Origin of the sequence: Chryseobacterium sp. (genome assembly GCF_022869225.1) — a bacterium.
In the GTDB taxonomy this organism is placed as follows: Bacteria; Bacteroidota; Bacteroidia; order Flavobacteriales; family Weeksellaceae; genus Chryseobacterium.
Genome location: NZ_JALIHL010000001.1, coordinates 4,727,428 through 4,785,098, shown reverse-complemented (window position 1 = coordinate 4,785,098; position 57,671 = coordinate 4,727,428). Strand labels below are relative to the sequence as shown.

49 protein-coding genes and 2 pseudogenes (2 of these 51 only partly in view) are annotated in these 57,671 nt (G+C 38.7%); 12 read left to right on the top strand and 39 right to left on the bottom strand.

The genetic code is table 11. The annotated features are described in order from the left end of the window. Positions 1 to 659, bottom strand: the 5' portion of a protein-coding gene (locus tag MUW56_RS22330; RefSeq protein ID WP_292015275.1) for a GTP-binding protein. Its footprint begins 544 nt before the window's first position; the window shows 659 of its 1,203 coding nt (coding positions 1-659); its start codon is at positions 657 to 659; its stop codon lies off the left edge, out of view. Positions 660 to 670: 11 nt separating this feature from the next. After that, the gene (locus MUW56_RS22325) at positions 671 to 1,009 is read right to left on the bottom strand and encodes a MerC domain-containing protein (RefSeq protein ID WP_292015274.1); all 339 of its coding nucleotides are present in this window, start codon (positions 1,007 to 1,009) and stop codon (positions 671 to 673) included. Positions 1,010 to 1,096: 87 nt separating this feature from the next. On the opposite strand from MUW56_RS22325, the gene MUW56_RS22320 reads away from it, so the two are divergent. Continuing rightward, positions 1,097 to 1,492, top strand: a complete 396-nt coding sequence (locus MUW56_RS22320; protein WP_292015273.1) for a Fur family transcriptional regulator — start codon at positions 1,097 to 1,099, stop codon at positions 1,490 to 1,492. 55 nt (positions 1,493 to 1,547) lie between these two features. Here MUW56_RS22320 and MUW56_RS22315 read toward each other — a convergent pair whose 3' ends face one another. Next, positions 1,548 to 2,693 (bottom strand): hypothetical protein, encoded by a 1,146-nt coding sequence (locus MUW56_RS22315; RefSeq protein ID WP_292015272.1) that lies wholly within the window; start codon positions 2,691 to 2,693, stop codon positions 1,548 to 1,550. A 202-nt stretch (positions 2,694 to 2,895) separates the two neighbouring features. Between MUW56_RS22315 and MUW56_RS22310 the strand changes: the two genes are divergently transcribed. After that, on the top strand, positions 2,896 to 3,024 hold the full coding sequence (locus tag MUW56_RS22310) for a hypothetical protein (protein ID WP_292015271.1): 129 nt from the start codon (positions 2,896 to 2,898) through the stop codon (positions 3,022 to 3,024). 1,056 nt (positions 3,025 to 4,080) lie between these two features. Here MUW56_RS22310 and MUW56_RS22305 read toward each other — a convergent pair. The 6 genes from MUW56_RS22305 to MUW56_RS22280 form a co-directional block, all read right to left on the bottom strand. Next, a complete protein-coding gene (locus tag MUW56_RS22305) occupies positions 4,081 to 4,791 on the bottom strand; it encodes a hypothetical protein (protein ID WP_292015270.1) in 711 nt (236 codons plus the stop codon). Between the two features lie 122 nt (positions 4,792 to 4,913). Further along, on the bottom strand, positions 4,914 to 5,132 hold the full coding sequence (locus MUW56_RS22300) for a hypothetical protein (protein ID WP_292015269.1): 219 nt from the start codon (positions 5,130 to 5,132) through the stop codon (positions 4,914 to 4,916). Positions 5,133 to 5,145: 13 nt separating this feature from the next. After that, positions 5,146 to 5,583, bottom strand: coding sequence for a response regulator (locus MUW56_RS22295; RefSeq protein ID WP_292015268.1), 438 nt, complete (start codon positions 5,581 to 5,583; stop codon positions 5,146 to 5,148). 167 nt (positions 5,584 to 5,750) lie between these two features. Further along, positions 5,751 to 9,224 (bottom strand): PAS domain S-box protein, encoded by a 3,474-nt coding sequence (locus MUW56_RS22290; protein ID WP_292015267.1) that lies wholly within the window; start codon positions 9,222 to 9,224, stop codon positions 5,751 to 5,753. Positions 9,225 to 9,281: 57 nt separating this feature from the next. Next, a complete protein-coding gene (locus MUW56_RS22285) occupies positions 9,282 to 10,187 on the bottom strand; it encodes a sigma-54-dependent Fis family transcriptional regulator (RefSeq protein ID WP_292015266.1) in 906 nt (301 codons plus the stop codon). After that, positions 10,184 to 10,624, bottom strand: a complete 441-nt coding sequence (locus MUW56_RS22280) for a response regulator (protein ID WP_292015265.1) — start codon at positions 10,622 to 10,624, stop codon at positions 10,184 to 10,186. The genes MUW56_RS22285 and MUW56_RS22280 overlap by 4 nt, the downstream gene beginning before the upstream one ends. Positions 10,625 to 10,913: 289 nt before the next feature. Here MUW56_RS22280 and MUW56_RS22275 point away from each other — a divergent pair, with 289 nt between their 5' ends. Beyond that, on the top strand, positions 10,914 to 11,405 hold the full coding sequence (locus tag MUW56_RS22275) for a hypothetical protein (RefSeq protein WP_292015264.1): 492 nt from the start codon (positions 10,914 to 10,916) through the stop codon (positions 11,403 to 11,405). A 6-nt stretch (positions 11,406 to 11,411) separates the two neighbouring features. On the opposite strand, the gene MUW56_RS22270 is transcribed toward MUW56_RS22275, so the two are convergent. Then, positions 11,412 to 11,876, bottom strand: a complete 465-nt coding sequence (locus tag MUW56_RS22270; RefSeq protein WP_292015263.1) for an NUDIX domain-containing protein — start codon at positions 11,874 to 11,876, stop codon at positions 11,412 to 11,414. Positions 11,877 to 12,132: 256 nt separating this feature from the next. Then, positions 12,133 to 12,987 (bottom strand): AraC family transcriptional regulator, encoded by an 855-nt coding sequence (locus MUW56_RS22265; RefSeq protein ID WP_292015262.1) that lies wholly within the window; start codon positions 12,985 to 12,987, stop codon positions 12,133 to 12,135. A gap of 89 nt (positions 12,988 to 13,076) precedes the next feature. Between MUW56_RS22265 and MUW56_RS22260 the strand changes: the two genes are divergently transcribed. The 5 genes from MUW56_RS22260 (at position 13,077) to MUW56_RS22240 (ending at position 19,418) form a co-directional block, all read left to right on the top strand. Beyond that, the gene (locus MUW56_RS22260) at positions 13,077 to 14,060 is read left to right on the top strand and encodes a polysaccharide deacetylase family protein (protein ID WP_292015261.1); all 984 of its coding nucleotides are present in this window, start codon (positions 13,077 to 13,079) and stop codon (positions 14,058 to 14,060) included. Between the two features lie 1,352 nt (positions 14,061 to 15,412). Beyond that, on the top strand, positions 15,413 to 15,799 hold the full coding sequence (locus MUW56_RS22255; RefSeq protein ID WP_292015260.1) for a DoxX family protein: 387 nt from the start codon (positions 15,413 to 15,415) through the stop codon (positions 15,797 to 15,799). A 283-nt stretch (positions 15,800 to 16,082) separates the two neighbouring features. Beyond that, positions 16,083 to 17,018, top strand: a complete 936-nt coding sequence (locus MUW56_RS22250; protein WP_292015466.1) for an NAD-dependent epimerase/dehydratase family protein — start codon at positions 16,083 to 16,085, stop codon at positions 17,016 to 17,018. Between the two features lie 794 nt (positions 17,019 to 17,812). Continuing rightward, on the top strand, positions 17,813 to 18,721 hold the full coding sequence (locus MUW56_RS22245) for a helix-turn-helix transcriptional regulator (protein WP_292015259.1): 909 nt from the start codon (positions 17,813 to 17,815) through the stop codon (positions 18,719 to 18,721). Positions 18,722 to 18,728: 7 nt separating this feature from the next. Then, positions 18,729 to 19,418 (top strand): type 1 glutamine amidotransferase domain-containing protein, encoded by a 690-nt coding sequence (locus MUW56_RS22240; RefSeq protein WP_292015258.1) that lies wholly within the window; start codon positions 18,729 to 18,731, stop codon positions 19,416 to 19,418. Between the two features lie 217 nt (positions 19,419 to 19,635). Here the strand turns inward: MUW56_RS22240 and MUW56_RS22235 are convergent, their stop codons facing one another. From MUW56_RS22235 to MUW56_RS22155, 17 genes and pseudogenes are all read right to left on the bottom strand, one after another. Beyond that, positions 19,636 to 21,153, bottom strand: coding sequence for a TSUP family transporter (locus MUW56_RS22235; RefSeq protein ID WP_292015257.1), 1,518 nt, complete (start codon positions 21,151 to 21,153; stop codon positions 19,636 to 19,638). Continuing rightward, positions 21,150 to 24,035 carry a TonB-dependent receptor gene (locus MUW56_RS22230; RefSeq protein WP_292015256.1) on the bottom strand — a complete coding sequence of 962 codons (2,886 nt, stop codon included), beginning with the start codon at positions 24,033 to 24,035 and terminating at the stop codon, positions 21,150 to 21,152. Before MUW56_RS22230 ends, MUW56_RS22235 begins: the two co-directional genes overlap by 4 nt. A gap of 1,131 nt (positions 24,036 to 25,166) precedes the next feature. Then, positions 25,167 to 26,843 (bottom strand): assimilatory sulfite reductase (NADPH) hemoprotein subunit, encoded by a 1,677-nt coding sequence (gene cysI, locus MUW56_RS22225; protein WP_292015255.1) that lies wholly within the window; start codon positions 26,841 to 26,843, stop codon positions 25,167 to 25,169. Positions 26,844 to 26,884: 41 nt separating this feature from the next. Then, positions 26,885 to 28,597 (bottom strand): flavodoxin domain-containing protein, encoded by a 1,713-nt coding sequence (locus MUW56_RS22220; protein ID WP_292015254.1) that lies wholly within the window; start codon positions 28,595 to 28,597, stop codon positions 26,885 to 26,887. After that, positions 28,587 to 29,432, bottom strand: a complete 846-nt coding sequence (cobA, locus tag MUW56_RS22215; RefSeq protein WP_292015253.1) for a uroporphyrinogen-III C-methyltransferase — start codon at positions 29,430 to 29,432, stop codon at positions 28,587 to 28,589. Before cobA ends, MUW56_RS22220 begins: the two co-directional genes overlap by 11 nt. 24 nt (positions 29,433 to 29,456) lie before the next feature. Next, positions 29,457 to 30,368 carry a cysteine synthase A gene (gene cysK / locus MUW56_RS22210; RefSeq protein ID WP_292015252.1) on the bottom strand — a complete coding sequence of 304 codons (912 nt, stop codon included), beginning with the start codon at positions 30,366 to 30,368 and terminating at the stop codon, positions 29,457 to 29,459. A gap of 27 nt (positions 30,369 to 30,395) precedes the next feature. Further along, positions 30,396 to 31,226 carry a serine O-acetyltransferase EpsC gene (gene epsC / locus MUW56_RS22205; RefSeq protein ID WP_292015251.1) on the bottom strand — a complete coding sequence of 277 codons (831 nt, stop codon included), beginning with the start codon at positions 31,224 to 31,226 and terminating at the stop codon, positions 30,396 to 30,398. Positions 31,227 to 31,231: 5 nt separating this feature from the next. Next, the gene (locus MUW56_RS22200) at positions 31,232 to 32,470 is read right to left on the bottom strand and encodes a GTP-binding protein (RefSeq protein WP_292015250.1); all 1,239 of its coding nucleotides are present in this window, start codon (positions 32,468 to 32,470) and stop codon (positions 31,232 to 31,234) included. Positions 32,471 to 32,558: 88 nt separating this feature from the next. After that, on the bottom strand, positions 32,559 to 33,467 hold the full coding sequence (gene cysD / locus MUW56_RS22195; protein ID WP_292015249.1) for a sulfate adenylyltransferase subunit CysD: 909 nt from the start codon (positions 33,465 to 33,467) through the stop codon (positions 32,559 to 32,561). A 10-nt stretch (positions 33,468 to 33,477) separates the two neighbouring features. Next, the gene (locus tag MUW56_RS22190) at positions 33,478 to 34,191 is read right to left on the bottom strand and encodes a phosphoadenylyl-sulfate reductase (RefSeq protein WP_292015465.1); all 714 of its coding nucleotides are present in this window, start codon (positions 34,189 to 34,191) and stop codon (positions 33,478 to 33,480) included. Positions 34,192 to 34,273: 82 nt separating this feature from the next. Beyond that, positions 34,274 to 34,689: pseudogene (locus MUW56_RS22185) on the bottom strand (Rrf2 family transcriptional regulator). 850 nt (positions 34,690 to 35,539) lie between these two features. Continuing rightward, positions 35,540 to 36,034, bottom strand: coding sequence for a GNAT family N-acetyltransferase (locus MUW56_RS22180; RefSeq protein ID WP_292015248.1), 495 nt, complete (start codon positions 36,032 to 36,034; stop codon positions 35,540 to 35,542). A 318-nt stretch (positions 36,035 to 36,352) separates the two neighbouring features. After that, positions 36,353 to 37,618, bottom strand: a complete 1,266-nt coding sequence (locus tag MUW56_RS22175) for an FAD-binding oxidoreductase (protein ID WP_292015247.1) — start codon at positions 37,616 to 37,618, stop codon at positions 36,353 to 36,355. 8 nt (positions 37,619 to 37,626) lie between these two features. Beyond that, positions 37,627 to 38,613, bottom strand: a pseudogene (locus MUW56_RS22170) (4-hydroxyproline epimerase); the annotation flags it as partial. Positions 38,614 to 38,629: 16 nt separating this feature from the next. Continuing rightward, positions 38,630 to 40,111: an aldehyde dehydrogenase (NADP(+)) gene (locus MUW56_RS22165; protein WP_292015246.1), complete on the bottom strand. Its 1,482-nt coding sequence runs from the start codon at positions 40,109 to 40,111 to the stop codon at positions 38,630 to 38,632. A gap of 5 nt (positions 40,112 to 40,116) precedes the next feature. Continuing rightward, complete coding sequence (locus MUW56_RS22160) at positions 40,117 to 41,034, bottom strand: dihydrodipicolinate synthase family protein (RefSeq protein WP_292015245.1); 918 nt, start codon at positions 41,032 to 41,034, stop codon at positions 40,117 to 40,119. A 94-nt stretch (positions 41,035 to 41,128) separates the two neighbouring features. Continuing rightward, on the bottom strand, positions 41,129 to 42,091 hold the full coding sequence (locus MUW56_RS22155) for an AraC family transcriptional regulator (RefSeq protein ID WP_292015244.1): 963 nt from the start codon (positions 42,089 to 42,091) through the stop codon (positions 41,129 to 41,131). A 103-nt stretch (positions 42,092 to 42,194) separates the two neighbouring features. On the opposite strand from MUW56_RS22155, the gene MUW56_RS22150 reads away from it, so the two are divergent. Both MUW56_RS22150 and MUW56_RS22145 read left to right on the top strand, forming a co-directional pair. Further along, positions 42,195 to 43,589 carry an aminopeptidase P family protein gene (locus MUW56_RS22150; RefSeq protein WP_292015243.1) on the top strand — a complete coding sequence of 465 codons (1,395 nt, stop codon included), beginning with the start codon at positions 42,195 to 42,197 and terminating at the stop codon, positions 43,587 to 43,589. 13 nt (positions 43,590 to 43,602) lie between these two features. Continuing rightward, entirely contained in the window at positions 43,603 to 45,774 is a 2,172-nt protein-coding gene (locus MUW56_RS22145; protein WP_292015242.1) for a DPP IV N-terminal domain-containing protein, read from the top strand. Between the two features lie 48 nt (positions 45,775 to 45,822). Here the strand turns inward: MUW56_RS22145 and MUW56_RS22140 are convergent, their stop codons facing one another. Beyond that, complete coding sequence (locus MUW56_RS22140; protein ID WP_292015241.1) at positions 45,823 to 46,254, bottom strand: hypothetical protein; 432 nt, start codon at positions 46,252 to 46,254, stop codon at positions 45,823 to 45,825. A gap of 257 nt (positions 46,255 to 46,511) precedes the next feature. Between MUW56_RS22140 and MUW56_RS22135 the strand changes: the two genes are divergently transcribed. Continuing rightward, a complete protein-coding gene (locus MUW56_RS22135; RefSeq protein WP_292015464.1) occupies positions 46,512 to 46,979 on the top strand; it encodes a DNA-3-methyladenine glycosylase in 468 nt (155 codons plus the stop codon). Between the two features lie 21 nt (positions 46,980 to 47,000). On the opposite strand, the gene mug is transcribed toward MUW56_RS22135, so the two are convergent. From mug to MUW56_RS22085, 10 genes are all read right to left on the bottom strand, one after another. Further along, a complete protein-coding gene (mug, locus tag MUW56_RS22130) occupies positions 47,001 to 47,501 on the bottom strand; it encodes a G/U mismatch-specific DNA glycosylase (RefSeq protein WP_292015240.1) in 501 nt (166 codons plus the stop codon). A 179-nt stretch (positions 47,502 to 47,680) separates the two neighbouring features. Continuing rightward, positions 47,681 to 48,109 (bottom strand): hypothetical protein, encoded by a 429-nt coding sequence (locus MUW56_RS22125; RefSeq protein ID WP_292015239.1) that lies wholly within the window; start codon positions 48,107 to 48,109, stop codon positions 47,681 to 47,683. Positions 48,110 to 48,296: 187 nt separating this feature from the next. After that, positions 48,297 to 49,736 (bottom strand): SusD/RagB family nutrient-binding outer membrane lipoprotein, encoded by a 1,440-nt coding sequence (locus MUW56_RS22120; RefSeq protein ID WP_292015238.1) that lies wholly within the window; start codon positions 49,734 to 49,736, stop codon positions 48,297 to 48,299. Between the two features lie 11 nt (positions 49,737 to 49,747). After that, positions 49,748 to 52,771, bottom strand: a complete 3,024-nt coding sequence (locus tag MUW56_RS22115) for a SusC/RagA family TonB-linked outer membrane protein (RefSeq protein WP_292015237.1) — start codon at positions 52,769 to 52,771, stop codon at positions 49,748 to 49,750. Positions 52,772 to 52,985: 214 nt separating this feature from the next. Beyond that, positions 52,986 to 53,687: a LytTR family DNA-binding domain-containing protein gene (locus tag MUW56_RS22110; RefSeq protein WP_292015236.1), complete on the bottom strand. Its 702-nt coding sequence runs from the start codon at positions 53,685 to 53,687 to the stop codon at positions 52,986 to 52,988. Further along, positions 53,668 to 54,741, bottom strand: coding sequence for a sensor histidine kinase (locus tag MUW56_RS22105; RefSeq protein WP_292015235.1), 1,074 nt, complete (start codon positions 54,739 to 54,741; stop codon positions 53,668 to 53,670). Before MUW56_RS22105 ends, MUW56_RS22110 begins: the two co-directional genes overlap by 20 nt. A gap of 235 nt (positions 54,742 to 54,976) precedes the next feature. Beyond that, entirely contained in the window at positions 54,977 to 55,360 is a 384-nt protein-coding gene (locus MUW56_RS22100) for a DoxX family protein (protein WP_292015234.1), read from the bottom strand. A 247-nt stretch (positions 55,361 to 55,607) separates the two neighbouring features. Then, complete coding sequence (locus MUW56_RS22095; RefSeq protein ID WP_292015233.1) at positions 55,608 to 56,111, bottom strand: TlpA disulfide reductase family protein; 504 nt, start codon at positions 56,109 to 56,111, stop codon at positions 55,608 to 55,610. Between the two features lies 1 nt (position 56,112). Continuing rightward, a complete protein-coding gene (locus MUW56_RS22090) occupies positions 56,113 to 56,541 on the bottom strand; it encodes a rhodanese-like domain-containing protein (RefSeq protein WP_292015232.1) in 429 nt (142 codons plus the stop codon). Positions 56,542 to 56,636: 95 nt separating this feature from the next. Then, positions 56,637 to 56,900 carry a hypothetical protein gene (locus tag MUW56_RS22085; protein ID WP_292015231.1) on the bottom strand — a complete coding sequence of 88 codons (264 nt, stop codon included), beginning with the start codon at positions 56,898 to 56,900 and terminating at the stop codon, positions 56,637 to 56,639. Positions 56,901 to 57,274: 374 nt separating this feature from the next. Here MUW56_RS22085 and MUW56_RS22080 point away from each other — a divergent pair, with 374 nt between their 5' ends. Continuing rightward, positions 57,275 to 57,671, top strand: the 5' portion of a protein-coding gene (locus MUW56_RS22080) for an FAD-binding dehydrogenase (RefSeq protein WP_292015230.1). It continues 1,262 nt past the right edge of the window; only the first 397 of its 1,659 coding nucleotides appear in the window; its start codon is at positions 57,275 to 57,277; its stop codon lies off the right edge, out of view.

The window sequence follows — 57,671 nt, the reverse complement described above, 5'->3', positions numbered from 1 at the left end:
GGGTCAACTTTCCCAAATTCAGAATGAAGAATCACGGCATAAGGGTTTAGTTTTTTTATAGCGGTTTCTAAAAATCCAAGGGTTTCTGAATCAATAAGATCCGTTTTATTGAGGATAATGACATTGGCAAACTCAATCTGATCTGTAAGAAGATTGACAATGGTTCTGTAATCCTCCTCCATGTCGGTAAGATCGCGATCCATGAGCCGCTCGTGGGAGGCAAAGTCTTTCATAAAATTGAAGCAGTCCACTACAGTGACCATGGTATCTATATAGCTGAAACGGGAAAGGTCAATTCCGCTTTGTTCATCCACATAAGTGAATGTCTGAGCTACCGGGATAGGCTCACTGATTCCGGTACTTTCTATCAACAGATAATCAAAACGGTTTTCATGAGCCAGGCGTTCCACTTCCAGCATCAGGTCTTCTCTGAGTGTGCAGCAAATGCAGCCGTTGCTCATTTCCACAAGCTTTTCCTCTGTTCTTGAAAGCGTATTCTGATTCTCAACAAGACGTGCGTCTATATTCACTTCACTCATATCATTGACGATCACAGCCACTTTCAGCCCCTCTTTATTATGGAGGATATGATTCAGTAAGGTGGTTTTTCCGGCTCCGAGAAAGCCACTCAGTACAGTTACAGGAAGTTTCCTAGTCATGGGATGTATTCTTAATGTTTATGATTTTTAAAATTGATGATATGTCCTGTTATAAGACCTACAGCCCCTGCATAGATGAAGGGAAGATGAACGTCAAAGATCAGATCTGTCATCACTGAAACGGAAATCAGGCTCACTGAGCCCCAAAACAGCCATTTCAGCCAGCGGCTGGCCACCTGCCTGGTTACTCTGAATACCACTGCAGCTCCGATCATAAGAAAGGCCAGATCGACATAAGGATTATGTGATATTCCTAAAGGGATAATCAGCAATAACGGAAAAATAATACAGTGAATCAGGCATAAAAAGGCGGCTGAGATTCCTATGGTGTCAAGAATTTTTGATTTCATAAAAATAAGGGATTTAAATTTCTTATTGTAACTTTGTTGCAAAGTAAGTATAAAAAAATAAATAACGCAACTTTGTTGCATTAAAAAATGAGACAAATTAGAAATACCCAGGCAAAAACTGAAATTTTAAACCTTATCAATGGTTCTGATGTGGCTCTTACCCATTCCGATATTCAGAAAAAGTTAGGAGATTTATGCAATAGAGTTACGATTTACAGGGTTTTGGAAAGACTTGAAAATGAAGGTGCTATTCACAAGATTGTCAATATCGACGGTGTCGTAAATTTTGCTAAATGCAGTGGAAAGTGTTCAGGTGAACAGCATTTTCACAATCATGTTCATTTTAACTGTAAAGAATGCCATTCTGTGACCTGTATTGAAAATGCTGTTCCAGAAATCAGTTTACCGGAACATTTTATCGCCCAGGAGTATAATTTTGTTGTGAGTGGAATTTGTCCGAAATGTTCCGATCGCAAACCATAATCATAGGCAAAGCGTTTTACCTATGATTATAATAAAAGTATATGAATTCTGTCGTTTAATCTTTAGCCTGTGAAACCCGTGTAATGCTGTCAATGATGACATCCATTGCTGTATCAGATTTTATTTTAATGGTGTATCCGTTTGTAGTGGATGAAGAATCTGCAACTGTTGTTAAGTAAAAAACAAGATTACCCGATGTAACGCCGTTGGGAGCTACGGCTGTCTGATCTATTGAAAATGAAGTGGAAGGATTGGCCATATTCACTGTAACGAAAGCCACTGATCCGTTATTTTTATTTTCATATTTTACAATTACCCTCCACGTATGAATTTGTCCTGCCACAGAGTTATCTAAAAATTTCCCACTGTTTTGATCATATATATTTCCCACGGCAGGAGAAGCTATGTTTTCGGGCCAGCTTGTTGCCGGCGCCGGTGAAAAGTCTGCCAGAAGACTTACCGGAGTCTGATAGGCAATGTTCTGATAACTGTTCAGGGGAATTCCGCCTGAGGTCCTGAAGAGAAATGAAGGTTTCACTCCTGCTCCACTGTTCATTTTTACAACCCCTTCATTGGCTGTTGTTAATGTTTGTGAAGAAATCATAGTACTCCATTGCGTGCCATTATAATACCGTAGGGTCTTATTGGAAGAGTCATAAATAACCATTCCCGCCAAAGGATTGGTTACATTGGCAGGGGGGTTTGCGTTTCTAGGTAAAACAACCGTTGAACTGGCAGATGTGATGTCAACTATTCCCTGTGGTGATACGGTACCGATGCCAACCTTTCCATCCGAGTCTATTCTTGCCCTTTCCCTGTTGTTTGTTTTCAGCAGGAGGGATTCGTCATTGGTAGTTCCGATGAAGTCTGTAGATGATACGGCATTGCCGGTCGTTTTCCAGCCAGTTGAGATAATACCATTTAATGTAGGAGCATCAATAATTTTGTTCCATGCAGTACCGTTACTGACATAAATTCCCGGGCTTAGATCATTGGCTGTCGCTGTATTGTAGAGAAGCATACCCTCGCTGTATACATTAGATGTATTTGACGCTAAAGGAACTTTATTCAAAAGAAGGCCTTTATTGGCTGAACCTAGTGTAAGATCAGAGTTCAGATCAGGAGTAGTGGTTCCTATCCCTACTTGTGTAAAGAAATGAACAGAATAAATGATGCATGTTAATAAGCTAATTTTCTTCATGATCGTTTTTTTAAATGTTAATAGATATTGATAATATAAAATTGAGTTATATTGCTGCAGTTCTGTTTTAGAATTTTTAAAATAAATTTTTTCAATGTGCGTTTAGAATAGTACCGGTTAATTCTTTAATTGTTATCACATCCTGATGTGCTTTTTCTCTACCTTTGGTCCATACACTCAGAATGGCTAAAAAAGAGGGGCGATGACGCAATATTACCAATGGCCTTTTGAATTTCTTCTCAATAACCCGAGAGAAATCAAAGATGACCGTGGATTTTCCGGCGCCATCTGCCCCACTGAACGTAATAACAAAGCCCTTTCAGGAAAATGAATCCATAAAATAGCGGATTGTGTTGAGGGAATAGCGCAATCCTTTATTGGACCTTTCCTTTTTCAAAGCTTTTATTACTTTTTCATCATTCTGTAAAGAATCGAATAACACCTTGTCCAAATAATTTTCTGACATTGTTGTTAGGTTGATATTTATAATAGAATTGTGTTTTTTTAAGAATGTCAGAATTATTTAGTTTATAAAATAGGATGATATACTTTGCTGTATCTTCATCTGAAACTTTTAATTTTTATATGGGTGGAGAACGATTTTTTTCTGAAATGATTTTATAAGCCAGTGAATGACAACCCAGCCAGGAATACATATTCTGGGCTAAATATCTACTATGGATCATACGGGAATTTTTAGCATTCCAGATCCATCGTAGACTTCCATCCGGATTATTAATAAACAAAACAGAAATTTTTTGATGGTTTTCACCTGGATGGAGAGAAACCCTATATCCTAAATTTTTAAATAAACCTTCCATGATAATACGTTGTCTGTACCAAAGATTAAGAAAAAAATACGCCTTTTATTTTATTTTACTGTAAATCAATAAGTTATATTTGTTTTATTGTTTTTTTAATTCCATATTTTGGAAAAAACAGTTCATTTTTTGGAAAGATCAGGGCGTTTTTCTGTAGAGTTTTATTCGTTGAATGATTTGAGAAATTTTTGTTTCAGATGCTACCGGGAAAATGATGACCTGAAAGAATTAATAAGGATAAGAATAAGCACTCCGATCAGCACCGGTTTCTGTTCTTTTTTCTGTGCTATACTAGCTCTGATCGTAAAAAAACCTGAAAGAGAACAAGAACAAGTCCTGTAAAATCCCCGATTCATCAGTACCTGCATACAAGTATTGTGGGGCATTTTTCCGGGATGGGTATGGGTATTTTTAAGAATTCTCCGTAATCAATCCTCATAAGTCCAAATAAAGGTTCCTGCGGCAGCCCTTCGGTAATACTACAAAAGGAGCCACTGCAGGTACAGCCATGATAATCGCGACTTTTAATCTTTTTTTGCTGTGATTAATATGAAAGAAGATAATGATCAATCCTCCATCAATGAGGAATGGGAACCTGTCATAAGCAAGGCATAAAAAATGACCGCAATTTTTATGATGATCCAAAGCTTGTTTTTTTTACGGTATAAATCAAAAATAAGACATGCTATTCCAGCTCCGGCAAGCATTCCCAGTTCATTGGGATTCATGATGATCCCTCCCAGCTGGGCTTTTTCCCCTCCGTTGGTCAGTCTGAAAAAAGTGTCAGGATCTGCCCACATCCCTGTTACGAATACAGTGTATATGACAAATACAGCATTTCCCAGGAGATTGTACAGCCAGATCTGATGCCCTTCAAAATAAATATCCAGTGTTTTAAGACTTTTGATAAAGAAATAGGCAAATACAAAACTTTGAAGAACCATCAGCCACTGCAAAGCACTAAATCCCGGGTTGCTGTTCCAGGCAAAGGAGATAGCGCCTAAAGTGAGATATCCTATGTAAAAGGCGGGTGGAAGTATATTCTTATATCCAAGAGAACCGGCTCCACCGTAGCAGGTGATGCGGTAGTAAATAAATACGGAAGAAAACATGACTCCCGTCCTTCCGGCTACTTTTATGATCCTGGTAATAATAATATTTTCACTCCATGTAAAAAATCCGGCAATCATCAGCAACAGGATAATGAAAAGAAAGAGGTTTATACTTTTCAGGAATTTGCGGTTCCTGTTTTCTGGGGAAATATTAGTTGTTTCCATACAACTCTGTTTTTAATCTGTTTACAATAATATCTTAGTCAAGTTCATACGCTCAGCCTTGGGATTTCAATATTCCCGTTTTTATCTACCAGAAGCCATTTTCCGTATACTTCATTTGAATTTTAGATCCTATGTACTGAGCCCACACTGAGATCATCCTGACATACGGAAAGGGTAATTTTATCTTTTCTGATCTTATACCGGTAGTTGTTTTCATATTTGAAATCTTCCCTGTTTTCTGCTGGCTTTTTTTCTTCAAAAATATTCTTGGTTTTACAGGAAAACAGGAATACACAGAATGAAAGCAAAATAAAAGGGCTGATGTTGATATTGGTTTTCATACCGTTACTATTTTTAGAAAAAAAAGGAGAAGAGACGGTAAAATTCATTATTTCTGGAGCCTTTGTCAATTTCTTCCTGTATCCTGATAATCCTATTGATGATTTCACGCATCTTTTCACAGACAGTCGTGTCTTTTGCCAGATAGCCGAAAGCTCCGTATTTTAAAGCTTCCACTGCAATATTGATTTCCTTCTGGCCGGAAACCATGATGACATAAATATTGGGATTATAGCGTTTGATTTTTTTCAGGGTTTCAAAACCGTTCATATCATTCATACCATGATCCAGGAATATGATATCAGGTTTAAGATGAAGGTTGTTTAGGCATTCATCACCATTACTGAAATAAATGACATCTGTGTAGCTGAGGTTTTTCAGGTATTGCTCGTAGGCATTGGAACAGAAAAGATCGTCATCTACAATAAAGAATTTTAATTGCTTTGGGTTCATTGGATATGATTTTCTACACTAAATTCACATTCAATGCCTTGGTTTAACATTTTGGTTATCAGTATTTTAATTATTTTTTATATTCCATTTTTTGGAAAAGAAGCTAATTTTTGGAAAAAAAAAGACTTCCATTGTAAGGAAGTCTTTATCATGTATGGCGGAATGTGTTACAGTTCATTTTTTATAAACAGCCTTAATACCTCCAGGAGGACCTTTTCGATTTTACCAAAAAGGGCGGCAATCTCCTGGCCTGATGCCGGCTCTTCTTTTGCTTTTGCTTCGAGCAGTTTGATATCCTCTACAATAGAGGTGATCCCTAATCCTTCTATGCTGGGCCTTATTTTATGCATCAGCCTGGCAATTTCATGGTAATTTTGGGATGTAAGGCAGCTGTGAGCCTCACCAATTGCATTTTCTGTCTGTGTAATAAATATGGTAAGCATTTTTTTTATAAACTCGTCATCTCCCCTGCTTAATGCTCTTATTGAGCTAAGGTCATAAAGCCCGTCTGCAGAAATCTCCGAAACTTTATTTTGACCATCGGAAGGGATGAGATGCTTGGTATATTTATAAAGTACTTCCAGCAGCATTTCTTCAGAAAACGGCTTGGAGATATAATCATTCATGCCTGCAGACTTGCAGTTTTCAATTTCAGATTTAAAGGCATTTGCGGTCAATGCAATGATGGGTGTGGTAAGCTGATACTCTTTTCTGAGAATTTTGGTGGTTTCTATTCCGTCCAGTTCAGGCATCTGAATGTCCATAAGGATGATATCGAATTTTTCTTTCTTTAGGACGGCTATGGCTTCAGTACCGTTTTCTGCTTCGGTAACACTGCATTTGAAATGCTGCAGAGAGTTTTGTGCTACTACCCTATTCAATGCATTATCTTCTACCAGCAGTACTTTAATTCCTTCAACAGAAGTTTTATGGTTCTTATTTTTTTTACGTGTTAAATTTCCTGCATGTCCTTTTGGGAATGTTAAAGTAATTTCTATAACTGTTCCTTTATTTTTTTCACTTTCTATGGCAATCTTACCATTCATTAATTTTATCAGCTGCTGGGTAATGGCCATTCCAAGACCGGTACCTCCAAATCTGCGGGCAATGCTTTCATCTTCCTGGTAAAATTTTTTAAAAATTTTGTCGGCAAAACCTTTACTCATTCCGATTCCTGTGTCGGAAACGGTCAGCTTTATTTTTTGGGCGGACGGTTTGTCTTCCGCCAGGATACAGTCTATTTTTATTTCTCCTGCATGGGTAAATTTCAATGAGTTCCCGATAAGGTTAAAAAGTATCTGCTCTATTCTGAGCTGATCTCCTTTAAATGCAGAAGCCAGATCAGACGAATATTGGGAATATAACTTCAGTTTTTTTTGTTTTGCTTTTGGACTTAGGATATTAATAACATTATTAACAGCATCTTTTAAAGAAAAATCTTTAACTTCAAGCGACATTTCTCCGGCTTCAATTTTAGAAATATCCAGGATATTATTAATAATGGAAAGAAGATGATGGGAGGCATGAGCACTGTTCTCTACCAAAACAGACTGGGAAGATGTAAGCTTTTGCTTTTCAAGTTCCCGTAAAAAACCAATGATTGCATTAAGAGGTGTTCTTATTTCGTGGCTCATATTGGCAAGGAATGCTTCTTTGGCTTTAGAGGCTTCCTGAGCTTTTTCTTTTTGTTTTTGAAGATCTTCTTCCAGCCTCTTCTGATCCGTAACATCCAGATGTATCCCTATGGAACCGATCAGATTTCCTTTATCATCATAATTGGGAGCCCCGCTGATAGCCCACCATCTCAATTCCCCTGATTTATTTTTTACAGGAATCTGGTACACACTTGAAATGCCGCCTCTTCTGAGTGAAATCTGCTTTTTTACTGTTTCTATATCCTTTTCATGATGTAAAAACAGCTCTGCAGGATTTCTGCCGATAATCTCATTCAGGTCGTAGCCGGAAACATTACAGAAACTCTGATTGGCATATTGTATTACCTCATTCATATCCACTTCAAGAAGGCCTAAGTTCATATTGGCAATCATATTCCGGTACTTCTGCTCCTGTACCCTGATATTATGCTCTGCTCCTTTTCTTTCGGATATATCCTGGATAAAAGAACAGAAAAATTCTTTCTCCTGCTGCTGAAATGAAATAATGGATATTTCCATGGGGAATTCTTCTCCGGATTTTCTGACAGCAGGAAGCTGGATCTGTTTATTGAGAACTTTATTTTTTTCAGCGTCCATATAGTTTTTGTAGTTCTCTACATGTTTTTGTGGAATGATTATCTCAAAAATATTTTTGCCTATTACCTCATTTTTTGGCCATCCGAAAATCGTTTCAGCACTTTTGTTCCAGAAAATAATTGCTCCTGTGGAATCTACCGTAATAATGGCATTGATAGCCGAGTCCATAATGAGCTGGTTCCTTTGTTCACTCTGCTGTAACAGATTCTGGTTGCATATTTTTTCTGTGATATCATCAAACTTCCAGATATGCCCGTTCAGTTCGTTTTTTATATCAATTGGTATATAATCAACTTCCAGAAACCTTCCGTCTACAGTTTTTACCAATTTTCCGCTGACGGTACTATTTTGCGCTGTATGTTCTATTTCTGATAATATATGCTCTTCCTGGAAACAATGTCGTATCTGTTCTGCCACTTCATCATAACTTTTGCCTGTTATTTCATTTGATGAGGTATGGATTCCGAATATTTCACAGAATAAATCGTTGGTAAAAAGTATTCGTCTATTGGAATCATCTATCAGAATGCCGTAATGGAGATTGGTAATAAAGATCTTTAATAATTCCAGCGTCTTGGTAAGATTGCTTTTGATTGAAAAACGTTCCTGGGCATTGACCAGGACTTTTGAAAAAAGAGTAAGCAATTCTGTTTCAGTTTTGCTGTAATGATGCTGAGTCTTTACTGAATCAAAACCGATAAATCCGATACAGTTTTCCTTCAATATCATAGGAATGACCAAAAGGCTTTTGATATCCTGTGAAGAAAGAAGATCTTTAAGGTGTCCTTCAGGCAGTGCATTTACATCAGGAATAGTAATGCTTTTTCCTGCAAGATGTGCTTCCACCCATTCAGGAATGGCGTCGAGAGGAATATGCTGCAGTTCTTCAATCTGGGGGATAATTCCGGAAGCACAATATTCATAAGTATTAGAACATGTACGGTCTTCAAAATTATAGGCAAATACATAGGCCCTGTCAGCCTTTACGAAATCAGCCATTTCTTGCAGGGAGCTATTCATGGCTGAACCTATTTTTTCAAATGAAATATTAATGTATTCTGAGGAAATATTCATTAATAGCTTTTTCAGTTCATTTTGTTCATTCAATTCAGCTTCAGCATTTTTTCTTTTCTGTATCTGCTGAGAAAAATAACGGATCAGCTGAGAGCTGTCCTGTGGATCGGCATTTTTTATATTTTCATCTATAAGTCCGCATGATCTGTAAATCTGTTCAATGGAATTTTGTGGAAAATCGCTGTTCTTATTTTTCTCAAAAGAATGATACGATTCATTAACCGCCCGGATAAAATTATTTAAATCAGGATCTGAAAGACGGTCTTTTTTGAGATGTTTTTTTATCTGTTCTTCAAGCAATCTATGAAATTCCATGATGTTGGTGGGTTATTCGTTGTTTTTTAGAAAATCATCCTCCTGAAAGTATAGCGGCTATTTATTCTGTAAAAGATTGTAAATGGTTGATTTCCCTATATCTAAGATCTGCGCGGTTTTCATAATATCATTATTATTTTTTTTCAGATGATACAGTATAATTTCTGTAGTAAACTGCTTCAGGGTTTTACCGGCAGAGATAAAAAGATCCTCCTTGTTCCCTATCGGGTTAAAATGAATGTCATCTGCCTGTATTTCATCATGATCTGTCATTACGCAGGCAAGGTCAACGACTGATTTCAGTTCTCTTACATTCCCTGGAAAAGGATATTTCATGAGCTTGTTTATCGCTTCCGAACTTAATACTGGGGCTTCCATATTGTTTTCTTTCGCAAATAATTTTATGAAGTGCTTTGCAAGTACCAAAATGTCCTGATCTCTCTCCCTGAGAGGAGGCAGCTCTATGGGAAGACCTACAATTCTGTAATACAAATCTTCACGGAAGTTTCCTTTTTTTACTTCTTCAGCGAGATTTTTATGGGTGGCAATGATAAGTCTTGCATCAAACTTTATTTTCTGTGTTCCGCCAATCCTTGTTACCTCTCTCTCCTGTAAAGCCCTTAATAATTTGCTTTGAAGGTTAATATCCAGTTCAGCTATCTCATCCAAAAAAATAGTACCGCCGTCTGCCTGTTCAAATTTTCCGGTATTTCTGGCTGTAGCTCCTGTAAAAGCACCTTTTTCATGTCCGAAAAATTCACTTTCTATAAGGTCTTTCGGAATAGCGGCCATATTGATGGCCACAAACGGTTTATTTTTCCTGTCGGAATTGTAATGAATGGTCTTGGCTACCACTTCCTTTCCTGTACCGGTCTCGCCCGTGATGGAAATATTGATATTGGTTTTTACAGCCTTGCTGATCTTTTTAAAGACCTCTTTTATAGCATCACTTTGCCCGATCATACTTTTTTCAAAAGAGTATTTTTTTCAAGCTCTCCTTTTAATACCTCCACTTCATTTTTTAAAGAAATATTTTCTTTTAGTTTTAAGATACTGTTCCAAAGAATTTCTTTAGTATGCTCATTCTTAACAATATAATCATGGGCGCCTGCTTTAAGGAAGTTGATGGCTGTTTCTATATCTTCCTGTCCGCTTATGATAATAACGGGAATAGAAGGACGGGATTCTTTGATTTTTTTAAATAAAACATCTCCTTTCATGTCAGGTAACCCAAAATCAGTGCAGATGATATCCGGGTTGAGATATAAGTTTGACAGGCAGTCTTTTGCACTGTCGAATAAAAAGATCTCATGATCCGGGTTAAGAGCCATGTGGTATTTCAGCATCTCACCGAAAAACAGGTCATCTTCGACTATGAATATTTTTGTGCTATTTGGCATTGCAACGAGTTATTACAACAAATTTATCAAATAATATATGAATTTTTTAACAATAGTAACTTATTGATTGAAAATTATAAACATTTTTAATCTTACAATTTTATCGTGCTGATCATTAATTGATTAGGTCTTATCTTGTTGATGTTTAAAATTCTTCGTGTTGGGATTTAATTATTTTTGCTTATCTTTATTCAGAATGGGTAAAAATACGGCTCTATTATGACAGTTCCGTTGGGGAAAGGAAATAAAAATACTATTTTTATCGGCCAAAAAAGAAAAAGACTAATCTATGCCGACTGATGCTTCTCACAAGCTGATTCCGATGACGACCTTCGTGATTGAATATTATTCAAGCGAAGGATATGCCGATCTTCAAATATTGCGTTTGATGAAGAATTATGCTAATTTTCTAAGACAGCCTCTGACTCTTGGAATGTTTGTTCCTATAGATGTCAAAGGAAATGTATTGAAGGAGCCTAAAAATTATGCTTCATGGAAGTCCCTTGAACATAATGACGGAAAGAGAACGGATATTACGGGTTTCGAGGAATATGGAGCGTATCAGGAGGCTGAACAAAACTGCCTGTTTGAAGGGTTTAAAGTAGATTATAACGGCTATTCAAAGGTCAGAATCGTTGCTTCATACGATTCTTCTATAGAATTGTCTTTCAATAAAAGTGATCTGATCCCTACAGGCTTCAATGACGTGGAATCACTGACCGCTTTTGAAGATATTTATCTGACCTCTCATGCTTTAAAAGTAATCGGTATCGTAAAATAAAAATATCTACTTCTCTGTATTCATTATTTTTTCAAGTTCAATGATCAGTGCTGCCTGGGCAGTATTAATCTTTTGTTGTGCTTCCTCTGAGGTAAACCATTCCCATTGATCTACTTCGGGTATTTCCATTGTTTTGCCTGATCTGGGTGGCCATTCTATTGATACCATATTGCTGTAAAGGCCTGAAGTATCTATATCGCCTTCCAAGGCCCATGCATAAACAGTTTTTCCTCCTTTCTGTTTAACGGACGGCAGCTCAATGAATTTCCCCGTAAGTGTTTTCCCTGTTTCTTCTTCAAATTCAATCAATGCCCGGTCCAAAGGATTTTCACCGGCTGCTATTTCCCCTTTGGGAATAGACCAGGCTCCGAGGTCCTTATTCTTCCAGAACGGTCCTCCGGGATGAACCAGAAAGTAATACAGGGTGTCTTTTTCTTTTTTAAAGAGTAAAATACCGGAACTTGTTTTCATTAGGATAAAATTTGAGTATTAAAATTATGAAAAAAATTAAAGTCGAAAGTGATAAGGGATCTATCTTTACCTGAGCGTTTATAGTAAACATCCCGTCAAATCTCCGGTTTGCCACTGCTCCGGAGGTGGAGAATGTATAGCCCTTTCATTGTAATATTTGTAAAAATCAGAGATTTTCTAAAACTTAAGTTTCTCTTCAGATTGCCTGTAACTTAAAATAAACTTAAGTGTTTTTACATCTTTTATGGCTCATATATTACTTCGCAATTGATGTCTTTTTAAACTCAGAAGGCGACATTTGTCTATAGCTCCTGAAAATTTTATGAAAATGGCTGGTATCGTTAAAGCCTAATTTATCAGCAATTTCATTGATGTTATAAGTGCTTTGCAATAAAAGTTTTTCTGCCGTTTTTATCTTATATTGGATGATATGCTGCTGGATAGAAAATCCGGTCTGTTTTTTTACATAGATGCTGATGTAATTGGGTGAAAGAAGGAATTCCCGGGCCAGGTTCTCAATTTTCATTTTGTCCGGATCCAGGACATTGACATTGAGGTAATACAGAATTCTTTCGATCTTACTCAGTTTTTTTGAAATCTGTTTTTTATTCGAATTATTGTTCATGGTATTTCTGATCAGGATGGTGATAATTCCTGAAAAGAGATCTGCAGCCGTTTCTTTATGATACATGCTTTTGTGGCTGAATTCATGCAGAAGAATATGAGCCAGCTGCAGCAGGTGTATCCTGTCCTGTTTATTTTTGATGGCAGATTCATATACAAAAGTCTGGTCTTCCAGCAGGAGCTGGATCACTTTTTTCAGTTCGTTCTTTTTATTCATCAGTACATTTTCCCATAGATAGTGTTCTGTAAATTTTATGTAAATGAACCGTGTCTTGTTTGTAATTGTAAATTCATGACCATCACTCGGTCTGAGCAGAAAAACATCTCCTTTCTTATAGGGAAATGTAATTCCATTCAGGTGATGGAGCCCTCTCCCATTTTCAATAATGATCAGCTCATAGAAATTATGGTTATGATATTCAACATCCCAGGTTTCTTTTTCAATACTGAAAACATTAAAGGAACTGAAATTAACGATGCGTTTCATGAGGAATGGATTTTTACAAATTTAACATTTATTTTTACAATATAACCCGACGGATTATTAAGCAATTTTGCCATACAAATACACTCAAAATGAAATATATAAAACAATCGGTATTGCTGCTTGCTTCAACCGTATTTTTGATGTCCTTTTCTGATCATAATGACAGGACTAAAAGAGAAAAACCAGATCATCATGAAACGCTGGCTCCCACCAAAAAATATTGGCCAAACGGTGCCCAGCTGGTGATTTCCGTATCGATGCAGTTTGAAACCGGAGGCCAGCCTGAAGGGGCGGAAAGTCCTTTCAGCGGAACTCCACTTCCAAAAGGACAGCCTGATCTTCCGGCAGAAAGCTGGTATCGCTATGGAGGCAATGAAGGGATTTACCGTATGCTTGATTTATGGAAAAAGTATGACATCAAAGTCACGTCTCACGTCGTAGGAACTGCTGCTGAAAGATATCCGGAAGTGGCAAAAGCAATTGCAAACGGCGGGCATGAAATCGCTGCCCATGGTATTGCCTGGGATAATCAGTGGAATAAAAACTATGCGGATGAATTAAAATTTGTGAAAGAAGGTGTGGATGTTGTTGAAAAAATTACGGGTCAAAAAGCTGTTGGATATAACTGTAACTGGCTTCGGAGAGGTCCGAACACCTTGAAAGTATTACAGGAGCTTGGCTTTTTATACCATATTGACGACCTTAGCCATGATGAGCCGTTTATAACTAAGGTAAAAGGGAAGAATTTTGCAGTTATTCCTTACACTCTTCGTAATAATGATATTGTCAATATGGAAGGGAAACACTGGAGTCCTGATCAGTTTTTGGCCCAGCTGAAATTTGAATTCGACCGTCTTTATGAAGAAGGCGCTTCAAAAAGAAGAATGATGAGCATCAGCTTTCACGACAGAATCGGCGGAACACCTGCGATGGTTCATGCGATGGAAGAATTTATTAAATATACAAAAGAAAAACAGGGCGTAGTCTTCATGAGAAAGGATGATATCGCTAAAATGGTGATGAACGATCCGGATACTCCTGTAGATAACAGTGAAGAGAAATATAATAAGTAAGGAAGCAGGATGCTGGAAGAAGGAAGATTCTTGAAGCCATACTATAACTTAGGGTTAATTAATTGATCTTTAAAGGAAAGTAGGAGTCGTCATAACGTTTATATAGCTTCTTCCTGCCTCTAAGATTAATACCAGTGAAGAGAAATATAATAAGTAAGGAAGCAGGATGCTGGAAGAAGGAAGATTCTTGAAGCCATACTATAACTTAGGGTTAATTAATTGATCTTTCTGCCTCTAAGATTAATAAATTAATAAGTAAGGAAGCAGGATGCTGGAAGAAGGAAGGTTTTTGAAGCCGTACTATAACTTAGGATTAATTAATTGATCTTTAAAATAGAGTACAGTCGTCATAACGTTTATATAGCTTCTTCCTGCCTCTAAGATTAATACCAATGAAGAGAAATTAATAAGTAAGGGAGCAGGATGCTGGAAGAAGGAAGATTCTTGAAGCCATACTATAACTTAGGGTTAATTAATTGATCTTTAAAGGAAAGTAGGAGTCGTCATAACGTTTATATAGCTTCTTCCTGCCTCTAAAATTAATAACAATGAAGAGAAATATAATAAGTAAGGGAGCAGGATGCTGGAAGAAGGAAGATTCTTGAAGCCATACTATAACTTAGATTAATTAATTGATCTTTAAAGGAAAGTAGGAGTCGTCATAACGTTTATATAGCTTCTTCCTGCCTCTAAGATTAATACCAGTGAAGAGAAATATAATAAGTAAGGGAGCAGGATGCTGGAAGAAGGAAGATTCTTGAAGCCATACTATAACTTAGGGTTAATTAATTGATCTTTAAAGGAAAGTAGGAGTCGTCATAACGTTTATATAGCTTCTTCCTGCCTCTAAGATTAATACCAGTGAAGAGAAATTAATAAGTAAGGAAGCAGGATGCTGGAAGAAGGAAGGTTTTTGAAGCCGTACTATAACTTAGATTAATTAATTGATCTTTAAAGGAAAGTAGGAGTCGTCATAACGTTTATATAGCTTCTTCCTGCCTCTAAGATTAATAACAGTGAAGAGAAATTAATAAGTAAGGAAGCAGGATGCTGGAAGAAGGAAGGTTTTTGAAGCCGTACTATAACTTAAGATTAATTAATTGATCTTTAAAGGAAAGTAGGTGTCGTCATAACGTTTATATAGCTTCTTCCTGCCTCTAAGATTAATAACAGTGAAGAGAAATTAATAAGTAAGGAAGCAGGATGCTGGAAGAAGGAAGATTCTTGAAGCCATACTATAACTTAGGATTAATTAATTGATCTTTAAAGGAAAGTAGGAGTCGTCATAACGTTTATAGCTTTCTGCCTGCCTCTTCCATCCTCAAACAATCAAAACAAATAAATTAAGAACAATGAGTAAAAATACAGCCTACTTTTTCCTCCGTGTATCTATGGGAATCAATCTTTTGGGTCATGGAATGGTTCGGATTGCCAAATTACAGGATTTTGCCTCAGGAATGATGAAAAGCTTTGAGAAAAGCTGGCTTCCGCAGCCATTTACCCATACATTTGGTATGATACTCCCCTTTCTGGAATTCACAATCGGACTGCTGCTGGTCATCGGTTTTAAAACCCGCATTGCCAACATGGCAGGAGCTTCATTGATCCTCATGCTGCTTTTTGGAAGCAGTACGATTGAAAACTGGGAAGCAATGGGAATTCAAATGATCTATGCCGGTTTATTTTATATCCTGATCAGCAGAATTGAGGATAATTATTTTGCTTTGGACAGGAAATGATAAAAGGTGAAGTAAGCGAATAAGGCTGAGAAAGCCAATGAAGCAAAGAGAATAAAGATTATCATTAAAAAGCTGATGATCACTTCTCATTCTTCAACATCTGCGGTCTTCGCCTTATTCGTTTTCTCCGCTTCCTTTGCCTGTTCAGAGATTATGTTACAACTTTCATAGATTGAGATACATTCTTTTTATAGTTATGCCCGAATTTTGTATCAGAAATAAAAGATGCTGAAAACATTCAGCGTATTTCCAGTTGAATACATAACCCTCAAAATAAAAAATGATGCAAACCATATTAGGAGCTAACGGACAGATTGGCGAAGAACTGGCAAGAGAACTGAAACGGAATTATACATCAGATATCAGGATCGTCAGCAGAAATGCCTCAAAAGTAAATGATACCGACACTGTATTTTCGGCAGATCTTTCGGACCGGAAAAAAGCTATAGAAGCCGTACAAGGAAGTGAAATTGCTTATTTTACACTCGGGCTTCCCATGGATACTGATGTATGGGAAAAACAATTCCTTCTGATCCTGGAAAATGTAATCGAAGCCTGTAAGATCAATGGAATAAAACTCGTGTTTTTTGATAATACGTATATGTATCCTCAAAATAATCAGGTTCTGACCGAGCAAACGAAATTTGCCCCTGTAGGCAGAAAAGGAACGGTAAGAAAGAAGATGGCAGACATGCTTCTGAAAGAAATGGAAGCCGGAACAATAGAAGCGGTCATCTGCAGAGCTCCTGAATTTTATGGACCGGGGAAAACCCAGAGTATTACCAATAGTCTTATTTTCAATGCCATTAAAGAAGATAAAAAACTGAAAGTTCCGTTAAGAGATGACCAATTGAGAAGCCTGATCTGGACTCCGGATGCGAGCCGGGCCACTGCTTTAATCGGAAATACGCCCGATGCTTTCGGACAAACCTGGCATCTTCCTGTAGATGATCATAAACTGACTTATAAGGAATTTATTGCGCTGGCTTCGCAGATTTACGGAAAAGAATTAAAATATTCTGTAGTCCCTAAGTTTATTTTTAAAATGGGAGCTCTATTCAATAAAAATGCAAAAGAACTATTGGAACTTCTTCCAAGATATGAGTATAATAACCTGTTTGATGATTCTAAGTTTAAAAAACGATTTCCTGAATTCCAGGTAACGACTTACAGACAGGGAATTGAGCAGATCAAAAAAGAACAGGAAAGGGTAAAATAAAACCTTTAAAGAAGGTGATTTTTAACCACAAAAGTCACAAAAGATTTGAAACACTTAAGTTTATTTTAAGTTACAGGCGAGCTGCAGAGAAGTACACTTAAGTTTTCTGAAAATCTCTGATTTCCAACATCATGGATATGGTTTAACCACAAAAGTCACAAAAGATTTGAAACACTTTAGTTGATTTAAGTTATAAGCAAAGCGCAGAGAAGTACACTTAAGTTTTCTGAAAATCTCTGATTTCCAACATCATTGATATGGTTTAACCACAAAAGTCACAAAAGATTTGAAACACTTTAGTTGATTTAAGTTATAAGCAAAGCGCAGAGAAGTACACCTAAGTTTTCTGAAAATCTCTGATTTCCAACATCATGGATATGGTTTAACCACAAAAGTCACAAAAGATTTGAAATACTTAAGTTGATTTAAGTTATAAGCAAAGCGCAGAGAAGTACACTTAAGTTTTCTGAAAATCTCTGATTTCCAACATCATGGATATGGTTTAACCACAAAAGTCACAAAAGATTTGAAACACTTAAGTTGATTTAAGTTATAAGCAAAGCGCAGAGAAGTACACTTAAGTTTTCTGAAAATCTGTGATTTTCTCCGAATATCACAATTGAAGGATTGCAGATTCTCCTCCTCCTGAGGGTGGCCAATCGAAGATGTGATTGGGTGGCTAAATATAAATACTTAAGTAAAGATCAGTCATCTTAAATAAGTGCTAAAGTATTTAAAAATAAAACTTTTGTGATTAAATTTTCAATACATTTAAATTGGTAAAACAAAAACAAATGAAAGCCCCTGAAAGAGTAACCTCCATCACCGCACTGCACAATTATCTGAAGTTGAAGAGACCTTCCAATCCTCTCATCAGTGTGTTTGACTTCAATGACGTTACAATAGACCCTGAAACGGTTCTGAGTGCCATTGCCACAGATTTTTATGTGATTTCCATGAAAAAAGACTGTGCGGGAAGATGCAAATACGGCCAGCATTACTATGATTTTGAGGATGGAATTATGTATTTCATCGCTCCGCATCAGTTATTACAGTTTGAGGATATCCTGCTTTCCGAAGTCAGGGGAAGTGTTTTGGTGATTCATCCTGACTTTCTGCAGGGATATCCACTGGCTTCTGCAATAAAGGATTATGGTTACTTTTCCTATACTGCCAATGAAGCATTGTACCTTTCCGAAAAGGAAGAAAAATCTGTAACAGACATTATTGACAATATCAACCGGGAAATAGAAACCAATATGGATGGTTTTACCCAGGATTTACTGGTCTCCAATATTGATTTGCTGTTAAAGTACTGTGACCGTTTTTATAACCGCCAGTTTCTGACCAGGAAAAAAGTGAATCACGATCTCTTGACCCAGCTTGAAAATTTGCTGGATAAATATTTTAAAAACGACAGATTAACAACCGCTGGAATTCCCACGGTACAGTTCATTGCCGCAGAAATGAATATCAGTCCCAATTATTTGAGTGATATGTTAAGAGTTCATACAGGACAGACCACACAACAACATATACAGAACAGGATGATAGAAAAAGCAAAAGAATTATTGTCCACCACTGCCATGTCTGTTTCTGAGATTGCTTATTATCTGGGATTTGAGCACCCGCAGTCTTTCCATCGTCTGTTTAAAAACCGGACTGCTGTTTCTCCGCTGGAATTCAGAAAGTCTTTTAATTAATTATTACATGATGAAAAACCTTTTATTGATTGTAACGAATGTAGGAATGTACGCCAATACTAATCTGAAAACAGGATTATGGCTGAGCGAACTTACCCATATCTATCACAGCGCAAATAAAAAAGGATGGCGCATCACGATTGCTTCTCCTCAAGGAGGTAATACACCTGTTGATCCCGAAAGCCTGAAACCTCTGGTACTTGATGGTATTTCAAAAAGCTATTATGAAAATCCGGTATTTATGGACGAATTAGCCCATACCCAAAGTCTGGAGGAGGTGAAGAATGAATCTTTTGACTGTGTTTATCTGGCAGGAGGCCATGCTACAATGTATGATTTTCCGGATAATGCCGTTTTACAGTCTATTATCAGAAATCAGTATGAAAGTAAAAGAATAGTTGCTGCCATCTGCCACGGAGTCGGAGGACTGCTGAATGTGAAACGTTCCGATGGAGAATATCTGATCAAGGGAAAATCCATTACCGGTTTCGATTGGTTTGAAGAAACGTTAGCCAGAAGAAAAAAAGAAGTCCCTTTTAATCTGGAAGCGGCGCTCAAAGAGCGAGGGGTAAATTACAAAAAAGCTTTTATACCAATGACTTCCAATGTAGTGGTTGACGGAGATCTGATCACAGGACAAAATCCTTTCAGCTCGAAAGAAATGGCAAAAGTTGTAATCCATGAGCTTGAAAAATGAAGATTTGATGCAGGTAAAAATTGAAACAAGTGTCGCAGATGAAGCTAATGGCCTATTGAATATGCCTGGAAAGAATCAATTTCATTGATTCCTGCTTTGATCCCTTGAAATCAGGGTTACACAAAAATCCTTTGTATATAAAAACAGAAATTATTTTTAGCCGGTAATGCACGAATAAAGGGATTCGTACATTACCGGCCAGATTATTGGCTTCATGTTACAGCAAGGATTTTATGATGGTCACAAGACTCATCAGGATCACCACTACTCCAACGACCACAAACATTTTCTTGGCAGGAAGTTTTGAAGTAAGCATCGCGGAAAACGGAGCGGTAAAAACGCCACCCAGCAAAAGTCCCAAAACAATATTCCAGTGATGAATCCCAATCGTGAAAATGAAAGTTACCGCACTGGTCATTGTCAGCAGGAATTTAGCAACGGTTGAGCTGCCCACGACATAACGGGGTATTCTACCCTCTTTAATCAACGTTCCGGTCACTAATGGCCCCCATCCGCCGCCTGCAAAAGAATCTATAAAACCGCCTGCCAATCCTAATATCCTGAGGTTGGTTCTTCGTTTGGTTTTAACCTGGTTTGATTTTTTGCTCTTGAAAGCATTCTTTAAGATATTCAATCCCAGAGACAAGGTGTAGCAGGCAATAACAGGTTTTACAATATGAGCATAATGCTCACCATAATGAGACAGCGTCAATGCTCCGAAAATGGAACCTATAATGGCTAAAGGAAACAGTACCCAAACCATTTTTTTATTGACATTCCCTAATTTGTAATGGCTGAAGCTTCCGGCCGCCGTAGTGAATGATTCTGCAGAATGGATGCTTGCACTGACAACAGGCGGCGGAACGTTAAGTAATAAAAGTATCGTGGTACATATTACGCCATATCCCATTCCCATGGAACCGGCAACAATTTCTGCCATAAAACCGGCAAACAGCATCCAGTAAAAAATATGACCGTCTTTATTCAGAAAATGCTGAATGTCACCGGAAAGATTGAACTGGTGCACAACCAGCCCAAATATTCCAAACAAAAGCAAAACTCCTATAATGGCCAGATAGATGTTGGCTTTTCTTTGGGCAATTTTGGTAATATTAATTAGTTTTTCAATCTCTCGATCAGATTTTACAGGACTGCCTGCTCCCTCGGATAGGTATTCTGTAGTTATTTTATTGAGCGTTTTAACTTTATAATTGAAATCCCCTTTTAATCGGTTGCGTATATTCTGCATATTATCCAGTACCAGATCCATTTCATCAGGAATGATTTCTGTAAAGGTTTCCCTCAATCTTTTTGCTATAGTGGGAGACTTTCCGTTGGTTGAAATAGCAATTTTAAGATTTCCTTTTTTTACAATCGAACCCAGGTAAAAATCACACAGATCGGGTGTATCGGCAATATTGACCAATACATTATTCTGATGGGCATGATCACGGATCTGTCCGGCCAAAGTAATATCATTTACGGCAATAATCGCCAGATCAGCAGTATTAAAATCATTGCCGTTGTAAGGCCTTTCATATAACGTTATATTAGGGAATTGGCTCTGTAAAATTTTAACCTCGGGAATGATTTCCTCAGCCACCAGTTTTATGGAAGTCTCAGGTGAATTTCCGAGTACTGATTCTAATTTTTCAAGGGAAACCCTGCCACCCCCAATAATGAGTAATGACAAAGTTTCAAGTTTTAGGAATATGGGATATAAGGAATTACTCATCTTGATGATAGTTTTAGATCATAGGTAAAAGAAAGATAATACAACCCTCCGATTTCGGGGCCTGCTGCATATTGAAAATAGCGGCGGTTCAGCAGATTGGTAGCACCCATTTTTATATTGGCATGAATTTCAGGAAGTTTCCATGTAGCCTGGGCATCAATGGTATAATAGGCCGGGATTTCTCCTGAGGCCAGAGGACTTTCCCACATAAAACGGTTCTGCCATCTTGCTACCACTGTAAATCCGATGTTTTTGATAATCTCTCTGTTTCCTACACTTACATTGACCATCCATTTCGGAGTATTAAAGGCGGTAATAAACAAATCAGAATTGTTGTTGGAGGCAAGATCATTATAAGAAACATTCGTATTGATGTTATAATTTCCTGTCACATTATAGCGGATGCCTAAAGAAGTTCCATAACTCTTGTAGGTAGTATTACTGTTGGTGTAGACTCTGTAGCGATCCTGTTTACTTCTGTCAAGCATTGCAAGAACAGCTGTATTGCTGCCTACCTGGCTGTTTTTTGGGACGGCAACTTCTACCTGTCCAAGGAATCCCTCATAGATATTGTAGTAGAAATCCCAGTCCAAAACCAGTTTATTAGTAAAGAAAACAGATTTGTATCCTACTTCAAAAGAGTTGATCTTTTCAGGCTGTAATTTTTGCAGACTGGCAACGGTTAAAAGCTGTTTATTATCCTGAGCGGCCTGGCTCTGGCTTTTCCCTCCATCTACCTCTGCATTCACGGCAGAAGTGAACCTGTCAATAGAAGCAAGGGTATATGAATTTTCCAGATAGCCAAGTCCTTCATTCACTTTTGACAGGCCGCCTACTCTCCTTACATTTCCGTTGTTAACGAATGAAAGCGCTTCAAACAGTGACGGAAACCGATATCCGTTTTGAAAAGAAGCTCTGAAATTATGTTGGTTAACAGGTGAGTATACAATGCTTATCCTTGGGTTCAGTTTTGCTTCAAATTCAGGATTTCTGTCAATACGCAAAGCAGCGTTCAGTTTTAATTGGTCATTAAAGAACATTTTAGTCATCTGCGCAAAAGCGCCATATTTCTGATAAATGACATCTTCCCCGAATGTCCCGCTGGCTAAAGGAATATTTCTTTCATTCACCGGTCTGCTAAAGTCTACAAAATTATTTCCGTCCGGAGTGATGCTGTACAAGCGATAATCGATCCCTGCAAGGAGGTTGAATATTTTCACAAACCTGCTGAGGTCATACGTTAATTCACCCTGATAAAAACGGGATTTTTGCTCAAGTTTAGCCCCTCCCGTTGCCGGAGCTCCGGCAATTCCTGCATTGGCGGAATCCCAGTTATTAATTCCGATAATGGTATTTTTTAATTGCTCAAAGGCAGCAGTTCCGGGTACTGCTCTATTTTTGTCTGCTTCCCGCCGTGCGAGAATAAATGCATCATTAAGGTTCACACCGGAGTTAATGCTATTCTGTAAAGCCGTCTGGAATATATTTTTCCAATTATTATTCGAAAGATTAGTCAGGTCCAGGTTATCAGCCAGCGGCTTTAAGTTATAAGAATCACCCGTATTTTCGATAGAAACATAGGCTCTGAAAGTAAGTTCTTTGCCGGTAAGTTCTACCTTGTGATTCTGAACGGTGGCATTTTGTAAACGGATTTTATTCCCTCTCTGGAAAGTGCCGTCCAGTAATCCATAACGGTATACATAAGATGCTTTCCACTGATCCCCAAAGCGGTAATATAATCCTGCATCCAATTTTATGTTCTTTACTTCCGGACTTACGAGATCTTTTTCCAGATATCCTGTCCTGGAAACGTTAAATGTGGTTGGCTTTCCATGGTAATCTGCTTTTACGGCCACTCTGTTGTTTCTTTCATCGCCATATTTGTTCCACAGGTCTTCTGCGGGATTATTAGCTAGGGAGAAATTAGGATTCGCCGTAATCAGTGAATTGGGATTCTGATCTGTCAGATTGTTGGAAATCCAGTCTACGCCGCTAAAATAGGAAGCATTGACTTTAACAGCCAGATTTGTGTTTAAAACTTTTGCAAACCTGATGGCACTTTCACCCAAAGAACTTATGGTATGGCTGGTATGATCTACATGATTGACTCCACCCCGGAAATAAACACTTAATCCTTCGGAAGTAAAAGGATCCTTGGTTTGGAGGCTTGCCAATCCGTTAATCGCATTCATTCCATACAATGCAGAGGCGGCTCCCGGAATCACTTCCATCGACTGGATATCGAGTTCTGTAGGTCCAATCGCATTGCCAAGGGGGACTCCCAACGTTGCAGACTGTACATCTACCCCATCTACAAGCTGCATAAACCGGAAGTTATTCGGTGAATTGAATCCTCTGGAATTAGGAATTTTCAATGTAAGACTGGAAGTCAGTAACTGCAGTCCTTTTACATTTTCCAATGTTTCATAAAAAGAAGGTGCCGGACTTTCCCTGATCGTTTTGATATCAATTTTCTCAATCGCGATCGGAGACCGTAACATTTTTTCAGGAACTCTTGATGCCGAAATAACAACGGCATCAATAATGGTATTCTGAGGATTAAGCCCGACAGTTATTTTATTGGAAGGTGAAAGAACTTCCACCGTTTGGGTGGTAAAGCCGTCTTTATTGATCACCAGCCGGAACGGGATGGTTACTCTGGTCCGTATTTTAAAGTTTCCCAGCTGATCTGTTAATGCTGTATCTTCTGTATTTTCGATCTGTACCTTTACGGAGTCAAGACCTTTGCGTGTACCTGTGTTTTTGATGCTTCCGCTTAATTCGATCAGCTGCTGCTGCGCTTCTGTCAGGTTAAAAAATAGAAATGTAAATGCAATAATGCCTGTTTTGGGCAGAAAATTTCCCTGTTTTTTGTTTTTCATTTTTCTTCATTTTTTAGGTTGAAAATGAAGCTGTTTGAACTTTTTAATACTATAATTTTTAACCATAAAGGCACAAATTTTTTAACACTTTAGTTATCTTAAGTAACAAGTGTTGCGCATATCAGTGCACTTAAGTTTTATGAAAATCTTTGATTTTCCTCTTTATGTGGACTTCTTATACAGCATTATTTTAAACTGACTAAGTGAGCTAAAGTGTTTAAAAAATAAAACTTTTGTGGTTTGCAATAAAATGTTCAACCAACTTTGATGGTCTTGTTATTTGAGAATTAACAGCACATACACATTCGTCCGCCTAAAAGAAGAGGTTGAGTTTTTTTGTTTTTGTTCAGATCATAATGAAAGTTAATCATATTTTCAATTTTAGTTTTTGTAATAAAGAGTGTGGCATATCATAGATTTTTAACCACAAAAGGCACAAAAGCTTTAACCGCTTTAGTTATTTTTAAGTGACCGGCTTTGCGTATAAGAAGTACACTTAAGTTTTCTGTAGAATCTTTGATTTTCCTGAAGATTACAACTGAAGGAGTGAGAATTTCTCCTCCGGAGGTGGCAAATCGAAGATTTGACGGTGGTAAGATGAGATTGCTTCACCTTTGGTTCGCAATGACAGTTTGTACAGTCTTCACTTTCCTTACAGGTTTAATTTAAAAGCTTTTAACACACTTTAGTTATCTTTAAGTAACAAGCTTTGCGCATATCAATGCACTTAAATTTTATGAAAATCTTTGATTTTCCTCTTTATGTGGACTTTTTATACAGCATTATTTTAAACTGGCTTAGGTGAACTAAAGTGTTTAAAAAATAAAACTTTTGTGACTTTTGTGGTTTGCAATAAAATGTTCAACCAACTTTGATGATCAGTTTGTACAGTCTTCACTTTCCTTACTGGTTTAATTTAAAAGCTTTTAACACTTTAGTTATCTTTAAGTAACAATTGTTGCGCATATCAGTGCACTTAAGTTTTATGAAAATCTTTGATTTTCCTCTTTATGAGGACTTCTTATACAGCATTATTTTAAACTGACATAAGTGAGCTAAAGTGTTTAAAAAATAAAAACTTTTGTGGCTTTTGTGGTTTGAATGAAGTTTAAACACCTTATAATCTTATTTTCAATGTAATGTTTGCAAGTAGCGGTATGAAAAATCACCAAACGTTTCTTCTGTAAGTTTCTTTTGCACATAGATCCCGAAAAGCTCATCCAGCGTTGTAAGAATCTCTTCTTCTCCGATATTTTCTTTAAATTTTGTATTCAGTCGCATCCCTAACCGGTCTCCGCCGATGTGGAGATTATATTTACCATAGGCTGTACCTACAAATCCGATCTCAGCATTAGGAGATCTTCCGCAGCCATTAGGACAACCGGTCATGCGGATCGTGATGTCTTCCTCTAAAAGACCATATTTTTCGAGGATAGGCTCTATTTTGGTGACCAAAGAAGGCAGATATCGCTGTGCTTCGGCCAAGGCTAGTGAACAGGTATTTAAAGCAACACAGGCAACAGAATTCTTACGAAGGGCACTGGCTCCCTCGGTGTGGTCTGAAATTCCGTATTCCTGTAAAATATGTTCAATTTCAGCTTTATCTCCTTCATTGACATCAGCCAGGATAAGGTTCTGATTACATGTAAAACGGAAATTGGCTTTACCGGTTTGGGCAATTTTTAATAATCCTGCTTTTAAAGGATATTCTGGGGTATTAAGAACCCTGCCATGTTCCACAAATAGGGTATAAAACCATTTTCCTTCATGATTCCGGATCCAGCCGTAACGGTCTTTTCTCTGCTCAAACTTAAATTCTCTGGCCGGCTCAAAGCTGAATCCCGTTCTTTTTTCCACTTCAGCTCTGTACTGATCAATTCCAAGTTTATCAATCGTATATTTTAATCTTGAAAGCTTTCTGTCGCTTCTGTTTCCGAAATCCCTTTGCACTGTGATGATCTCATAGACTGCTTTTAAAACTTTTTCTTCAGTGTCTATAAATCCAAGGATCGAGGCAAGACGGGCATAGGTTGCTTCATTTCCGTGGGTTGCGCCTAGTCCACCTCCGGCAGCAATATTGTACCCGACGATTTTATTGTTTTCAATAATGGCAATCAGGGCAATATCATTAATAAACACATCCACATCATTGTTGGGAGGAACGGCGATACCGATTTTTAATTTCCGGGGAAGATATCGGTCCTGGTATAGTGGGTCTTCTTCCGCTTTTCGGTCTACGATAAGCTCATCATCAATCCAGATATCATAATAAGACTGAGTTTTGGGTAGACACATTTCACTGATTTTTCCTGCCAGTTCGTAAGCCTGCTGATGGAGTGGTGATTCAGATGGATTGGCTGTACAGGTTACATTTCTGTTGACATCACCACAGGCTGCAATAGAATCGAGATGTTGCAGATTGAAACTCTGAATGGTTGGTTTTAAATGCGACTTTAAAATACCATGCAGCTGAATCGTTTGTCTTGTTGTGATTTTTATGGTTCCGGTGGAATGATCTTCTGCCGTTTCATTTAATCCTACCCATTGTTCCGGAGTTAAAAAACCACCGGGAAGCCTTAGCCGGATCATATAAGAATACAGCCATTCCAGTTTCTTGGCAACACGCTCTTCCCTCCTGTCTCTGTCGTCTTGCTGGTACATTCCGTGAAATTTGATCAGGGTTTGATCATCTTCTCTGATGGCCCCTGTAAAATTATCTGAAAGGCTTTCCTTTAGAGTCCCTCTAAGCCCGTTGCTTCCTGTTTTGATCCTTTCTACCGGTGAAAGGTTATCTTTATCGTTGTTCATAATTGTTTCGTTTAATTTTTTATGAATACTTCTGCTGCACTTTAATACACATCTTTTGCGTATCTTCCGTTAAGTTCCATGTCTTCCAGATATTGATGCGCTTCTTCCTTACTGCGTTTTCCTTCATTCTGAATAATAGCCAGCAGCGTTTGCTCTACATCCCGGCTCATGGGTTCTTTGGCACCACATACATATACAGAAGCTCCGCCTTCAAGCCAGTAAAAAACTTCCTGAGATTTTTGCTCCAGTCTGTGCTGAACATATATTTTCTCGGCTGTATCCCTTGAAAAAGCAAGGTCTAAATGAGTTAAGCTTCCTGTTTTAAGAAAATCCTGAAGCTCAGCCTGATAAAGAAAGTCCGATACAAAGTTCCTGTCCCCGAAAAAGAGCCAGTTTCTTCCTTCTGCGCCTGTAGCATCACGCTCCCAAAGGAATGATCTGAAAGGGGCAATCCCCGTTCCCGGGCCGATCATAATGATATCTTTATCAGCTTCCGGCAGTTTGAAGTGTCCTGCATCCTGGATGTAAAATTCCACCTCTTCTCCTTCATTGAATCCGCTTAAAAAGCCACTGCAAAGGCCATTATGTTTCTGATGATCAATAAAGAATTCCGATTTGGCAACCGTAATGTGAATTTCATTCTCACCGTGGGCCTCCAGAGATGAAGATATAGAGTAAAGACGGGGTGACTGACTTGTTAATACCTGAATCACTGCTTCAAATTCTTCAGCATTTTTTACCGGATAAATCCTTAAAAGATCGAGAAGGCTTAAACGGACTTCCGGAATGGAATGCCCTGTGATCTTTGCATATTGAGCCACTACAGATTTTAGCAAGTAACTGATGTTAAGATGTTTGTATAAAAGCTCTTCCGTAGTACCTGTAATTTTTGTGGTTTCAATTTTCTTTTGAGGATCAATTCCTGTGAGGGTAATGATCTCTTCCACTATAGATTTTGAATTGAAAGGAATGATGCCCAATGCGGCACCGGGCTGGTAAGCAAGAGCTTCTTCTGTTTCGATTTCGATATGATAGGTTTCTTTTTCAGAAGTACTATCATTCAGGTTGATGATCGAGGAAACTTTTCCCCGGTATCTCTTTCTTCCTGTTGAAACTTTTGAAACGGTAGCATTTTTTATACTGTTAACAGAGGTTTTATCGACTGCTTCGAATACATGTTCTATCCAATGTGCGGCTTCCGGTTCATAATCAATGTCACATTTTTTCAATGGAATAATGCGTTGTGCTCCCAGGATTTCAAAACGATAATCTACTTCTTCTCCTGTCTTACAAAATTGAGGATAGCTGCTGTCTCCCAAAGCTAAAACCCCGAACTTGAGATGGCTGAGATTCATCTCATTCTCATGAATATAATCGTAGAATTTCCTGGCAAGAGCCGGTGGTTCTCCTTCTCCCTGTGTACTGATAATGATAAAAAAGAACTCTTCTTTGGCCAGATCTTTAGGTTTATATTGTGACAGGTCAGCTAATTTAACCTGAACTCCTTTTTTCTTGATTATTCCTGCCAATGCAGTTGCCAGCTTTTTACTATTTCCGGTTTCTGTACCGTAAGCCAGGGTTATTTTCTTCACAACATTTTGGCCGGGACTATCGTTTTGCTGTGGAGACAGTGTGGCAGTCAATGAAGCTCCTCCGGCGAGACCCGCCAGATATCCGCTTGCCCAAATGGCTTCATCCCTGGAGAGATCTCCGGATATTTGTTTTAATACATTCAGTTTATTTTCAGACAGCATATTCAAAGAAATTTTGATTTTTAGGGATTAGACTTCCATTTTCCACCGATTTAAAATAAAGACCTTCCTTTTCTGTATTTTCAAGCCATGAAAATTCTTCGTGCAGATTCACTATTTTGCCTATAATTACCAATGAAGGTGAGGCAAAGCTTTTATCTCCAAAAGTTTCATTGAAATCATCAATTGAAGAGGTATAGACTTTCTGATAAGGAGTAGTGGCCTGTTCAATGACAGCTATTTTTTTATCACCGGAAATTTCAAGTGCTCTGAATTTCTCTACAAGGCTGGTAAGGTTTCCTTTTGACATATAGAAAACAAGGGTATCATTGGTCACAGCAAGCTCCCTCCAATACTCTTCGTTCAGAATATCGGATTTATAATACGTTAAAAACCGGACCGATGTTGAATATCCTCTCGCTGTTAAAGGCATGCCTGCATATGCTGCGGCTCCGAGAGCTGCTGTAATTCCAGGGATGATTTCGTAAGGAATATGATGTTGCTTTAAAGCCTGCAATTCATCCAGGATATTGGAAAATATGGAGACATCGCCCCCTTTGAGTCTTACAATCGTTTTATTCTGAAGGGCATACTCCACCATTACAGTATTGATATGAGATTGAGGAGTAGATGCATTTTTACTGCATTCTTTGCCTACATAGATGACTTCAGTATTTTCATTGACATAAGTTTCCAGGATTTCAGGACTTACAAGACGGTCACATAAAATGACGTCTGCTTCTGCAATGGCTTTTACAGCTTTTACGGTGATCAGTTCAGGGCTGCCGGGCCCTGCACCGATAAGGTAAACCTTTGGTGATTTTATAATTGTTTTCATTGAAAGTCGGTGTTAGTTAAGGATTTAGAAGAGTCCTTCTACAGACAGATACCTTTCTCCGGTATCATAGTTGATGGTGAGAATTTTAGCGTTAGGCTGTATTTGCGGTAAATGTTTGGCTATTGCGGCTAAAGCGGCTCCTGTAGAAACGCCTACGAAAAGTCCTTCTTTTTTTGCAGCATTGATGGCATATTCATAAGCTTCATCCTTGCCTACTGTGATCACTCCATCCAAAAGGGTAATGTCCAGGATTGAAGGTACAAATCCGGCTCCCAGTCCCTGTAATGGATGCGGTGCAGGACTTCCTCCGCTTAACACAGGGGATAACTCCGGCTCTACAGCAATTACTTTAACGTTGGGATACTTTTCTTTTACTACTTTTGCTATTCCGGTGATATGTCCTCCGGTTCCTACTCCCGTAATGATATAATCCAGGCCGTCAGGAAAATCCTGTAAAATCTCCTGAGCTGTTGTTTCCGTATGTACTTTTACATTGGCAGGATTGTCAAATTGTCTGGGGATCCATGAGTTTGGAGTTTCTTCCGCCAGTTCGTTGGCTTTTTCAATAGCTCCTTTCATCCCCTTTTCTCTTGGAGTAAGCACAAATTCAGCACCATACGCTTCCATGATCTTACGGCGTTCTATACTCATGCTTTCAGGCATGACCAGAATAAGTTTGTATCCTTTCACTGCGGCCACCAATGCAAGCCCAATTCCTGTATTTCCGCTTGTGGGTTCTATAATGGTGCTGTCTTTGTCGAGTAATCCTTTGGCCTCTGCATCTTCAATCATTGCCAATGCAATTCTGTCTTTGATACTTCCGCCTGGGTTGTTTTTTTCCAATTTGATCCAGATTTCATGATCTGTATTGAAGAGTTTGTTAATCTTCACGACGGGCGTATTCCCTATCGTTTCTAATGCGTTCTGAAATTTCATATCAATGTAATTTTTATTTTTTCTGTTTTATATCACAAAGGTTAAAGATTCAGGTAATGAAGTGTTATCCTTTATTTTTATTTCGCTTTTATGATAGACCAGAGAATTGGCGGGAACATCCTGTGTGATCCAGACATTTCCTCCGATGATACTTTCTCTGCCTATGGTGGTATCTCCTCCCAAAATAGTGGCTCCCGAATAGATAATGACATCATCTTCAATATTGGGATGCCTTTTCTGGTTGGCTTTTTCTTTGGAAACATTCAACGCTCCAAGGGTTACTCCCTGATAAATTTTGACATTATTTCCTATGACACTGGTTTCTCCGATGACAATTCCGGTTCCGTGATCAATAAAGAATGATGCTCCAATGACTGCTCCGGGATGGATATCAATGCCTGTCTTACTGTGTGCATATTCTGAAATAACGCGGGGTAATATTTTCACCTTCTGGTTCCACAATTGATGTGAAATACGGTAGACATAGGTGGCAAAGAAGCCGGGATAGGCCAGATATACTTCTTCCAGAGAGTCTGCGGCAGGATCAAATTCCAGGATAGATTTTGCATCCAGCACCAGTTGGTCATACAGCTCAGGTAAAGCCTCAAAAAATTGATTGACATGAATCTCAGCAGTTTCCTTATTTCCTGTTACGGTATGAATCAGGTCAAAAAAAGTTTTCTGCAGGACATCAAAATTTCTTTTCAACTGATCTTCAGTGTTCTCATTTTGAGGAAGGAAAAGGACTTCATACAGTTCCTTGACAAATTTTTTGGTTTTTATTTTATCAAAAAATCCATGAATATTATTTTGTTTCGTCTGATGAATTCTTTGAAGTAATGTTTCGGAAATTGCCATTTTTTCTATTGAATTATACAGGCTGCAACAGTTGAGTTAGAAGTTTCATCTACTAAAATTGCAGATCCTGTTGTTTTATTATTGGTAAAACTATCATAGACCAAAGGCTGTGCCGTTCGCAGCGTAACTTTCACAATCTCATTAAGTTTAATATCACTCTCAGTTTGTTCCCGGTTAAGCGTATTGACATTGATCTTATAACGGACTTCTTTGACAACAGCTTTTACCAGTCTGCTATTCTGTTGCAAAAGGTATTTATTTCCCGGCTGCAGTGGTTTCTGATCCAGCCAGCATAAAAGAACTTCCAGGTCTTTTTCCACGGTTGGAAGCTGTTCTTCTGCAGCAAAAATATCTCCTCTGCTGATGTCCAAATCATGAGCGGTATGAATTACAGCAGGCTGTCCTTCCCATGCTTCGCCTTTTTCAAATCCGTTGATCTCAATTTTGGAAATTTCAGTCGTTAAGCCTGCCGGAAGGATATGGATTTTGTCCCCTTTTTTAAACTGCCCACTCAGTATTTGTCCCGCATATCCTCTGTAGTCATGAAGCTCTTCTGTTTGCGGACGGATTACATACTGAACCTGGAAACGGCTTCCCTTATTAAATTCCTCACTCAGTGTCACCTGTTCCAGGTATTCTAAAAGGGAGTTTCCTTCGTACCAGTCTGTTCTGGAAGATTTTGACACAATATTATCTCCTTTCAGTGCTGAAATCGGAAAGTAACTGACGCCAGTCAGTCCCAGACTATCTGCCATTTTTGAATAATCTGATTTTATGGTTTCAAAAACATCTTCCGAATAATCCACCATATCCATTTTATTAATGGCTACCGCTACTTTCTTCAGGTTTAATAATGATGCAATGATAGAATGCCTTCTTGTCTGTTCAATAACTCCTTTCCGGGCATCGATAAGAATGACCATCAGATCGGAATTGGATGCTCCGGTGATCATGTTCCGGGTATACTGAACGTGTCCCGGAGCATCCGCAATAATAAATTTTCTTTTAGGTGTTGAGAAATAGCGGTAAGCCACATCAATAGTGATTCCCTGCTCTCTCTCTGCCCGAAGCCCGTCTGTTAAAAGGGCCAGGTCTACACCGTCTTCATTTTTGTTTTTAGAATGTTTTTCAAGGACTTCCAGCTGATCCTGTAAAATACTTTTGCTATCGTATAGCAGTCTTCCGATAAGGGTACTTTTACCATCATCTACGCTTCCTGCTGTTATAAATCTTAATATATCCATCCGTTTTAATTATAAGTAATGAGTAATGATTTTAGTGAGAATAAGTAAAGTGGTGAACCCTATTTATAACTCATTGCTGATTGCTTATTTAAAAATAACCTCCTTTTTTCCGGTCTTCCATTGCAGCCTCTGTCACCCTGTCGTCAATCCGGGTTTCTCCCCGTTCTGAAATTCTTGTAGCCACGATTTCTTCGATAACAGCGTCTATAGTAGCAGCATTAGATTCTACGGCTGCAGTACAGGTCATATCGCCCACAGTTCTGTAGCGTATTTTTCTGGTGGTAACCACATCATCCGGTTCTAAAAAAACATGGTCTGAATTGGCAAGCCACTGGCCGTTAAAATCTACCACTTCCCTTTCATGCGAGAAATAGATAGAAGGCAATTCGATTTTTTCCCTGCGGATATAATTCCAAATGTCAAGTTCGGTCCAGTTGCTGATCGGGAAAACCCTTACATTTTCTCCTTTGTGAATTTTTCCGTTAAAAATATTCCACAGCTCAGGGCGCTGAAGTTTAGGATCCCATTGTCCGAATTCATCACGAACAGAAAATATTCTTTCTTTGGCACGGGCCTTCTCCTCGTCTCTTCTGGCACCGCCTATGCAGGCATCAAATTCAAATTCCTCAATAGTATCTAATAAGGTATACGTCTGAAGCCAGTTTCTGCTTGGGAATTTGCCTTTTGCTTCTGTTAATTTTTTACTTTTTATGGTATCTTCAACCTTTCTTGCCACTAAATCGACATTCAGTTGATTCACCAATTGATCACGGAATTCTAAAACCTCCGGAAAGTTGTGCCCGGTATCCACGTGAACAAACTTAAAGGGTATCTTTCCGTGAAAGAAAGCTTTTCTTGCTAAATGAGCGAGGACAATACTGTCCTTTCCGCCGCTGAATAATAAAGCAGGGCGTTCAAATTGTCCTGCAACCTCTCTTAATATGTAAATAGATTCGGCTTCCAGCTGATCTAAGTAGTTTAATTGATGTATTGACATTTTTTCTTTTTTATTGATGAATATGCAGACCGCATTCTTTTTTATTGGCATCTTCCCACCACCAACGGCCTGCTCTGAAATCTTCTCCCTCTTTGATTGCTCTGGTACAGGGTGCGCATCCTATGCTTACAAATCCTTTTTTATGTAAATGATTGTATGGTAAATGATGGTTTTTGACATATTCTGTGACCTGTTCTGAAGTCCAGTGAAGAATAGGATGGAATTTAATGATCTTGTTATCTTCGTCCCATTCTAGCTGAGGCATGTTCTGCCTGTTCGCAGAATGCTCTGACCGGAGTCCCGTGATCCATACCTGATAGCCTTCTAGTGCTTTTTTTAGAGGATGTACCTTACGGATTGTACAGCATGCCTTCCTCTGCTCTACGGACTGATAAAACGAATCAGGCCCGTTTTCTGACACCCATTTTTTTAATTCCTCTGTATCCGGATAATAGGCTTTGATATTCTTTTTGAAAAAAGCTCTGGTGTTAGTCCAGGTTTCGTAAGTCTGTTCAAAAAGCCTTCCCGTATCCAACGTGAAAATATCAATATCCAGATCTTTTATCAGATGAGTGATCACCTGGTCTTCATAGCTGAAACTGGTGGAAAAGATGACCTTACCCGGAAATCTGTTGACCAATATCTGCAGCCCATTTTCCTGAAGAGAACCTTCAGAAGCCTCTTTCAGAAGTGTATCAAATTCATTTTTCAGACTGTTTTCCATTTCCATTTGAAATTTTAATATTGCAAATATATATAAAATTCTATAACTCCTATCAAAATAGTAGAATTTAAATAAAAAAATTTTATCCTTTATTGATAAACTTAGTCAGAGTAGCTTCCATCATACTTTTTCTGGTCTTTTCACGAACGATCATCAGTTCATTTCTAAGATAGCAAGAAGCTTCATCCACACAATCATCACAGGGTTCATAAAAGTTTAAGGATACGCATGGAGTAAGCGCAATCGGGCCGTCAAAAATGCGGTAAATATCCGCTAAGGAAACATCATCGGGAGATTTTAGCAAGTAGTAACCTCCTACTTTCCCTTGTTTGCTGTTAACAAGTTTAGCCCTTTTAAGCTCCAGAAGAATTTGTTCCAAGAATTTTTGGGGATGTTCTCGTCTTGTGCAATAACAGAAGTGGGCAGAAAGCCTTGATTGTAATTTCTTGCTAATCTGACCATTGCTTTGAGTGCGTATTTGCAACGTTTCGACATCATAATTCCTGCAAGTTATGACAAATTATCGATAAATGGAATGATTTCCTTTGATGGTTACAATTATATTTTTAACCACAAAAGTCACAAAAGATTCTTAAACACTTAAGTTAGTTTGAGTTACAAGCAAACCGCAGAGAAGTACACTGAAGTTTTATGAAAATCTCAGATTTTCTATACATATTGCAATTGAATGGCTAAGGATTGCCCTCTTCCGGATTATCCTTTAAAACTTACAGAAATCTTTACATCATTGATGTGCTTTAACCACAAAAGCCACAAAAGATTTTAACACTTAAGTTAATTTGAGTTACAAGCAAACCGCAGAGAAGTACACTGAAGTTTTATGAAAATCTCAGATTTTCTATAAATATTGCAATTGGAGGACTAAGGATTGCCCTCCTCCGGATTATCCTTTAAAACTTACAGAAATCTTTACATCATTGATGTGCTTTAACCGCAAAAGCCACAAAAGATTTTAACACTTAAGTTAATTTGAGTTACAAGCAAACCGCAGAGAAGTACACTGAAGTTTTCTGAAAATCTCTGATTTCCATACATATTGCAATTGAAGGACTAAAGATTACTCTCCTCCGGATTATCCTTTACTATAAAACTTACAGAAATCTTTACATCATTGATGTGCTTTAACCACAAAAGCCACAAAATATTCTTAAACACTTAAGTTAATTTGAGTTACAAGCAAGCCGCAGAGAAGTACACTGAAGTTTTATGAAAATCTCAGATTTTCTATAAATATTGCAATTGAAGGACTAAGAATTCTCGGGGTGGTTTATAAAGTATTGAACAATTATTAATAAATAAATTGTCAATTCTCTTTCCTTCTGTCGGTTTAATTTTTCTGCAATACAAAATAAGCCAGTTCCCTATCCTCTCTTATCAGATTTTCGATTCTGTTAAAACCGCTCTTGGTGAGAACTTTTTGTGATCCGATATTATCCAGATCGGTTACCGCAACCACATCTTTATTCTTATCTAATGAAAGACAATATTGAACAAGTGCTTTGCATACCCGGGTTCCAAGACCTTTTCCCCAATAGTTTTCCCCTAATGTATACCCGATTTCGAGCTGGCTCGGATAATCAAGGAAGATTCTGGCCAGGCACATTCCTATAAACTCATTATTCTCAGCATTAAATATTCCCCATCTGCTGAAGGGGCCGTCTTTATAATCTGCCAATGCTTTTTCAAACATCTCTTTATATTCATCAGGAGTTTTATAGGGCAGGTAACGGGTAACATTTACATTCTCAAAAAGTGATGAAAACAGATCAAATTCCTGGGGAGTAAATTCACGTATAATGATTGTGTCGTCTTTATAGTACATAAGAATTAGGAAATAATAATATTGCAATTTGAAATGAGTCACTAAAATTACATCAATAAAATAAGAAACGGTGACAAAAAACAGGATGATCGCTAAAATGGCTTAAGATCATTACTGATCATTAAGCCAAATTAACATTCAACATTTAAATTATATGTACCTATTAGAGTCTAAAGAATTCTTTGATGGTGCGTCATCAGTGGCGGGATGTTCTTTATTTTTGCAGGATAATAATGCAAAAAGCTTAACAAAAGGTAACCTTCAGGAGACTTATTGCTAAAAGAGTTGTTGTTTATATATACTGTTTTATAAGTCATGTTAACTGAACCGCTCAGGATTAAAAATCCTGATATCCGCCGATGGTTGTTGGCCATCTGCAATTTCAGAAACTGTTTTTCCGAAAATTGGTCCCAGACTGAGTCCCATCATTCCACCGCCGCCTGCGATGATCAGATTTTTCAGCTTGGCAGACTGTCCCAAATAAGGGAGCCCGTCAGGTGCACAAGGTCTGTAGCCAAACCAGATATCGGATTCTTTGGGAAGTTTTACCCGGAAGTCCGGCATATAGTTGGGAATCGACTGTACAATGCCTTCTACCCTGTTCATATTCTTTTTATCACGATGAGGAGCGAGCTCCATTGTGCCGCCAAAACGTATTTGTCCGCCCATGGGTGTTACGGCTACCCTGGCTTCCAGTAATAATGCAGCATGTTCCAGCCTGTTTGCGGGATTTTCCGGGTTATGCATAAACGAATATCCTTTACCGGGCATCAGGTGGATTTTTATACCGGCTTTATGAGCTAATTCGGGAAGAAAAGAGCCGCCGGTCATCACAAACTGATCCGCTGTAAATTTTTTATCGTTTGCAATAACAGCTTTAATCGCTGTTCCCTCTATTTCAAATCCTGTCACCTTATGCTGAGTATGGAAAACAGCGCCGTTATTTTTGAGATATGAGATCATTTGCGTCATTAATTTTACCGGATTCATGTGACCGTCACACTTATAATTGATTCCGCCAATGACATCCAGTTTAGCATTGGGTTCCAAGTTCTGAATTCCTTTTTTATCCAAAATATCAACAGGCAGCCCCAGATCAATGGCTGTATGGGCAAGCTCTATTTCTTCCTCTGCTACTTTCTCTGTTTTATAAAGCATCAGAATACCATTTTGAGTAAGTTCAAAATCGAATTCTTCTTTTTTTGCGAGTTCATTGTAAAGATGGCTGCTCACTATATTAAGATCCCGGATTGCTGAGGCTGAATGGTCTACATGCTGCTGATTAGAATGTTTTAAAAATTTCAATCCCCAGGATATCAATTGCGGGCTTAATGAGGGTTTTACATAAAACGGACTCTTACTGTTGAACATCCAACGGATTCCCTGAGCAACAACCCCGGGCGCGGCCAATGGCGTAAAATGACTCGGAACAATCATTCCTGCATTGCCATAGGAGCAATTGTTGGTGAGATCATTTTGTTCTAAAATTTCTACCTGCCAGCCTTTTTGCAAGAGGTAGTATGCAGAGCTTAGTCCTGCGATTCCTGCACCGATAACAAGTGCTTTTCCTTTATTTTGTGTCATTTGTTTACTTACATCACCTGAAATCCTAACCAATAAGGATCTTCATCGTCAATAATAATATGATTATACCCTGTAATTCTTGCCCAGCCTTCAACCGAAGGGATAATAGCTGATTTTCCGGCAACAGAGCCTGTTCCTTCGATCCGGCCGATAAATTGAGACCCGATATAACTTTCGTGGATGAATTCTTCTCCTTCTTTTAGTTTTCCTTTTGCGTACCACTGAGCCATTCTCGCCGAAGTTCCTGTACCGCAAGGAGAGCGGTCTAAAGCATTTTCACCCACCAAAACAGCATTTCTTCCGCTGGCTTTCGGATCTGTAGGCTGGCCTGTCCATTGGATATGGCTCAGACCAAAGATATTTTCATCTTCGGGATGAATAAAGCTGTATTTTTCATTGAGTAATCTCCTGATAATCTTTCCATAATGAATGAGCTGACTTGCGGTAAAGTCGGAAATATCTCCGAAATTTTCCTGAGGATCAATAATCCCGTAAAAGTTTCCGCCGTAGGCAACATCTGCTTTTATAGATCCTAAATCCGGACAGTCTACTTCTAAATCTTCAGCATAAAGAAAAGATTTAACGTTCGTTAGCTTTACCGACTTTACTTTTTTTCCTTCCTGAACATAATCGATCAGAACCAGGCCTGCAGGGGTTTCAAGTCTCAATTTTCCAGGAACCTTTGGAACAACCAAACCTTCTTCTATAGCAACCGTTACGGTTCCTATAGTTCCATGTCCGCACATGGGAAGGCATCCACTGGTTTCAATATATAAAACACCGATGTCATTAGCATCATCAGTTGGAGGATAAAGGATGCTGCCACTCATCATATCATGTCCTCTGGGCTCAAACATCAATCCTTTGCGGATCCAGTCATATTCTTTCATAAAATGAAGCCGGCGTTCCATCATTGAATTTCCTTTCAGGATGGGTCCGCCGCCTGCAACGAGGCGTACCGGGCAGCCACAGGTATGGGAATCTATACAAAAAAAGTTCTGTTCATCTTGGTTATAATTTTAATGATCCTGAATGAATTTCACCATCAACAATTCTGCTGATCTGCAGTGAGTTTGCATTCTTTAATTCTTCGGGTAAAAATTCATCCGGCCAGTTCTGAAAAGAAATCGGACGAACAAACCGTTTGACAGCATCCGGTCCTACTGAAGTAAAACGCGCATCAGTTGTAGAAGGAAATGGTCCTCCGTGCTGCATGGCATAAACCACTTCTACACCAGTCGGCATTCCATTGAATAAAAATCTGCCACATTTATCTTTCAAAACATCAATCAATTTAATGTTTTGGCGAACGTCTTCATCCGTAGCTGCTACGGTTATGGTGAGCTGCCCTTTCAACTGCCGAGCAATCTGTAGCATTTCTTCAGGAGTTTCACAGGCTACGATTATACCGAAGGGTCCGAAAATTTCCTCACTTAACATGCTGTTTTTAATAAAATTCTTTCCTGTCGTTTCTGTAACAATCGCGCGTCCCTGCCATTCATTTGCCTCTGCATTCACTTCGGCAATGACATCCACTTCTGATTGCGCAGAAGCAATATTTTTCAGTTTTTCAAAGTTTTCAAAAATACCCTTGTGAAGCATGTTGACAGGAGCAATACCCGGAATTTCATTTTTTAATGCACGGGTAAACCTGTTCAGGCTTTCTCCTTTTAATGCAACAAAAACGCCTGGATTGGTACAAAACTGTCCGACACCCAATGTTAGAGAAGATCCATATTCTTTTGCGAGATCTTCTGCCCTGTTTTCCAATAAATGTTCAAAGGCAAATACAGGATTGATACTGCCCATTTCTGCAAATACCGGAATAGGCTCCTCACGCTGATTGGCCATATCAAATAAAGCCTTTCCCCCATTCAATGAACCTGTAAATGCTACTGCTTTGATGTCTTTATGTTTCGTTAAATAAGCGCCGATGTCATGAGATGTTCCTGTAACATGGCCAAAGATACCTTCCGGCCATCCTGACTCTTTTACAGCATCTGTTATAGCATCTGCCATTATCTGCGACGTTTTGGGATGAGCAGGATGTGCTTTTACAATTACAGGATTTCCTGCACCCATGGCACTGGCTGTATCTCCCCCTGCTGTAGAAAATGCAAAGGGAAAGTTACTGGCCCCGAAAACCACTACGGGACCTATTCCGATATTGTATTTCCTCAGGTCTCCTTTCTGTTTTTCGGGCTGGGGAAGATCAATCCTTGCTTCTGTATACATTCCTGCCGACACTGCCTTTGCATAACTTCTCCACTGGCCTATTGTTCTGGCTTTTTCACCTGCCAGTCTTGCCAGAGGCAATGACGTTTCAGCATGGGCTGTCGCCAAAAGTTCCTCTCCCAGGGCTTCAATTTTATCCGCAACCGCGTTCATAAACCGGGCGCGTTCCTTTATCGTAGAGTTCTTCAGGAATTGATAAGCATCAGCTGCCATCTGAATCCTCTGATCAATACTTTCTTTTGATGTTTCTTCAATCATAGCTTTTATTTCTGATGTTCATCTAAAGCCGGGCGGTTAGCGATACCATCCGAAATAATCTTATTAATTTTTTCGGCTTCGGCACCATGCAGTTCCAGTCTTGGAGCTCTCACATAAGGACTGCTTATTCCTTCTGCAGTGGCTGCAAGCTTAATGTATTGAATAAGTTTAGGATGAATGTCCAGTTCCAGTAAAGGCATAAACCATCTGTAAATGGCAACTGCTTTATCATAATTTCCGGCTTTAACGTGATTATACATGGCCATTGTTTCATTGGGGAATGCATCTACCAAACCGGCAACAAGACCGTCAGCTCCAAGCATTAAAGTTTCCAGGCAAATGGTATCGACTCCCCCAAGAATTTTAATTCTTTTCCCAAAACGGTTGATCATTCTGGTCACATTGGCCAAATCTCTGGTAGATTCTTTCACGGCCTGAATCGTAGGATAGGCAATAAGCTCTTCAAACATGTCAAGTGTTACATAGATCCCGTAGTCAACCGGATTATTGTAAATAAGGATGGGAAGATCTGTTGCTGCTGCCACCGCTTTAAAATATTCTACCACTTCACGGCTGTCTGCCTTATATCTCATGGGTGGAAGCAACATCAATCCATCTGCTCCTATTTCTTTTGCGCTTTTCGCGAAATTTATTGCGTTTTTTGTTGTGTTTTCAGAAAGATTGAGAATAACAGGAATTCTTCCGTTTGTAATTTCCTTTGCATATTGTAAAAGTTTGAACTTTTCTTCTGTTTCTAATGCGCTTGCTTCTCCTAATGTTCCTCCAAGGATAATTCCGTGGACGCCGGCTTTAATCTGAGCTTCAGTATTTTTAGCGAACATTTCAAAATCTATATCCCCTTCCTTTGTGAAAGGTGTTAATACAGCTGGATAAATACCTTCCCAGTTAAGTTTTGTACTCATATTAAATTATATTTATCCAAAACTACCGGAATTTCAATCCTGTAAGTGTTAATATTTTAATGAATTCTAACCATATTTTAACATGCTTCGGTTTTTACTCCATAATTGTTTCTTTATAGCGCTTCAGATACCCTTTTGGAGAGTCTTTCATCATTAACCGGAAGACCCGGTTGAAATTGGTTAAGCTGTTGAATCCACTATTGAAGGCAACCGACGAGATATTGTACATGTTTGAAGATGTTAACAGTTTACATGCCCGCTGAACACGTAAATCGTTGAGATATTCAATATAGGTAATACCCGTACGTTTTTTAAAGGACCTGCAAAAAGCTTGCGGGGTCATACAGGCTTCTTTGGCAATAGCATCGAGGGTTAACTTATTCTGGGCAAAGTTTTTCTTAATATAATGTTGTGCATCAATAATGCGTTTGTCATTATCGGAAATATGATTAGGTAATTTTTTCTCTGCCGATAAAGGAATATGCAGATGGCGGTTCTGCATCAATTGATTCAGGATCCTGATGAAGCTCACCATCTGATCGATACCCGCTAATTTCTTTAACGCATTGATATGGTTCCCTACTTCGGCTTTGAGCTCTGAAGCTACCTGAAAGCCCACTTCGGAATTAGCGATAAAATTTTTCAGCTCTTCAAATTCCGGGAGATCAAAAATGGCTGAAATCTTTTTATAAGGATCAAAGAAAATAGACACAGAATGAACGGTATGCTTTTCATTTGTATTAAAATCACCTTTAAAAACATGGGACTGATTAGCTCCCAGATAAAAGATGTCGCCCGATTCAAAATTAAAAAGGTTTTGTTCTATAGCCAAAGTTCCATGTCCTTTAATGATCCACATGATCTGAGTTTCCGTATGGCGGTGAAAATGAGGATAGAAATTAGGCATCATATCTTCCTGGATACGGATGCTTTTATTGGTGTCTGCAGGTACTGAAAACTGAATACTTTTCATATCGATCAATACTTTACGGTGATAGATAATAGAATGTGTTAAAATACTGCCGAATTTAAGCAAAATATAAACATTGGATGTCATATTAAAATCCCAATTTTATATATCGTTTATTTTTTATGAATAAATCTACAGCGAACAGTACAAAATCGTAATTTTAAACCTTTAAATAAACAGCAGTTATCATATGTTTTCAGCACAAACTTATCAGGAAAGAAGAGCAGCATTAAAAGGCAGTGTAGCCAATGGCGTTTTATTGTTTTTAGGAAATATAGAAAATCCCGTAAACTTTGAACACAATCCTTATTATTTCCGCCAGGATAGTACCTATTTATATTATTTCGGGATTCAGGAGCCCAGAATTGCTGCCATCATCGACATCGATGAAGATAAAACGATTATTTTCGGAGATGAATTAAGTATAGATGATATTGTATGGATGGGCAGGCAGGAAACGCTGAAAGAGAAAAGTATTAAATCCGGTGTACAGGAAACTTTACCCTATGCAGAACTTGCCCGGTATATTCAGAAAGTACAGGCTTCTAACAGAAAAGTACATTACCTTCCTCCCTACCAGTCTTCCAATAAAATTTTGCTGGGTGATCTTCTTGGAATTAAAATAGCAGAATTACAGCCTTCCGTTGAAATGATCAGGGCGATTGTAAAACAACGTTCTGTAAAAGAAGCTCAGGAAATAGTACAGATAGAACAGGCGGTGAATGTATCTAATGAAATGCATTTGCTGGCGATGCGTATGGCAGGACCGGGTGTTAAAGAATATGAAATAGCCAACGCTATCCAGCATCTTGCGGGAAATAAAGAATGCCAGATGTCCTATCCTCCTATTGTTACCATCAACGGAGGTATACTTCATAATCATTACCGCCTTAATACCCTGAAAGAAGGTGATCTTTTCCTTAATGACTCCGGAGCTGAAACGGCGATGGGATATGCAGGTGATTTAACCCGAACGTTTCCTGTAAGCAAGACGTTTACAACAAAACAAAAGGAAATATATGAGGTGGTTCTGAATGCCTTTAATAATGCCCAGCATCTTCTGAAACCGGGAGTTAAATTCAGGGATATCCATCTGAAAGCTTCTCAATATCTGGTGGAAGGCCTCGTTGACCTCGGATTAATGAAAGGGAATCCTGAAGAAGCGGTGAAAAACCATGCCCATACCTTATTTTTTCAGTGCGGACTGGGACATATGATGGGATTGGATGTCCATGATATGGAGGATCTGGGAGAACAGTATGTAGGTTATACCGAAGAAGAGCCAAAGGACACCAAAACATTCGGACTTAAATCTTTACGTTTAGGCAAAGCTTTAGAACCGGGATTTGTGGTAACAGTTGAACCAGGCATTTATATGATTCCCGAATTGATCGATATATGGCAGGCTGAAAATAAAAATGCGGACTTTATTAATTATGATAAAGTAAATGAATACCGGAATTTTGGAGGAGTACGTGTTGAAGATGATTTCCTGATCACCAATGACGGATACAGGCTGTTAGGGAATGGACTGATTAAAACCGCTGCGGAAATAGAAAATTACAGAACAGAACATTTAGATTAACCAGATACTTTATATGAGAGAGATAAAAAAACTAATTTATATCGCATTATGCTTCCTGTGTTTATCGCCGCTGGCCGCACAAAAAATACAATGGACACCTGATGGCAATGCTTATTATGCATTTACTAAAAACGGGATCGAAATCGTTGATTTGCTGAATCCCGGAAAAAATCAGACTTTTTTAAGTAACAGCGAATTAATTCCTTCCGGAAGTTCTGCAGCTTTGAAGGTACAGAGTTTTCAGGTATCTCCGGATGAGAAAAGCCTATTACTCTTTGTTAATACTAAGAAAGTATGGCGGGATAATACACGGGGTGACTACTGGATCTTTAATAAAAACAGTAAAAAGCTTATACAGCTTGGAAAAGGATTACCGGAATCTTCCCTTATGTTTGCAAAGTTCTCTCCGGACGGCAAAAAAGTAGCCTATGTTTCTAAACACAATATCTATATTGAAGATCTTACCAACAATCAGTTAAATAAAATTACCAATGACGGTACTGACCGAATCATTAATGGTACTTTCGACTGGGCATATGAAGAGGAGTTTGGAACTCAGGATGGTTTCAGATGGTCTCCGGACGGAAGTAAAATTGCTTACTGGAAACTGGATGCACGCAGCACTAAAAATTTCCTGATGATCAATAATACGGATAGCTTGTATTCGTTTACCGTTCCTGTAGAATATCCGAAAGCTGGGGAAAATCCTTCCGGATGCAGCATCTGGCTATATGATTTAGCCGCTAAATCTTCTAAGAAGGCTGATATAGCGGGTGATGAAGTACAAAACTATATCCCGAGAATGGAATGGGTACAGGATTCCAAATCCATTATCCTGCAACAGCTGAACAGAAAACAAAACCAAAGTAAAATTATTGTTGCTGATGCCAACTCCGGAAGCAGTAAAGCCATTTATACTGAAACAGATCCTGCATGGATTGATATAAAATCCCGTTGGAATGACAATGATCCAAGCGGATGGGATTGGATCAGCAATGGTAAAGCATTCCTGTGGCTGTCTGAAAAAGACGGATGGAGGCATATTTATAAAATAGACCTGAACGGAAAAGAAACACTGCTCACAAAGGATGCTTTTGATGTGATAAAGCCGGAGTTTTTTGATATTCCCAACAAACTTATTTACTTCTCGGCTTCACCAAAAAATGCTGCCCAACAGTATTTATACAAGGTAAGCCTGGACGGAGGAAAAGCAGAGAGAATAACTCCCGATGCCTATCCCGGTTCTAACAAATATGCAATATCACCCAACGGAAAAATGGCGGTATTTAATAACAGCAGTGTAAATGCGCGCTCAGCCGGAGCCGTGATATCACTTCCTGATCATAAAGAATTGGTAGCTGCTAAAAACGTGGCAAAAGCAGATCCTGCAAAGTCTAAAGCAGAGTTCTTCCAGATTACGACCCAGGATGGAGTTACTCTGGACGGATGGGTTGTAAAACCTAAAAATTTCGATCCCAATAAAAAATATCCGGTTGTTTTCACGGTTTATGGAGAACCTGCACTGCAAACTGTAACAGACAGTTTCTACACAGGCTGGAATGGATTATATATCGGAGATATGGCTGAAGACGGTTATTTATATGTTTCCCTTGAAAACCGGGGAACACCCGCTCCAAGAGGACGTGAATGGAGAAAATCCGTTTACCGTAAAATAGGACAGCTTAATATCCGTGATCAGGCCATGGGAGCAAAAGCTCTGTTTGCAAAATGGCCGTATGCAGATACTTCAAGGGTTGCTGTATGGGGCTGGAGCGGCGGAGGCTCTTCCACACTGAACCTTTTAGGACAGTATCCGGATATTTACCAGACCGGAATTGCGATTGCTCCTGTTGCCAATCAGTTATTCTATGACAATATCTATCAGGAACGTTATATGGGGCTTCCACAGGAGAACAGAGAAGATTTTATCAATGGTTCCCCACTCGCTTATGCTAAAAACTTAAAAGGAAATCTTCTACTCGTTCACGGAACAGGCGATGACAATGTGCATTACCAGAATACGGAAGTATACATCAACGAACTGGTAAAATACAACAAACAGTTTCAGCTAATGTCCTACCCAAACCGTACTCATTCCATTGATGAAGGAGAGGGAACATCATTGCATCTGGCTACTATGTTTACCAAATATTTAAAAGAACATTGTCCTCCGGGAGGAAGATAATCTATGAAAAGTCTCACCGTAATGTGGGACTTTTTTATTTAGGACTGTTTACTTTCTTTTAAATATAATGGTCCAGATTACATGAAAGGGTTCTCCCCTGTACTTGTCTGTTTCTTTCATGACAATTTTCATTGTCGTTTTATCTAATTGAGCTATTTCAAATTTTCTCTCATAATGGCCCCCTTCAAATAAAGATAAGATTTTATCATCATCAGGATCTAATGAATATGAGAAATAAAGCTGTCCACCATCGATAATAGAACCGTCAGCATTAAACTGCATAATATCATTGCTGCTGTATTTAGAATTACTTTGCACCGTTCGTTTTCCGTCAGCTTCAATTCCGTCAGCTGTTGAAAGTACGGGCTGCCATTTTCCAACAATCATTTTTTTGTAGGACTGCTGAAAAGGAACATTGAATGACAGTGTAGCCCAACAAAAAGTACACAGGAGCAGGATCAGGTTACATGACTTCATCATATTTTTGTTTAAATAATGCAGGTAATTAATTCCCAAATGTAGTAAGAATGTGTTTAAAGATTAGGAAGTTATTTTTTATAATTGCTAATTTTGATCTGTTGACTTATAAAAATCAGTGATTTGAAATTACCACTTTCCTATTATTCTAATCAAGACGTTCTTTTTCTGGCCCAGGATCTGTTGGGAAAAGTTCTTTTTACAGAGATTGCTGGCGATATTACAGCCGGTGTTATTGTAGAAACGGAAGCTTCTTTGGGATACAGGATAAAGCGTCTCATGCCTATGGAGGCAGGCGTACTGACCGAACCGAACCGCTGTACAGCCATGGAGGTATTTCTTATGTGTATTTATGCTATGGCATTCATCATCTTTTTAATATTGTAACTTCTGTGCAGGATGAACCTCATGCGGTGCTGATCCGTGGTATTGATCCGTTGGTCGGAACAGAAATCATGGAATGCAGGCGAAATATGCCCGCTTCTAAAGCTGCTATTTCTTCAGGTCCCGGATCTTTAGCTAAAGCATTAGGAATTGATAAATCTTTTAACAAAAAAGACCTGGCCGGAAATGAGATCTGGATCGAGGATCATGGAATTCAATATAATCCTGAGGAAATTACAGCATCGCCCCGTATTGGCGTTGCTTATGCACAGGAAGATGCCCTTCTGCCCTGGCGCTTTTTTGTGAAGAATAACAGATATGTAAGCAAGCCCAACAAAGTATAAGCTTAAAAATGTAATTTTCAATTATCCCTGAATAGCCAGGTAAAATTCACGATAAGAAGTAACAAGATCATCAAGGCTAAATCCACGGTTTAATCCGCTGGTATTAGGCAAAACCCAAACCCGGGCACCACAAAAGTCTTCAGGATGCTGCCCCCACAGAACTTCTTTCTTTTTGGAAAATGCCTTATAAGCTGCCTTGCCAAAAAATGCAACATACTTAGGCCTGAACCCGGTTATCTTTGTTTTAAAAATCTCAAGAGAATGATCAAACTCTTCTTTTAAAAGTTCATCAGCACGGGATGTTGCTCTCGCTACAGCAGTTGTAAGACCATATCCGAAATCCAAAATAGAGGTGTCATTGGCAGCTTCCATCTCATAGGGAGTAAAACCAGATTGATGAAGGACTTTCCAGAAGCGGTTGCTTCTTCCTGAAAAATGATGGCCGTCGCCTGCCGATTTTAAACCTGGATTTATTCCGCAAAAAATCACATTGAGGTCGGTGTCGATTATATCTGCTAACATAAGTAATATCTATAAAATGGAAATAGATGTAGGACATTTATCTATTCAGCAATATAGCGATATTTGGTCTTATCCATACATGTTGTACTTCAAATAAAAATGGCTTAAGACTATCACTAATCATTAAGCCAAATCATTATTCAACGAATGAATAATAAACCAACCACATTATATTTCTATTATTGTTTAATTCCTTCGAAATAAAATATTTTATCATTTTCAGAAGTCTTTTTGGTGCTTATCTGCATTGCTTTTGTTGAAATAAGATAATTGATGGTTCCTTCACTATCCACACCGCCAACACCTACTCCTACAGGATTGGCAACGCTGATTATCTTAGGGGTAACAAATGAATAATTCTCACCTGCTTTAGCCTGTACCTTAATATGGGAATCATCTACTTTTGAGGCATTCATAATCACATTGTAATAATCCTGACCGCCACTGCTCAAAGTGCCCTTAAATGTTCCTGTTGCCGGATCTATACTGTGGTTGGAGGAAGGAGCGGGATCATCACCGTCATTGCTTTTACAGCTCATAAAAATGCTTGCTGCCATCAGTATTAAAAAAAATCTGCCCATCATTTTTTGGATTCCTTTTACTTTCATAATTCAAATGTTTTTTGTTATTTACACTTCAAAGGTGATTAAATTCAAAAGGATCAGGAAAAAATATCTACAAATGAAAAACACCTATCTATCAACACCTGTTTGAACATGGAGAAAAAAGCCTGTATCAGAAATACAGGCTAAAGAGTACAAAATAATTGATATGAAAAAAATAAGGTTTAGATTGCTAATGGATGTCCCAGAATACCTTCGTAGTAAGCTTATCTCCACCAATGGCTGTGGCAGCTTTGGAATAGTTGCTTCCGTTGGTTGTAGCTTCCAGACCCGGGTATTGCAATCTCACAGGCACTTTTCCCTCGGCATTATTAATCGCAGTCGGTGGAGCCTGTAAGGCCGGGTAATCGAGTCGCCGGTAAAAATTCCAGGATACTACCGGGTGATTATAGATGGCAACCCAGGCCTGTTCTCCAATAGATCTTTTCCAGTTTGAAGCATTATAAGGGTTTTCTGACAGATAATTCTGGGCATCCTGAGAGGAAAGTCCCCATTCCTGAAACGATGCCTGAACTGCATTGTTGTAAAGTCCTTCCGGATTTCCGCCGATTCCGAACCGGGCAGCCGCTTCAGCGAGATAAAAGGAAACTTCAGTATAGGTAATCAAGTTTCCGGGAGTTACTGGCGTGTAAGCGAAAGTTCCGGGAGCAGAAAAGTCAGAGAACTCTCCTGGCAAGCCAATGGCCTGTCCGATATAGGTGCCGTCTACATCCTTAAAGTATTTGGATACCCTTGGGTCTGAAGTGGTATTAAGAAAATCGACGAACGGTTTTCCTCCAAAAAAATCATCCCGGTTATTATTCACAACATTTTCAAATATGGGACTAAAGTTAGGGGTTTCAGCCAGGTACCTAAAGATACAGCTCTGAGATTCATTCATGATAACTCCTCCGGAAACGGCGGTATGAATGGTGGACTGAGCAAGAGAAGGGTTGACGTCAGCAACAGCAATCCCCAATTTCAGAAGGAGAGAGTTTCCAAACCTTTTCCATTTTCCGATATCTCCGCTATATAAAATATCTCCTTCTCCGAATGTTCCCTGCCCTTCTTCCAGATGATCGATGTCGGCTTTCAAACGGTTGATAAGACTTTCATAGATCTCTGTGTCATTATCATAAACAGGAAGCGGATACTGGGAATTATTAAGCGCTTGGCTGTACGGAATATCTCCAAAAGTATCGGTTAAGGTTTGAAAGGTAAAGACTGAAAGCATATCAATAATTGCCAATTGGTTCTTTTTTTTTGCCGGCCAGGTGCTCACTTCCGAAGGGACGGGCTGATATTGTCCGATCAGTTCTTTTGCTTTACTGAGATTATTAAGAACATTTACATAAAGATCTCCCCAAACATTATTGGACACATTTCTGGCAGTGAAATTATAGTTGCTCTCATTCACATACGTAACTTCCTGCCAATACTGCATTGTAAGCCGGAAATTATTTTCGTTGACACTGGGAGTGTTCATATAGTCACTCAGTTCTTTTTCGGCATACGTAATAAGGGTTTCCGGAATAGTGGTGTAAGTTACATGCGGGTCGGTATTTACCTCATCAGAGGTACAGCTTATGTGAAATAACAGAAATAAAGAACTTATTATAATTGGATTTTTCATGATGGTCATTTTTAAAAATTAACTTTTAGATTCAATGCAAAATTCTTTGTGGCCGGCATCACTCCGGATTGGTATCCCTGAATATTTCCTGCAGAAAGACCAGCTTCCGGATCAGCATAGGGCAGATTTTTATGGATGATCCATAGGTTACTTCCGACAAAACCAAGGGTAAGGCTCTGAATTCCGGTATTTCCTAAGAATTTCTTGTCAAAAGTATAGGAAATAGATACCTGCCTAAGCTTTATAAAACTGGCATCATAAACAAATGCCGCCGCCGGTGGATCTGTTTCCAGGATCTGGCTTGAAGAAGAACGGTCAAGGCGGATCGTATTGGGAATATAATGTCCGGGATTATTGGGATCTTCCATCACTCCTGGTAAAATCACTCCGCCGCCAGCTGCGAGCGTATTTCTGACCGGGTTTCCTAGATCATTCAGTCCTACAGAATCAGGATGCAGCCCTGTTCCATATGCATAGTACTGATCCAGGGAGAATATCTTACCGCCTTTTTTCCAATCGATTTGAAAACTTAGACTAAAGTTTTTATAGGTGAAAGAATTGTTTAATCCTGCAAAAAAGTCAGACTGAAAGCTTCCGAAATTATGATTTGTACCATCCGTATGAAGATAAGCTCCGTTTTTGCCGATGATTTTGTTTCCATTGGAATCATAAACGAAATCCGACCCCCAGATACTTCCATAGTCTTCGTTAAGGGGGGCATTAATAGAAATTCCGCCTTGCAATGCACCGATAGTAATATTTTCAATACCCTCCCGCAGCGCCGTGACTTTTGTTTTAGGATTAGACCAGTTCACCGCCATATCCCACGTGAAATCATTAAACTTTAAAGGCGTTATATGTAAAGATATTTCAAATCCTTTTGTGGTAAGCGCTCCCGTATTCTGAATTTTGCTTCCTGATCCGTTGGATAAAGAAATTGGAAGGGGAAGGATCTGGTCAAATGCTACATTCCTGAACCAGGCTATATCAAATCCCAGTCTATTTTTAAAAAACTGCATATTGGTTCCGATCTCCAGATTTTTCAGTTTTTGTGGGAGAAGATCAGCATTTCTCAAAGTTGTATTGTATGAATATACCGGACTGTTCCCGAAAGAAGACTGTACGATATATCTGTTTCTTAGCTGATCTGCATTCGTATCTGAACCTACTTCCGCATAAGCCGCTCTTAGCTTTCCAAAGGTCAGCCATTTTTGCTCCAGCCAATTGGAAAATACCACACTTGCTGAAACGGATGGATAATAATAGGCTTCTTTTCCTTTTGGTAATGAACTCGACTGATCCCTTCTGAAGGTTCCTTCAAGATAATAGGTATTTTTATATCCCAGGGAAGCCTGAACAAAAGCACCATAAATATATTTTGACGTATCTGTGATCACTGGTTTTGCTGCTGTAGCTGCGGAATTGGAAATGGTATAAAGATCTGGAATATACAGACCGCCCGAGGTGGTCTGGGCATTGGAATAATTCGACTGAACATTGATGTTTCCGCCTATTAATGCCTGAATGTTGAAATCCTTATTAATGTTCTTTTTGTAAGTAGCGATAAGGTCATAATTGGTTTCTGTAAAACGAAGGTTAGTCACTGCATATCCTGATGGCTGCTCGATAGCATTAAAACTAAAAAATGCAGGAACAGAACCTGTCGCCCTTCTTTCTTCGATCATCATATTATATCCGTCTATCCCTACCCTGCCCAGTATATTGATGTTTTTTGAAAGGTCATAATTGAGGCTGAAATTACCTGCGAAACGGTCTCTTTTGTCATTCTGGTAGTTTTTATACCGTGTAAAATAGGGGTTGTCCCAATATTGCGGCGATAGATTATTGGTAGACTTTATATTCCAGGTATAATTTTTATCAAATGTTTCATATAAATACTTCAGGTATTGAATATCAATATTCGTAGGCCACCATTGGCGAAAGTTGCCCATAAGGTTGTCAGTGTAACCGGTGGCATTTCTTCCTTTTGTACTTTGTGTAATATAATTGGCGAAAATAGTAGCCGTCAGATCGTCTGTCAGTTTGTAGGAGGCATTACCGCCAACATTATTTTTCATTAAAGAAGAATTGGGAAGAATATCTGTAGCATTGGTATTGGAATAGCTTAGCCTGAATGTTGCCCGGTCGCCGCCGCCACTGAAAGCTATATTATGGGTTTGATTGATTGCTTTATCAAAAAACGTTATCGGTCCGTTTTTAGCCATTACCCAGGGGGTCTTTTTACCAAAATTACGGGAACCGGGAATGAACGCATCATATTGCCACACCATAAGGTTGGGATCATAGGGCGCACCGTAAGAAGCATCATTTGTAAAAAGGGCTCTCGGCTCGTTCTGATAAGAAGCAAAAACGTTTCCGAAATACCCTTGCCCATATTGGGTCTGGTATTCAGGGAAAGTAGATCTGTCCACTGTAGAAATGGAAAAACTTCCGCTATACTCAAGACCGATACCCTTCGAATTTTTTTTGCCTTTTTTTGTCGTAATGATAATGGCGCCATTCTGAGCTCTAGAGCCGTACAAAGCAGTTGCAGCAGCACCCTTCAGAACATTCACTGTTTCTATATCATCAGGATTGATATCGGATACAGGACTTCCGTAATCATATCCGCCACCCCCATTCTGCTGAAATGCAGAATTAATATTCCGATTGATGATAGGAACTCCGTCAACGACAAAAAGAGCCTGGTTATCTCCCAGAATAGATTTATATCCGCGTGACACAGCATTTACTGAACCTCCGAAATTGGTAGACTGCTTGATCTCAAGACCTGCTACTTTTCCGGATAAGTTATTCAGGAAATTAGTTGTCGGATTCCTGCTGATATCTTCTCCCTTTACCTCTTGTGTAGAATATCCTAAAGATCTTTTCTCTCTTTTTATTCCCAGGGCAGTAACCACTACACCTTCTATATTCTGCGTTGTAAGGGTATCCTGCTTATTCTGACTAAAATAGGTTTCACTTCCTATAAAAAAAGCAACTCCTACACTTAAAAGCTTTAACCGGTAATTCATAATTATTGATTTTTGTAACATGATTGTTGCCCAAAATTCAATAATTGGTGAAGATTAGAAGAGAATGTATATATCAACAGCCGGCTACCGTCTACTAAAAATAAAATTGAAGCTGAGGCTAAGATTGAAAACTTACTATATCAATACTCCTTTTCTAACCGCTGCAGTCAGATGCGGACATTACGGTGGCAAACCGGAGATTTGACGGGTGTTTTTATAACCCAGCCAAAGGTTTATAAGTTCTTCCGATCGGAAGCTTTTTACTGTTGACCTGGACTATATTGGCGGCTTTCATCTCCACTTTCGATTTGGAAATAATGTAAGACTTATGGATACGGATAAACATTGCAGGATGTAAACTTTCTTCTATTTTACTGATTGGCATTTTGAAAGTTAAGGTCTCTGTTTTTGTGTGAATATTGATGTATTCTCTCAGGCTTTCGATGTAAAATATATCCTGCAAAATGATCTTGATCTGTTTTTTACCACTGCTGATAAAGATGTAATCACGCTCAGCAACTTCCAGTAAGGCATCTTCGGCCTGTATGAGATGCTTACATTTTTCAACCGCAGTAAGAAAACGGTCGTAAGGAATTGGTTTCATGAGATAATCTGCAATATCCAGTTCGTAGCCCTCCACAGCATACTGATGATAAGCTGTGGTGACAATAACAAACGGAGGATTCTTTAATTTCCTTAAAAAATCAAAACCTTTTATCACGGGAAGATGAAGGTCCAAAAACATAAGATCCACTTTATGGATACTTAAAAGATTGCTGGCATGTACAGCGTTGGCACATTTGCCGACAAGATTGAGCTCTTCGTTCCTCGAAATAAAATTTTCAAGAATTTCTGCAGCGATCGGTTCGTCTTCTACAATAATGCAGTTATATTTTTCAGGAGCTGGGCGTATCATAGAAATTAATGGTTAAGTGTACAATATACGTATCATTTTGATCTTCTACATTAAGGCTATGTTCAGGATAAAGCAGTTCCAGCTGGCGGCGGATATTTTTCAGCCCTATTTTGGTGGAATGTTCAGGGGATCTTTCTTCTTTTGAATTTTCAATGAAGTAAGTGAGGACGCCATTTTTCAGTTGGATATCAATAGTGATGAATGGGTCTCCCAGACTTTCGGAAACGCCGTGTTTAAAAGCGTTTTCAACAAACTGAATCAATATAAGCGGTGAAATTTCCTGCAAAGGATTATCAATGCTTTGATTAAAATTGACGGTAAGATGACCGTGGCGGATTTTTTGGATCTGTATAAAATCCTTAATGTTTTCGATATCTTTTTCTAAAGAAATATTTTTTTCAGCAGCTTCGTAAATATTGTACCGCATTACCTTGGAAAGCTGAAGAATAACATCAGGAGTTTCATCCGCTTTTTTAAGAGCCATTCCGTAGATATTATTAAGGGTATTAAACAGGAAATGGGGATTGATCTGCGCTTTCAGCATCGTGAGTTCCTGGTCAAGTTTTTCAGATTTCAATTGAGAGATCTGCTCTTTTAAAAGGCTCTTCTGTCTTGTGATTTCTATTCCAAATACAAGACCCACCATAAAAATCAGATCCATAAAAGAGTTGAACGCTACCAGGCCGTTGATATATCCTGAGGGCTCTTTTCCATCCAGTGTTTCCGTAACAGCATAGATGTAGGGATAAATAAGATAATGAGTATAAAACCGGTGTACCAGAACTGCCGCTACAACAATCACGCTGCACAGGATATATTTGAATAGTTTGTTTATATGTACTTTTTCATAGACATACAGCAAAGAATAAGCAAGCGGGATTTTGATTAAGAAATAAACCAACTCCAGCATAAGGGTATTCTGAAGTCTTATTTGCCATTTGAAATCCGGGAATTGATACCTGGACCAGTAAAAGTCAAGATAGGCCTCCAGAATATAATACAATATCCAAAAAAGCAAATGAATCTGTAACTTAGATTTTCTATCCGGTTTCAAGCCCATTATATTTTAAAAGTACAAAGTAATACTGTTCATTCAAATATAAAAATATTAAATCTACCAAAATAGAACATTCGTCTACAAACTACCGGTTTTTAACCGCCTGTCAAATCTATACTTTGCCGCCCCTCCGGTGAAGCTGAATTTTTGGCCTTGTCATGATGAGAATCAGAAGCTTCAAAAGACTATCTTCAATCTGCGGATGAAAAGATATACGTTCTTATTAGGAAGCTTAATCGGTCTTTTTTAAACGTACTTCAGGGAAAATAAGGTTGAGGAAACAGAATATCAGCAGAACATTAAACTCTATGCCATTGGTTCCGCCCCCTACTACAAACCATCCGTTTTGCCAGTGGATATAATAAATGCCAAAAACAAATATGAGGATATTGCCTATTGCGACGGGCCTGATGTACCGGTCAGTCCAGAGTAATGCTACGGAAAAAAGATGGGTCAGCTTCACGGCCCAGGCCACATAAAGTCCTGCCGGATGAAACCCTATTGTATCCAGGTATAGATGTCCAAAATTATTGACATCGCCACTACAAATGGAAATCACACTATGCATTAGTAAAATGACTGACAGCGCAACACGAAGGAAGAAACTCTTTTTCATACATCCAAAGTATGAAGTCCGGAAATATTTTATGATAACCTGTATATCAACTGCATTAAAAAAAAGATGAAAGCATTTTTTACCCTGTTTATACAAAGAGAAACTGTTCGTGATCCGGTCTCTTGTTATCCTATATTTTATTTCAGAATATTCCTATACCAATCCTTTTGGAACACTCGCAGCTAAAAAAAGAGGCTATCTCACTTTTGAGACAGCCCCCTTTGAAATATTATTATCCTTTTTGATCTTAATTCCGGTTTAAATTTTTCTTTAAAAACTCCTCCAAATCTTTACCATGAAGATTTTTAGCCAAAATGGTTCCCTCTCCGTCTATAATGACATTAAAAGGGAGTTCATCAATTTCATACGTTTTAGCCACAGGACTTTTCCAGAATTTCAAATCACTGATCTGTATCCAGTGGATGTTGAAACGGTCTATTGCTTTCTGCCAGCTTTCTTTATTCTTGTCAAGAGAGACCCCGAGAATCTCAAACTTATTATTCTTCACCTGTTCTGCATAGGTTTCATACAGTGTTTTCAGTGCCGGCTGCTCTTCTACACAAGGAGCACACCAGGTAGCCCAAAAATCAATCAATACTAATTTTCCTTTTAAAGTGGAAAGCGCAAATGAAGTTCCATCAGCTTTGGACATGGTAATCTCAGGGGCCTTCTTCCCTGCTTCTATTTTACTTTGAGCAAAAATACATCCCGAGAAAACAATTAAAAATAATAGGGTAAAACGACTCTTCATATTAATCATTTGTAGGGTATTCTTTATCCAGCCAATCTGTTTTTATATTTTTCGGAAGATTAAGAAGTTTGGCGTTTTTAAAGCCCATTTCCATCAGCAATCCAAATGCCGGGCGGATATTCGGACATTTCACAAAAGGACAGCATCCGCAATAGATTACGATTTCTTTATCTTTAGGAACATTGTTAAGGTAGTTTCTTAATTTTTCCAGATTTTCAGGCTCATGGGCAGGTCCTATATCTACGGAACCTTTGATAATGGCTTCCGGACCTACTGAAATAATCATGAGATCCTTTGTTTTTTTCTTTACAATCCTGGATGCCAATAAGGCAGGATCCATCAGCTGGCTGGCTGTCCAGGGATCCTGTTTTTGCTGTGCCTGGCTCAGCATAGAGCAGACAAAGCACGCAATGATAAACAAATACTTCATACTTCTATTTTTCACAAAGATAAACATGTTTTATGGAGCTTTGTGCCGTTTAATAAGGGAAATTGCTTATTTATGACTGTGTTTTTATTTTAAAATCAATATTTTTTGGGCATAATATGAATAATATTAGCAGCGCCGGGTTCTATGATTAACTGGATTCCGGCTTCCCTTTCATGCTCACGCCCCTGAATAGCAGAACCAGCTGCCAGGGTCAGCTTTCCCTGGAAAACAGGATGCGGAGGACTGAGGGAAATTTCAATTTCTTCCTCAAGTTGTATGATAATTGATGCTGCTTCAATAAGCTGTCGTGTGCCGTCTTTGGCCACCGCAAATGCTTTATAGGGCTGAACGTCCTTCATGTATGACTGTTTAAATTAATTGTATTCCTGGGATAAATGTACTTGTTTCTGTTGATACAGAATACGGTTTTCAGAGAAACATTTCCTTCATTGGTTTTAAAATGCCTGCTCTTTTTGCACTTTAGAGTATTCGGAAGCACTGGAACTCAGCAAAAATGCTCACATATTGTTTAAAACAGGTTATTATAAATGGCCGCAAGATTATCAACAGCTGAGCGAAATAAGGCCTACGTTACATTTGAAATGACAGATTAGCCGTACAACCGTCCTGGTTTTTACTATGATTATTGAAAATTTTGAATTGCTTTTACCCGTTTGAATGCAAATATTTTATACATTTAGGTAAAGTATTATGTAATAAAACGTTCTCAAATATGGAAGAAAAATTCCAGCCTGATGCGATTATCATAGGAACCGGATTGGCGGGGCTGACTGCCGCTATGGAAATAACCAATGCCGGGAAAAAGGTTCTCTTATTGGATCAGGAAACCGAACAGAATATAGGTGGCCAGGCCTTCTGGTCATTTGGAGGCCTTTTTCTGGTCAATTCCCCGCAACAGCGTAAAATGGGGATCAAAGACTCTTATGAACTCGCGTTACAGGATTGGAAAGGAACGGCAGGGTTTGACCGTAAGGAGGATTACTGGCCCCGGCAGTGGGCCGAGGCTTACCTGAAATTTGCAGCGGGTGAAAAATATGAATACATTTCAAGATTGGGGATCAAACTTATGTTTATGGTCGGCTGGGCAGAACGCGGCGACGGATCAGCCA

Excerpts from the sequence above, each read along its gene's own strand:
- MUW56_RS22325 (WP_292015274.1), bottom strand. The coding sequence starts at position 1,009 with ATGAAATCAAAAATTCTTGACACCATAGGAATCTCAGCCGCCTTTTTA.
- MUW56_RS22320 (WP_292015273.1), top strand. The coding sequence starts at position 1,097 with ATGAGACAAATTAGAAATACCCAGGCAAAAACTGAAATTTTAAACCTT.
- MUW56_RS22315 (WP_292015272.1), bottom strand. The coding sequence starts at position 2,693 with ATGAAGAAAATTAGCTTATTAACATGCATCATTTATTCTGTTCATTTC.
- MUW56_RS22310 (WP_292015271.1), top strand. The coding sequence starts at position 2,896 with ATGACGCAATATTACCAATGGCCTTTTGAATTTCTTCTCAATAACCCG.
- MUW56_RS22305 (WP_292015270.1), bottom strand. The coding sequence starts at position 4,791 with ATGGAAACAACTAATATTTCCCCAGAAAACAGGAACCGCAAATTCCTG.
- MUW56_RS22300 (WP_292015269.1), bottom strand. The coding sequence starts at position 5,132 with ATGAAAACCAATATCAACATCAGCCCTTTTATTTTGCTTTCATTCTGT.
- MUW56_RS22295 (WP_292015268.1), bottom strand. The coding sequence starts at position 5,583 with ATGAACCCAAAGCAATTAAAATTCTTTATTGTAGATGACGATCTTTTC.
- MUW56_RS22290 (WP_292015267.1), bottom strand. The coding sequence starts at position 9,224 with ATGGAATTTCATAGATTGCTTGAAGAACAGATAAAAAAACATCTCAAA.
- MUW56_RS22285 (WP_292015266.1), bottom strand. The coding sequence starts at position 10,187 with ATGATCGGGCAAAGTGATGCTATAAAAGAGGTCTTTAAAAAGATCAGC.
- MUW56_RS22280 (WP_292015265.1), bottom strand. The coding sequence starts at position 10,624 with ATGCCAAATAGCACAAAAATATTCATAGTCGAAGATGACCTGTTTTTC.
- MUW56_RS22275 (WP_292015264.1), top strand. The coding sequence starts at position 10,914 with ATGCCGACTGATGCTTCTCACAAGCTGATTCCGATGACGACCTTCGTG.
- MUW56_RS22270 (WP_292015263.1), bottom strand. The coding sequence starts at position 11,876 with ATGAAAACAAGTTCCGGTATTTTACTCTTTAAAAAAGAAAAAGACACC.
- MUW56_RS22265 (WP_292015262.1), bottom strand. The coding sequence starts at position 12,987 with ATGAAACGCATCGTTAATTTCAGTTCCTTTAATGTTTTCAGTATTGAA.
- MUW56_RS22260 (WP_292015261.1), top strand. The coding sequence starts at position 13,077 with ATGAAATATATAAAACAATCGGTATTGCTGCTTGCTTCAACCGTATTT.
- MUW56_RS22255 (WP_292015260.1), top strand. The coding sequence starts at position 15,413 with ATGAGTAAAAATACAGCCTACTTTTTCCTCCGTGTATCTATGGGAATC.
- MUW56_RS22250 (WP_292015466.1), top strand. The coding sequence starts at position 16,083 with ATGCAAACCATATTAGGAGCTAACGGACAGATTGGCGAAGAACTGGCA.
- MUW56_RS22245 (WP_292015259.1), top strand. The coding sequence starts at position 17,813 with ATGAAAGCCCCTGAAAGAGTAACCTCCATCACCGCACTGCACAATTAT.
- MUW56_RS22240 (WP_292015258.1), top strand. The coding sequence starts at position 18,729 with ATGATGAAAAACCTTTTATTGATTGTAACGAATGTAGGAATGTACGCC.
- MUW56_RS22235 (WP_292015257.1), bottom strand. The coding sequence starts at position 21,153 with ATGAGTAATTCCTTATATCCCATATTCCTAAAACTTGAAACTTTGTCA.
- MUW56_RS22230 (WP_292015256.1), bottom strand. The coding sequence starts at position 24,035 with ATGAAAAACAAAAAACAGGGAAATTTTCTGCCCAAAACAGGCATTATT.
- cysI (WP_292015255.1), bottom strand. The coding sequence starts at position 26,843 with ATGAACAACGATAAAGATAACCTTTCACCGGTAGAAAGGATCAAAACA.
- MUW56_RS22220 (WP_292015254.1), bottom strand. The coding sequence starts at position 28,597 with ATGCTGTCTGAAAATAAACTGAATGTATTAAAACAAATATCCGGAGAT.
- cobA (WP_292015253.1), bottom strand. The coding sequence starts at position 29,432 with ATGAAAACAATTATAAAATCACCAAAGGTTTACCTTATCGGTGCAGGG.
- cysK (WP_292015252.1), bottom strand. The coding sequence starts at position 30,368 with ATGAAATTTCAGAACGCATTAGAAACGATAGGGAATACGCCCGTCGTG.
- epsC (WP_292015251.1), bottom strand. The coding sequence starts at position 31,226 with ATGGCAATTTCCGAAACATTACTTCAAAGAATTCATCAGACGAAACAA.
- MUW56_RS22200 (WP_292015250.1), bottom strand. The coding sequence starts at position 32,470 with ATGGATATATTAAGATTTATAACAGCAGGAAGCGTAGATGATGGTAAA.
- cysD (WP_292015249.1), bottom strand. The coding sequence starts at position 33,467 with ATGTCAATACATCAATTAAACTACTTAGATCAGCTGGAAGCCGAATCT.
- MUW56_RS22190 (WP_292015465.1), bottom strand. The coding sequence starts at position 34,191 with ATGGAAAACAGTCTGAAAAATGAATTTGATACACTTCTGAAAGAGGCT.
- MUW56_RS22180 (WP_292015248.1), bottom strand. The coding sequence starts at position 36,034 with ATGTACTATAAAGACGACACAATCATTATACGTGAATTTACTCCCCAG.
- MUW56_RS22175 (WP_292015247.1), bottom strand. The coding sequence starts at position 37,618 with ATGACACAAAATAAAGGAAAAGCACTTGTTATCGGTGCAGGAATCGCA.
- MUW56_RS22165 (WP_292015246.1), bottom strand. The coding sequence starts at position 40,111 with ATGATTGAAGAAACATCAAAAGAAAGTATTGATCAGAGGATTCAGATG.
- MUW56_RS22160 (WP_292015245.1), bottom strand. The coding sequence starts at position 41,034 with ATGAGTACAAAACTTAACTGGGAAGGTATTTATCCAGCTGTATTAACA.
- MUW56_RS22155 (WP_292015244.1), bottom strand. The coding sequence starts at position 42,091 with ATGACATCCAATGTTTATATTTTGCTTAAATTCGGCAGTATTTTAACA.
- MUW56_RS22150 (WP_292015243.1), top strand. The coding sequence starts at position 42,195 with ATGTTTTCAGCACAAACTTATCAGGAAAGAAGAGCAGCATTAAAAGGC.
- MUW56_RS22145 (WP_292015242.1), top strand. The coding sequence starts at position 43,603 with ATGAGAGAGATAAAAAAACTAATTTATATCGCATTATGCTTCCTGTGT.
- MUW56_RS22140 (WP_292015241.1), bottom strand. The coding sequence starts at position 46,254 with ATGATGAAGTCATGTAACCTGATCCTGCTCCTGTGTACTTTTTGTTGG.
- mug (WP_292015240.1), bottom strand. The coding sequence starts at position 47,501 with ATGTTAGCAGATATAATCGACACCGACCTCAATGTGATTTTTTGCGGA.
- MUW56_RS22125 (WP_292015239.1), bottom strand. The coding sequence starts at position 48,109 with ATGAAAGTAAAAGGAATCCAAAAAATGATGGGCAGATTTTTTTTAATA.
- MUW56_RS22120 (WP_292015238.1), bottom strand. The coding sequence starts at position 49,736 with ATGAAAAATCCAATTATAATAAGTTCTTTATTTCTGTTATTTCACATA.
- MUW56_RS22115 (WP_292015237.1), bottom strand. The coding sequence starts at position 52,771 with ATGAATTACCGGTTAAAGCTTTTAAGTGTAGGAGTTGCTTTTTTTATA.
- MUW56_RS22110 (WP_292015236.1), bottom strand. The coding sequence starts at position 53,687 with ATGATACGCCCAGCTCCTGAAAAATATAACTGCATTATTGTAGAAGAC.
- MUW56_RS22100 (WP_292015234.1), bottom strand. The coding sequence starts at position 55,360 with ATGAAAAAGAGTTTCTTCCTTCGTGTTGCGCTGTCAGTCATTTTACTA.
- MUW56_RS22095 (WP_292015233.1), bottom strand. The coding sequence starts at position 56,111 with ATGAAGAGTCGTTTTACCCTATTATTTTTAATTGTTTTCTCGGGATGT.
- MUW56_RS22090 (WP_292015232.1), bottom strand. The coding sequence starts at position 56,541 with ATGAAGTATTTGTTTATCATTGCGTGCTTTGTCTGCTCTATGCTGAGC.
- MUW56_RS22085 (WP_292015231.1), bottom strand. The coding sequence starts at position 56,900 with ATGAAGGACGTTCAGCCCTATAAAGCATTTGCGGTGGCCAAAGACGGC.